Here is a 53,965-nt window from a genome sequence, read left to right as displayed (position 1 = left end):
AAGCTCGGCGCCGCCAGCGTGGACACCGGCGGGACGTCCACCTGGTTGTCCGGGTTGCCCATCTCCCCCTCGTCCTCCTTCGACGAGGACGTCGGCGAGGGAGACGGAGTCGGAGCGGCCCAGGCCGTCGCGAGCGGGCCGGTCGTGAGGCTGAAGAGCAGGGCGAGCCCGGCCGTAAGCACCCCTCTGGTTCTCATGCGGATACCTTTCTGCGGGCAGCGAGGGGCGATGCCCGCCGGAGCCGCGAATCTTGTCCGTTAGATCTTCCGAAGCGCTCTTGCTGGGGATCAAGATTGCGAGTCCGGCATACAAAGAACATCCAAAATCGGTATAAAGGCCCTTCCAGCTTGAACGCTTCACCAACGGACGCCCTCGCACGGCGCCCAGCTCAGGAGAACGCGCGGTCATGGTGGTTGAACAGCCCGTATTCAGTGTTCTTGGGCCGCTGCAGGCCCGGGTCCCGGAAGGGCCCCTACGCATCGCGGGCAGGAAGCCCAGGCTCCTGCTCGCCTCGCTGTTGCTGGAGGCCAACGAGGTGGTCAGCTCGGAGGCGCTCGTCGAGGTGCTGTGGCCCCGGACGCAGCCGTCGTCGGCCGTGGCCAACCTGCGCACGTACGTGAGCACGCTGCGCTCGGCCGGCGCCCAGATCGAGGCCCGGCCCTCCGGTTACGTGATGCGGCTCGACACGGGGCGGCTGGACGCCCTGGAGTTCGAGGACCTGGTGGCCAGGGCGCGGGCGGCGGGGCGTACCGAGGAGGCGGCGGAGCACTTACGCCGGGCGCTGGCGTTGTGGCGCGGCACCCCGCTCGGCGACCTGCCCGCCAGCGCGCTGTGGGACGGGCGGCTGCGCGCGCTCACCCAGGCCCGGCTGTCCGCGGTCGAGGAGCTGGTGGCGCTGAAGCTGGCCCGAGGCGAGCACGCCGCCGCGATCGACGACCTGCGCGACCTGATCGGCGAGCACCCCTACCGCGAGGACCTGTGGCAGCAGCTGATCCTCGCCCTGCACCACAGCGGCCGGCGGGCCGAGGCCCTGAACGCCTACGCCACGATCAGGCGGCAGCTCGTGGACGAGCTGGGCATCGAGCCGGGGCAGGAATTGCGCGACGTGCACGCGTCCGTGCTGGCGGGCGACGCCCCGCCCGCGCCCGTCGCGGCGGCGCCGCACCAGCTGCCCGCGGACGTGCCGGACTTCACCGGAAGGGCGCAGGACGTCGCGGCCGTGACGCGCGCCCTGGCCCCCGAGGCCCACGGGCCGGACGGGCCGCCCGCGTTCGCCGTGGTGACCGGACCGCCGGGGGTGGGCAAGTCCGCGCTGGCCGTGCACTGCGCCCACGCGTTACGGGCGGGCTACCCCGCCGGCCAGCTCTACCTGTGCCTGGGCGGCACCGACGCCGAACCCGCCGACCCGCTCGCCCTTCTGGCCGAGGCGCTGCGCGCGCTGGGCGTCGCGGAGCCGGCGCTGCCGCCGACCGTGCGCGAGCGGGCCTCGCTCTACCGCTCCCTGCTGTCCGAGCGCCCGATGCTGGTCCTCCTCGACGACGCCGCCGACACCGCCCAGGTACGCGCCCTGCTCCCCGGCAGCGGCAGCGCGGTGCTCGTCACGAGCCGCCGACGGATCGCCGAGCTGCCCGGCGCGCTCCAGCTCGAACTCGACGTGCTGCCGCCCGCGGAGGCCGAGGAGCTCCTGGGCCGGATCGTCGGCCCCGAGCGGGTGGCCGAGGAGCGCGAGGCCGCCCGGGCGATCGTGCGCTCCTGCGGTCACTTACCGCTGGCCGTCCGCGTGGCCGGGGCCCGGCTGTCCGGACGGCCCGGCTGGTCGCTGGGCGTGCTGCGGCAGCGGCTGGAGGACGAGGCGGGCCGCCTCGACGAGTTACGCGCCGGCGACCTGGAGGTACGCGGCTCGTTCGAGCTCAGCTACCGGCGGCTGTCCGACGACGCCGCCCTGGCCTTCCGCGCGATCGGCCTGCTCGGCGAGCAGTCCGTACCCGGCTGGGTGGCCGACGCCGTGCTCGACCGGCCCCGGGCCGACGCCGTCGTGGACACCCTGGTGGACGCGAACCTCCTGCGGCTGGCCGGCACCGACCACGTCGGCCAGCCCCGCTACCGGCTCCACGACCTGATCCGCTGCGCCGCCAAGGAGAAGGCGGGCGGCGACACCGAACGGCACGCGCTGGCCCGGGTGCTCGGCGGCTGGCTGACCGCCGCCGAGCACGCCTCCCTGCGGCTGCCCACCACTCTCTTCGGGCTGACGTCCGACCTCGCGCCCCGCTGGAGCCTGGAACGGGAGACCCTCGGCCGCCTGACCGCCCAGCCGCTGTCGTGGTTCGACGCCGAGCGGCAGTCCCTGGTCGAGGCCGTACAGCTCGCCGCCGGCGCGGGCCTGGCCCAGTCCGCGTGGGGACTGGCCGCCACCTTGGTCCCGTACTTCGACCTGCACTGCCTGCTGGACGAGTGGCAGCTGACGCACCGCCTCGCGCTCGACAGCGCCCGCGCGGCCGGCGACCGCCTCGGGGAGGCCGCCATGCTGCGCGGCCTGGCCCAGGTCTGCCTCTACCAGGACCGGTACGCCGAGGCCGAGGACATGTTCAAGCGGGCCCGCGTCATCTTCCACGAGCTGGGTGACACGCGGAGCGAAGCCATCTCGATCTGCGGGCTGGCGGCGGTCAGCCAGTTCTCCAACCGGCATCTCAAGGCGCTCGCGTCCTTCCGGCAGGCGCTGGCCATGTTCCTGGCCATCGGCGACCGCAGCGGCGAGGCGTACGCGCGGCAGGCGATCGGGCGCGTCTACCTGTCGCTGCGGGACCTGCAGCAGGCGTCCCGGTGGCTGGGGGACGCGCTGCGGCTGGCCGAGGAGCTCGGCGACGCCCACCGCGAGGGCTGCGTGTCGATGCAGCTCGGCCGCATGTACGACCTGTTCGCCCAGTCGGACCGGGCCATGCGCTACCAGGGGCATGCGCTGGGCATCTTCGAGGCGCTCGGCGACCGCCACTGCGGCGCGTACGCGATGCGGAACCTGGGCGGGCTCCAGGTGGCCAGGGGCGACCGTTCGGACGGCTCCGACCAGTTGGAGCGCTCTCTGGTGATCTTCCAGCAACTGGGGGATCGCAGCGGGGAGGCGGACACGTACCAGACGCTCGGCGAGCTGTACCGTTCGTCCGGCCGCACCGCGCTGGCCACCCATTACCTCCATCAGGCCCGCGAGCTGCGCAGGGAGCTCAGCGAGTCGTTCGCGTGAGCTGCGGCCGGAGCCATTGTCCCGTGGGCCAGGTCTCCAGGCGCCAGGCGCTGTCCCAGAACATCCACTCGTACTCGGTGGCCCGGCAGAACGCCTCGTCCATCGCCCGGCGCGTCTCGGGGTCGGCGCTCTCCGCCAGCCGGTCGGTGATGGCCTTGGCCTGCTCCACCGAGGCGGCGAAGGCGGGGTCGGAGTAGGTGCCGATCCAGGTCCGGTACGGGTGGTCGGCCGCGCCCGCCGTACGTTCGAGCAGTGCCGCGCCGACGTCCTGGTAGACCCAGAAGCACGGCAGCACGGCGGCGGCGAGCACGGGCAACGGGGCGGCCAGGGCCGTGGCCTGGAGGTAGGAGGAGTAGGCCAGGCAGGTCGGCGAGGTGGCGACGGCCGCCGTCTCGCCGGCCGTCAGCCCGAACTCCTCCAGGTAGCCGGTGTGCAGGGCCCGCTCGACGACCAGCGCCGTGTGCGCGCTCTGCGCGAAGAACGCGGCGTCGGCCGGGGAGCCGGCGCGGGCCGAGGCGGTCGCGAGGACCTTGGCGTAGGCCACCAGGTAGCGCCCGTCCTGGACCAGGTAGAACGCGAATCGCTCGCGGTCGAGGGTGCCGTCGCCGAGCGCGGCGTTGAACGGGTGGTCGTGGATCGCCTCGAGCAGCGTGGCCGTGCGCGCCCAGATTTTCTCACAGAAGGTCACCGATGACGTCCCTTCGCTAGTGCGAACTAGATCAGGTTCGACGGGTGTGATCTCAGCCCGGCAGCCCGGGCACCCCGCGTCACGGCCAACGCTAGCAGAGAAGCTCCGGCCCGGTCGTGTCAGGCGGGGATCAGCTCGTGCAGCGTGCCCGGGGTGTAGACCCGTGCCCCCGCCGGGAGGCCGGCCGGCGGCTCCAGCCCGATGTAGGTGGTGGGCCCGGCCGGCGTGCTCTTCGCGCGCAGCAGGTCGGCCAGGTAGCGGACGCGCAGGAAGTCGCGTTCGACGATGGAGCGCACCAGCAGGGAGGCGCTGACGCGGTTGCCCTCCACCTGGTTGAAGCCGGGGTGGCCCTTCAGGTAGAGGTGCAGCCACTTCACCAGCCAGCCGCCGTCGGCGCCGCGCAGGAAGACGAGCGGCAGGGCGATCCGGCCGGAGCCGCGCAGGTCCGACTTCATGCGCACGGTACGCGGCTCGAACGGCCTGCCTTCCTGCGCGGCGTCCCTGGTCATGTAGCCGAAGAACGCCTCGGCGGCCTCGTCGAACGCTTCCCCGGCGTAGATGTTCACCTGCGGGATGATGATCGGCTGGGCCGCGGCGGCGAGCCGGATGTCGATGAACTCGGACGCGCCTTCGGGTGCCTCGGTGAGGTCGCCGGAGTACTGGGCGAAGTCGTTGGTGTAGTTCGTCCAGGAAATGTGCGTCGGGTCGTCGTAGGAGGCGTCGAGCATGAGCGCGGAAAGGTCGTAGTCGGTGCGCTGCCGGGCCTCGCGCCAGTGGACGAAGAACCTGAGCAGTTCGCCGTCCACCGCCGACACCGAGCCCCGGGGCAGCATGCCCAGCCCGGGCACGACGGCCTTGCCGGACAGCGGCAGGGCGACGTCGAGCACGTCGGGATCGACGATCAGCTCGCCGGGGTCGGGGAGGCGGCGGGCGATCTCCTCGTCCAGGATGGCCAGCGCCCGCGCCAGGGCCTCCTCCTCCAGCGGCGAGCGGGAGTCGGGGGCCGCCCACGCCCTGCCGTTCCGGTTGACGAAGACGCGGCCCGCGACGGGGGCGAGCCGGTTCTGCAGATGCTCCCGCAGCGACAGCAGGACGCGGCCGGAGGCGCCCGAGGCGGCCCCTTCCGCGGCGTCCAGCACGGCCGACGTGGACAGGCCGGTCCGCAGCAGGTGGTCGAGGCGGCGCAGCAGCGCGCCCGGGGCCTGCTCCAGCAGCTTCACCGCCTCGGCGGTGCGGCCCGCCGACAGGGCGGCCTCGACCCGGCCGTCCAGGCTTGGGGCCGGGCGCGTGCCCCTGGCCGTGTCGAAGACGGCCAGGGCGCGCGGGAACTGCGGGTACTCGTGGGGGTGCAGCCGTTCGCCGAGCCGCTTCCACTCCTCCCGGTGGCGCGGCACGTCGCCGAGCCTGGCCGGGGAGGCGACCGCGTCCAGGGCTCCCAGCAGGGCGCGGCGCTCGGCCCGGCGGAACGAGCGGAACCTGGTGGGCTCGGCCAGCGTGACATCGCCGCCGGAGCAGCCGCAGGCGAGCCGGAGCACGTCGGTCACGGTGTCGACCAGCAGCGGCCGGCCCTCGGTCAGCCGGACCTCGTTGACGATCGCGCGGTTCTCGCGCACGGGGATGCGCTCGGGCTCGTCGGCGCAGAACCCGGCCAGCAGGCGCAGCGCGGCCAGGTCCTCGGCGGCCAGGGGCACCTCGGAGCCCGCCAGCGAGAAGTAGAGCTCCCGCGCCTCCGACTCCAGGCTCCCGCCCAGCTCCAGCACGGTCACCCGGTCCCCGGCCAGCGGGATCAGCTCGGCGTGCGCGGCCAGCAGGTCGGCGTAGGTGTGCTGGTAACGGCCGTAGCCGGGCAGGGAGAGCAGGTTGAGCGCCGAGGTCTCGACGCGGGCGGCGGCGACCGGGTCGAGCAGGGCCTCGCGCAGCAGCCCGGCCCAGAACTCCAGGGTGTCGGGCACGTTCTTGGGGAAGTCGAGGAAGTACGCGTTGTGCCGGACGTGGTCACCCACGAGCGTGCGGACGGCGGCCAGAATGCGGACGCCGAGGTCGACCACGGTCTCGCCGCGCAGCCCGGACAGCCGCTCGAGCAGCGCGGCCGAGCACGTGAAGCCGACGCTGAGCAGCGCCGCGTCGAGCTGGCGGGCGGCGATCTCCCCCCAGCCGGACCCGGATCCGGCGGGCGCGGCGCCGATGGGCACGCGCAGCCGCCGGGCGATGACGAGGCTTTCCAGAGTGTCCACGAACGGCACCATATAGCCGGGACACGCCCGATCGCGGGGGGTTTTCCGCGCCCGTGCCGGGGGCGCGGCCGATCAGCGGCGGGGCTGCGCGAGCTCGGCAGCCGGGCCCGCCGCGCGCTCAACGGCCGGTCAACGGCGAGGGCCCGCCGCACGCTCACCGGCCGGTCAGAGGTGAGGGGCCGCTTCGCGCGTACCGCCCGGGCGCAGCACGCCCGCCATCGCCAGCGCGACCAGGACCCCGGCACCGCCCGCCACCGCGATCGCGGGCCCGGGGGCGATCACCTCTCCGAGCGCCCCGACCAGCGCCGCCCCGGCCGCCTGCCCCGTCATCAGCCCGGACGACTGCAGCCCGAACGCCTGCCCCCGCACCTCCTCGGGCACCGACTCGACGAACCGCCGCTGCAACCCCAGCTGGTACGACAGCCCCGCGGTCGCCACCGCGGCCAGCACGGCGGCCCACGCCATCCCCGGCCCGAGCGCGAACCCCACCCAGGGCACGCCGAGCAGCACCGCCAGCGGAAACGACAGCCGCTCCCGCAGCCCCGGCGCGGCGAACCTGCCCACCGCGAACTCCCCCACCGCCATCCCGACGGCCGCCGCCGCGAGCACCACCCCGGCCTGCCCCTGCCCGCCCAGATAGGGCACGACCATGGCCTCGGCCCCGGCCAGGAACACGCACGGCAGCCACCCCGCCAGCAGCAGCCCGCGCACCCGCCCGTCGGCCAGCAGCCGCCGGTTGACCCGCAGCGTCTGGCGCACCGCGCCCGCCCGCGCCGTGCCCCGGGCGGGCCGGTACGGCAGTCCGGCCCGCAGCACCACGGCGGCCACCGCGGCCAGGCCCGCGGTCGTGGCCAGCGCCCCCGAGGGCCCGGCGACGGCCAGGAACGCGCCCCCGGCCGCCAGCCCCGCGATCTGCGCGCTCGCGGAGGCCACGTTCAGGACCGACCGCCCGAGCACGAACGCATCGCCGGGCAGCACGTCGGGCAGCATCGCCGCCCGCGCGGCGAAGAAGACCGGCGTGAACAGCCCAGTGACCAGCACCAGCGCCAGCATCGCCCAGACCGGCAACCCCGCGAAGGCCAGCAGCAGGCACGTCACCGCCCTGACCACCTCGCCGGTCACCATCAGCGCCCGCGGCGGCAGCCGGTCGGCCAGCGAGAGCAGCAACAGCCCGCCCACGATGAACGGCAGCCAGCCGGCCATGTACGCGGCGGCCGACAGGCCGACCGAGCCGGTCCGCGCATAGACCAGCACGGACAGGGCCAGCATCTTGATCGAGTCCCCGCCGACCAGCAGCGCGAAGCTGCCGAACAGGACCCGGAACTCCTTGACGGCGAACACCTCGCCGAACGTCGCCCCATTCACGTCCACGATGGTGCGGACCGGACCGGCGAGCCGGCGACTCTTTCGGATATAACCGAAAGGTGCCCGTAAGAATCGAGGTCACCCCGCAGGACCTGGTGGCCACCAGGTTCGCGATCTCGCCGCTGATCGAGACCATGCACGCGCAGTGGGTGCTGGCGGGCCGGCTGGAGGCGGGCGTGCACGGCCGGTGGGCCGCTCGGTGGCGGGGCACGTACCGGGAGCTCGAACGCACGCACCCCGTGCTGCGGGCCTCGGACGCGATCAGCGGCAACCGGCGCGGCACGAACGTCGCCTTCATCGCCCCGCCGCCGACGGCGGTGGACGTGCCGTTCGAGGCTGAGCTGGCCGCCATGCGCAGGACGCCGCTGGAGCAGGCGCACGCGGAGATCGCTCGGGCGCTCGCCGGGCGGCCGGCGGCGGGCGGGGTCAGGGAGTTGCTGGCGGGACCGCGGGTGGTGGAGCGGTTCGCCGACGCGTACGAGGCGCTCTGGACGGAGATCGTCTCCCACGACTGGCCGCGCTTCCGCGCGATCCTGCAGCGCGACGTCGCCCATCGGGCGGGACGGCTGGCGGCCTACGGCTGGGCGGCGGCGCTGGAGGACCTCAGCCCGCAGGTCCACTGGCGGCCCCGGGGGCAGATCGAGGTCGAGCTGACCAGCCTCCACGGGCTGCGCCGGCTCGGCGGCAAGGGGCTGCTCTTCCTGCCGTCGGCGTTCACGACCGCCGTCGGCGCCTATCTGGAGGACGCCTGGCCGTACGCGATGATCTACCCCGCGAGGGGCGCCGCGGCCGTGCCCGCCGCGGCCGACGCCGACCTGTCGGCCCTGATCGGCCGCAGCCGCGCCCGCATCCTCGCCGAGCTGGCCGAGCCCGCCACCACCACCCAGCTCGCGGCCCTGCTCGGGCAGAGCCTGGGCACCACCGGCGGCCATCTGGCGGCGCTGCGCAGGACGGGCCTGATCGCGGGCACCCGCGTCGGCCGCGGCGTCCTGTACGCGCGCACGCCCCTCGGCGACGCCCTGGTCAACGGCTGAGCACACCCTCGCACAAAAGAGACAAAAGCCACTAAGCATCACCTCATGCCATATCCAGGTAAATCCTACTGATATAGTCGCTTATGTCACGAGTCCAGTGCGAAGCCCCGGCTTGCTGGACGGCAACCCTCCCACCGCGGCGGGGTGCCCCGGGTGATGACACGGTCGTCGAGCCGAATGGTGCTGCTGACGGCAAGCGCGGATGTCGAGTCGTGCTGCCCTGCGCCCTTGGCCGGCTGCTCGAAAAGGAAAGGGAAAGATGAAGGGCGGATTCACTCGCCTCGCGGGACTGGGCATGGTGGTCGCGCTGGCGGTCACGGCCTGCGGCGGCGTCGACACGGGCGGCTCCACCGGCGGCTCCACGGGCACCGGCGGCGCGGCGAAGCAGGAGCTCACGGTGACCGCGTTCGCGGGCGCGTGGGGAGAACTGTTCAAGAAGTCGTTCGTGGAGCCGTTCGAACGCGACACCGGCGCCAAGGTGAACCTCGTCTACGGCGCGAACGCCGAATGGCTCACCAAGCTGCGCGCGGCCGGCGGCAAGAACCCGCCGTTCGACGTCATCGCGTTCACCCCGGACGCGTCGCTGCCCGCGGCCTCCGCCGGGCTGCTCCAGCCGCTGGCCACCGACGGGCTCGCGCACTTCAAGGAGCTGGACCCGGTCCTCGCCGGCAAGTCCGCGTATGACGGCAAGCAGTACGGAGTGCCGCTGACCACCGGCTCCACCGGCCTCCTCTACCGCACCGACAAGATCAAGACGCCGCCCGCGGACTGGGCTGACATCTTCGACAAGCAGTACTGCGGCCACGTCGCCCTCCCGCCGCTCACCTACAACCCCGGCCTGGAGTTCTTCTCGGCCCTGGTCACCTCCCAGGGCGGCACGCTGTCCGACCCGGCCGCCGTGGACAAGGCGTTCGACAAGCTCGCGACGCTGAAGGGCTGCGTGTCCTCCTTCCCCGCCAACGCGGGCAACGCCGCCACCGTCATCGAGAACGGCGACGCCTGGATCATGCCCTTCTGGGACGGCCGCGCCTTCGCCATGGCCCAGGCCGGCTCCCCGATCGGCTTCACCTACCCCAAGTCCGGCCCTGTCGGCGCGCTGACCTCGTACTTCGTCGCCGCGGGGACGCAGAAGAGCGACCTGGCGAACAAGTTCCTCGACCACCTGACGGCCGCGCAGAACCAGAAGCCGTTCGCCGAGGGCACCTGGTACGCCGCGGGCAACGACTCGATCTCCTACAGCGAGCCGTTCGAGCAGAAGGTGAAGCACGGTCCCGACGTCTTCAAGAAGTTCATCTGGGTGGACTACGCGGTGGCCACCCCGAAGCTGAACGAATGGCAGCAGCGGTGGAACCAGATCTTCGGCTGACCCCGGAAGAAGGCGGCGGGCACGTCGAGATCGAAGGGCTCGCCGCCGGGTACGACGGCGCGCGCGTGCTCGACCTGGACCGGCTGTCGATCCGCAAGGGCGAGTTCCTGTCGATCCTCGGGCCCAGCGGCTGCGGCAAGACGACGCTGCTCAACTGCGTCGCCGGGTTCGTCCAGCCCACGGCCGGGCGGATCGTGATCGACGGCTCCGACGTGACCCGGCGGCCCCCGTACCGGCGGGGTCTGGGCATGGTGTTCCAGAACTACGCGCTCTTCCCGCACATGACCGTGGCCGCCAACGTGGCGTACGGGCTGCGCGTGCGCCGGCTCGACCGGCGGGAGCGGGACGAGCGGGTGCGGGAGGCGCTGAGCCTGGTCGGCCTGGAGGGGTACGCCGGGCGGCGGCCCCGCCAGCTGTCCGGCGGGCAGCAGCAGCGGGTCGCCCTCGCCCGCGCCCTGGCCATCCGGCCCGCCGTGCTGCTGCTGGACGAGCCGCTGTCCAACCTGGACGCCAAGCTGCGCAGGGAGATGCGGGTGGAGCTGCGCGCCATCCAGCGGCGCATCGGCACCACCATGGTCTTCGTCACGCACGACCAGGAGGAGGCGCTCGCGCTGTCGGACCGGGTGGCCGTCATGAACGGCGGCCGGGTCGAGCAGCTCGGCACCCCCGACGAGGTCTATCGGCGGCCGGCGACCCGGTTCGTCGCGCAGTTCATCGGCGCGGCCAACGTCCTGGAGGGCACGGTGACCGGCTCGGGCGCGCTGGACTCCGGCGGGATCGTGGTCGAGTGCGGCCCGCTGTCGCTGTGGCCGGGCGGGCGCGCCGTCGTCGCCGTCCGCCCCGAACGCATCCGCCTGGCCACACCGGGCCCGGGGGCCGGCCGAGTGGTCGGCGCCGTTGCCGGGACGGTGGGGTATCGGGCCTTCGCCGGGGACGCCTGGCACGTGGAGGTGCGGCTGGCCGACGGACGCATCTTGAGCGTGCAGGTCGCCGACACCGGCGCGGGCACCGAGGACCCGCCCGGCGCGGGCACGTCCGTGCTCGCGCACTGGGATCCGGCCGACGTCATCCTCCTGGAAACGGAGGCGCCATGACACGCCGGTGGGCGGGCCTGCCGTACGTCCTGCCGCTCGTCGCCTTCCTGGCCGCGCTGTTCCTGGTCCCCCTCGTCGGGCTGCTGCGGCTCAGCTTCAGCCCCGTCGACGCCTTCAACGCGGCGCTGCCCGGCTTCACCTTCGGGCAGTACGCCCGGGTGTTCACCGAGCCGTACTTCTACAGCTCCCTGCTCCGGACCCTGGCCACCGCGCTCCTGGTGGCGGTGCTGTGCGTGGCGCTGGCGTACCCGGCCGCGTATTTCCTGGCCCGCCGGCGGCCCGGCGTCGTGCGGACCCTGCTGTTCGTCATCGTGATCTCGCCGCTGCTGACCAGCGTGGTCGTACGCACCTACGGATGGGTCGTGCTGCTGTCCGGCAACGGGCTCGTCAACCGTGCGCTCGTCGCCTCCGGGCTGCGTGACCAGCCCGCCCAGCTGCTCACCAGCTACCCGGCCGTCGTGGTCGCGGTGACGCACGTGCTGCTGCCGTTCGCGATCATCCCGCTCACGACGGCGCTCGGCGGGCTGGACCGCAACCTGCACCGGGCCTCGCAGACGCTCGGAGCCGGGCCGGTCAGGACGTTCCTGCGGGTCACGGTCCCGCTCAGCCTGCCCGGCGCGGTCACCGGCGCCCTCATCGTCTTCGCGCTGGCCATGGGCATCTACATCACGCCGCTGCTGGTCGGCGGGGTGACCCAGCCGCTGACCGGCATCCGGGTCTACGACCAGGTGACGACGGTGTTCGACTACCCGGTGGCGGCGGCGCTGAGCTTCGCGCTGCTCGCGCTGACCGTCGTGTCCACGGGGCTGCTGGCGGGCGTGTTCCGGATCTGGGAGAGGCGCTTTCATGGGTGAGCGGGGCTACGACAGGATCGTGCGGCTGGTGGCCGCGGCTCTGGCGGCGCTGGTGTTCCTGTTCCTGATCGCGCCGCTGGTCGTGCTGGTGACGAGCTCGTTCAACCGGGCGGGCTCGATGGCGTTCCCGCCGTCGGGGCTGTCGCTGCGCTGGTACGCCGAGGTGCTCGGCTCGCCCGACTGGCGGGTCTCGTTCCGGCTGAGCGGCCTGCTGGTGCTCCTGGTGGTGCCGACGACCGTGGTCATCGGGACGCTGGCGGCGTACGGGCTGGCGCAGGGGTCGTTCCCCGGCCGGAGACCGCTGCAGGGGTTCGCGCTGTCGCCGCTGATGGTCCCGGAGATCATCGTCGCGCTCGGCCTGCTCTACTACTTCCACGGCGTCGGCCTCGTCAACTCGGTGACCGGGCTGTGGCTGGCGCACTCGCTGGTGGCGCTGCCGTTCGTGGTGCGGGCGGTCATGGTGAGCGCCGCGCAACTCGACCCGGCGCTGGAGCGGGCCGCCCTGAGCCTGGGCGCCGGGCGGGTCCGGGTGTTCCTGACCGTGACGCTGCCGCTGCTGCGGCCCGGCATCCTCGCGGGCGCGATCCTCGCCGCGGTCACCTCGCTCGGCGAGGTCGCCGTCACGGCCCTGGTGGCGGGCGCGAACACCACGACGGTGCCGCTGCGCATCTTCTCGGCCGTGCAGTACCAGCTCGACCCGTCGATGGCCGCGGTGTCCACGCTGCTCATGGCGGCGAGCGTGGTGGTGATGGTGGTCGCGGACCGATTCGCTCGCATTTCGGAGGCCCTATGACAAGCACGGATACGGCGACCGCGACCGGGGCGCGGATCGGCATCGACGTCGGGGGGACGTTCACCGACCTCGTGGCCTCCGTGCCGGACCGCGGCCTCGTGGTGCACCACAAGGAGCCGAGCACGCCCGCCGACCCGTCCCTGGCGGTCGCGGACGGGCTGGCGGCCCTCCTCGCCCGCGCGGACCTGCGGCCGGACGAGGTCACGGGCCTCGTCCACGGCACCACGATCGGCCTGAACGCCGTCATCCAGCGGCGCGGCGCGCGCATCGCCCTGGTCGTGACCGAGGGCTACCGCGACATCCTGGAGATCGGCCGCAGCCGCATGCCATCCTCCTTCGACCTGTACGCGGGCAAGGAGGAGCCCCTCGTCCCCCGCAACCTCATCGTCGAGATCTCCGCCCGGCTGGGCCCGCGGGGCGAACCCGTGGCCGAGCCGGACGCCGCCGAGCTGGACCGCGTCGCCGCGCGGCTGCGGGCCACCGGGGCCGACGCGGCGGCGGTCGTGATCCTGCACGGTTACACCGACCCGGACTTCGAGGAGGGCGTCGCGGTGGGCCTGCGCGAGCGGCTGCCCGCGTTGCCGGTGACGGCCTCGGCGACCGTGTGGCCGGAGGTACGCGAGTACGAGCGTGCCCTGGTGGCCTGCATGAACGCCTACATCCAGCCGCTCATGCGCGACTACTTCGCCCGCCTGGACAGCCGGGTGCGCGGGCTCGGGGTGTCGGCGCCGATCTTCATCAGCGCGTCCAACGGCGGCTCGATGAGCCTGCGCTCGGCCGCCGAGCGGCCCGTCGAGACCGTGCTGTCGGGCCCGGCCGCCGGGGTGGCGGCGGCCGCCCGGCTGGGGGCGGGGGCCATCGTCACGTTCGACATGGGCGGGACCAGCAGCGACATCGCCGTGTCCGTGGACGGGTCGCCCGAGCTGGCCACCCACACCACGGTGGGCGGGCTGCCCCTGATCGTGCCGGTCGTGGCCGTGCACGCGATCGGGGCCGGGGGCGGGTCGGTCATCTGGGTGGACGGGCCGGGCGTGCTCAAGGTCGGGCCGGGCAGCGCGGGCGCCGACCCCGGGCCGGCGGCGTACGGCCGGGGCGGCGAGCGGCCGACGGTGACGGACTGCTACCTGGCGACCGGGCTGATCGACCCGCGCACGTTCCTCGGCGGCCGGATGCCCCTCGACGCCGACGCCTCGCTCAAGGCCCTGTCGGGCATCGCCGCCCACCTCGCCTCCGGAGGCGAGCGCGTCGTTGACGACCTGGCCGCGTACCGGGTGGCGGCGTCGGCGTTGCGGGTGGCGACGGCGGGGATGGCGACCGAGCTGCAGAAGATCATGGCGCAGCGCGGTCTCGACCCGCGGCGGTTCGCGCTCGTGCCGTTCGGCGGCGCGGGCCCGACGCACGCCGCCATGCTCGCCGAGGAGGTCGGGATCGCGCACATCGTGGTCCCGCCGACCGCCGCCACGTTCTGCGCCCTGGGCGCGGCGGGCGCCGACCTGCGCCGCGACTTCGCCCGCAGCCTGCGCCGCCCCCTGGACGCCGCGAGCGCCACCCGCCTGGCGGGCGTGCTCGCCGAGCTGTCCGCCCAGGCCCGGGAGTGGCTGGCCGAGCAGGACGGCGAGACCCGGCTGCGGGGGCGGCTGTCGTTCGCGGCCGACCTGCGCTACTCCGGCCAGGCGTACGAGCTCCGCGTCGCCCTCGACCCGGACCGCCTGGACGTCGAGGCGGTCTCCGAGGCGTTCCATGCCGAGCACGAGCGCCTGTACGGCTTCCGCGACCAGAGCGCGACCATCGAGCTCGGCACCGCCAGGCTCGGCGTGGTCGGTCCGGCGGCCGAGCTGCCGCCCGCCGCCGTCCCCCCGGGCACGGGCGCGCCCCGCCCCACGGCCCGCAGGCGGGTCCTGCTGGCCGGCGCCTGGCACGACGCCCACGTCCACCTGCGCGAGTCCCTCGGTGTGGGGGACGCGTTCGACGGCCCGGCGATCGTCGAGCAGGACGACACCACCGTGGTCGTGCCGCCCGGCTGGTCTGCGGACGTGGACGAGGCCGGCAACCTGCACCTGCGCCGGCCGGACGGCGCCCACAACCCCCGTCGGAAGGCCTGAACGTGCGGCTCGACCCCGTCACCATGGAGATCGTCGGCAACCGGCTCAGCGCCATGACCGAGGAGATGTGCCTCACCCTGCAGCGCACCAGCCGCTCCCTGTATGTCAAGGAGACCGCCGACTTCTGCTGCGCCTTCGCGGGCCTGGACGGTGGCTTCGTCGCCTACCCGCGCGGCATCGGAGTCTCCGGCTTCGTCGGCCTGAACGTGCTGACCGCCGTCCAGGCCGCCGGCCCGCTGGAGCCCGGCGATGTGATCATCACCAACGATCCGTACCGCTCCGGCGGCCTGGCCACCCACCTGACGGACATCCAGCTCATCGAGCCGTATTTCCACGAGGGCGAGCTGGTCGGCTACGGCTGGGCGTTCATCCACTGCTCCGACATCGGCGGCCGGGTGCCGAGCAGCCTGTCGCCGGTCAACGACGAGATCTTCCAGGAGGGCCTGCAGATCCCGCCGGTCAAGCTGGTGCGCGCCGGGGAGCCGAGCCGCGACGTGGAGGCGCTGATCTCGGCCAACAGCCGCACCCCCGAGGCGAACCTCGGCGACATCAGGGCCATGCGCGCGGCGCTGCGCACCGGCCGGGAGCGGCTGGCCGGCGTCGTCGCCCAGCATGGCCTGGCCACCGTGCTCGACGCGCAGCGCGACCTGGTCGAGTACACCGCGGGCAAGGCACGCGCCGCCCTGGCCGCGCTCGGCGACGGCACCCACCGCTTCGTGGACTACCTCGACGACGACGCCGTCTCCAGCCTGCCGGTCCGCCTGTCGGTCACCGCGACGCTGCGCGCGGGCGACCTGCACCTCGACTTCACCGGTACGGATCCGCAGGTCGCCGCGGCGTTCAACATCGCGACCCTGGGCCGGCCGCACGCCTGGATCACCACCAGGGTGCTCGCGCTCATCTGCACCCTCGACCCCGGCATCGCGCTCAACGCGGGGCTCATCGCGCCGATCACCGTCACCACGCCCGAGGGCTCGCTGGTCAACCCCGTGCACCCGGCCGCCGTGGGCGTGCGGCACGCCTCGGCCAACCGCGTCAACGACGCCGTCGGCGGCGCGCTCGGGCTGGCCGCCCCGCACGTGCTGCCGGCCGCCTCCAGCGGGCTGGTGGTGCCGGTGGTCGTCGCCGAGCAGCGCGCCGCCGGCCAGAACGTGCAGGTCCTGGAGCCGATGGTGGGCGGTACGGGAGCCCGCGACGGCGCCGACGGGGTGGACGGCCGCGACAGCGGCATCTCCAACCTGTCCAACAACCCGGTCGAGACCGTCGAGACGGAGATCGGGGTCGAGATCCTCAGGTACGGGCTGCGTACCGACTCGGGAGGCGCCGGGCGCTGGCGCGGCGGATGCGGGCTGGAGCTGACGTTCCGGGTGCGCGGGGAGGGCTCGAAGCTGCTGGCCCGGGGGCTGGAGCGGATGTGCTTCCGCCCGTGGGGCGTGCGCGGCGGCGGCCCGGGCACGGCCACCGAGCTGATCGTCAATCCCGGCACGGCCCGGGAGCGCAGGCACTTCAAGATCGACGTGCTGCCGCTGGAGCCCGGTGACGTCGTCACGCTGCTGACCTCGGGCGCGGGCGGCTACGGCGACCCGTACACCAGGGATCCGGAGGCGGTGCTGCGGGACGTGGAGCGGGGCGTGGTCTCCCGGGAGGCGGCGGCGCGCGCGTACGGCGTGCTGCTGGCGGAGGCGGACGGCGGCCTGGCCGTGGACGGCCCCGCCACGGCGGACGCCCGCCGCGAGCACCACCCGGACCGGGGCGCCCACGACGGCGGGGCGGAGCGGCGGGCGTGGGAGTCGGTGTTCGACACCGCCGCCGTCGACCGCCTGGTGGCCGCCCTGTTCCGGCTCCCCCGCCCGGCCCGCACCCCGCGCAGGACGGCCCTCTACACCGCGGTCCTGGCCGGGCTGCCGGCCGGCTTCCCCAGGACAGCCCCCACCCCCGAGCAGCGCGACGCGGCCCGCCGTACCCTCGTCCAAGAGATCACCGAACTGGAACGGATGTCGGCATGAGCGATCAGGACGCCATCGACGCGATCATGGCCGGGCTCGCGGGCCCGGCACTCGGCGAGCTCGCCGAGCTGTATCAGGACCTGCACCGGCACCCCGAGCCCGCCTTTGAGGAGGAGCGCGCGGCGGGCATCGCCGCCGGGCGGCTGCGGGCGGCCGGGTTCGAGGTCGTCACGGGCCTCGGCGGCACGGGCGTGGCGGGCGTGCTGCGCAACGGCGAGGGCCCCACGGTGGCATTACGGGCCGACATGGACGCGCTGCCGGTGCTGGAGGCCACGGGCCTGCCGTACGCGAGCACCGCCACCACGCCCGACGGGGTGCCGCTCATGCACGCCTGCGGCCACGACATGCACGTGACGTGCCTGAGCGGCGCCGCGCAACTGCTGGCGGCCGGCCGGGACCGGTGGCGGGGCACGCTCGTGGCGCTGTTCCAGCCGGCGGAGGAGATCGCGGCCGGAGCGCGGGCCATGCTGGACGACGGGCTGTTCGACCGGATCGGCACGCCCGACGTCGTGCTCGGCCAGCACGTCTTCCCCAACCCGGCCGGGACGCTGCTAATCAGCCCCGGCGAGATCCTGGCCGCCGCCGACAGCATGGAGATCCGGCTGTACGGCCGGGGCGGGCACGGCTCGCAGCCGGAGCGGACCGTCGACCCGGTCGTCCTGGCCGCCTCGACCGTCATGCGCCTGCAGACGGTCGTCTCGCGCGAGGTCTCCCCCTTCGAGCGGGCGGTGCTGACGGTGGCCCAGATCCACGCGGGCCACAAGGAGAACATCATCCCCGACGAGGCGTCCATCACGATCAACCTGCGCTCGTTCTCCCCCGAGGTGCGCCGCACCTTGCTGGCGGCCGTGGAGCGCGTGGTCAACGCCGAGGCGGCCGCCTCCGGTGCACCCCGCCCGCCGGAGATCCGCACGCTCAACGCCTTCCCGCTGACCGTCAACGACGGCGACGCCACGGCCCGGGTGCGCGAGGCGTTCGCCGGCCGGTTCGGCTCCGAGCGGGTGCCGGCCATGGCGCCGCTGATGGGCAGCGAGGACTTCGGCCTGTTCGGCGCCGAGGCGGGCGCGCCGTCGGTCTTCTGGGGCCTCGGCGGCGCCGACCCCGGCCTGTACGCCCGCGCCGAGCGGGAGGGCCGGCTGCGCGAGGACGTTCCGAGCAACCACTCGCCCTTCTTCGCGCCCCAGATCCTCCCGACGCTGCCCACGGGTGTCGAGGCCCTGGTCACCGCCGCCCTGGCCTGGCTGCCGGCGTAACGGACCGAGCCCCGGCACGCCGCCGTGCCGGGGCTTCTCACGCGCTGAAAGTTTCACGTGCTGAGCTGGGCGGACGCCGCCGGGCGCGCGCCTGGCTGGTGCCCGCGTCCGGCCCGATCTACGGTGGCGGTGCCTATCCGGCGCCGGCCGTCCGACGGGTGCCGGAGCGGCTCTCCTGGCGCGACCCCCACGCGAAAGGGACCCCGATGGCACCTCGGCACCTCCTCCCGGCGCTGGCGCTCGCCGCCGCGGTCACCCTGGCCTCCCCTCCGGCGCACGCGGACACGTTCCGCACCGCGAGCTCGTCCGGCTGGGGACCCAGCTGGTCGGCCGGTCAGGCGAACGCCGAGGCCAACGCCCGCGCGGAGCTGAACCGGCAGGCCGCCCAGGCGGGCGAGGTCTGCCCGAGCGTGTCGGTCACCTCCGCCCACGTCTACACCGCGCCCGACGGCTCGGCCTACGTCTTCAACGCGACCGCGTCGGGCACCTGCGTCCCGCAGCCTCCCGGACCGTCGTACCCGGTGGCGCGCTCGGAGACCCGCCAGGGCAGCGGCGCCACCTCCGGCGCCGCCGTCCAGAACGGCGCCCAGGCCGCCCGGGCGGCGGTGCTCGCGGCTGGCGTCAACTGCGTGAACTGGACGACGACGTCGGCGCTCGTGTGGGCCGCACCCGGCAGCGTCTGGTACATCTACGACGTCACCGTCTCCGCGAACTGCACCGACTGACGCCATGTCCCGTCTCCTGACCCTGCTGGCCGGGCTCTGCCTGGCGCTCACGCTGACCCCCGTCGCCCCGGCGACGGCCGCGCCCGTGACCGTGCCGGTCGGCGCGCAGTTCACCGACACCTCGGGCAACCTGCTGCACGCCCATGGCGGCGGAGTGATCAAGGTCGGCTCGTACTACTACTGGTTCGGGGAGAACCGCAACGCCGACGGCACCTTCCGCTACGTCTCCGCCTACCGCTCGGCCGACCTGCGCACCTGGGAGTTCCGCAACCACGTGCTCACCCAGTCCAGCTCCGCCGAGCTGCAGGTCGCCAACATCGAGCGGCCCAAGGTCGTCTACAACGCCGCCACCGGCCGGTTCGTCATGTGGATGCACAAGGAGAACGGCCGCGACTACGGCGAGGCGCGGGCCGCCGTGGCCGTCTCGAACACGGTGGACGGCGCCTACACCTACCTGCGCAGCTTCCGGCCGCTCGGCCACATGTCGCGCGACATCACCACGTTCGTCGACACCGACGGCACCGGCTACATGATCTCGGCCGCCAACGAGAACTACGACCTGCACGTCTACCGGCTCAGCGCCGACTACACCGACGTGGCCGTGCTGGCGCGCATGTGGGCCGGCGACCACCGGGAGGCGCCGGCGATGTTCAAGCGCGACGGCGTGTACTTCATGCTGACCTCGGCCGCGACCGGCTGGCAGCCCAACCAGGCCCAGTACGCCACCGCCACCAGCATCACCGGCACGTGGAGCTCCTGGCAGAACACCGGCGACTCGCTGACGTTCGGCTCCCAGCCGGCCTACGTGCTGCCGGTGCAGGGCACGTCCGGCACGTCGTACCTGTACCTGGGCGACCGGTGGGCCGGCGCGTGGGGCGGGCCCGTCAACGACTCCCGGTACGTGTGGCTGCCGGTGCAGTTCCCGAGCGGCACGTCCATGAGCCTGACCTACGCGCGCCAGCTCACCGTCGACACGGCCGCCGGCACGATCGCCACGACGGGCTCCGGCTACGACCGGCTGGCGGTGCGCCACTCCGGCAAGTGCGCCGACGTGCGCGGCGGCTCCACCGCCAACGCGGCCGCGGTCATCCAGTACGCCTGCGGCGGCGGCACGAACCAGCAGTGGCGCATCCAGTCGATCAGCGGCGGCCACGTGCAGGTCGTGGCCCGCAACTCCGGCAAGTGCCTGGACGTCAACGGCGCCTCCACCGCCGACGGGGCGGCGCTCCAGCAGTACACGTGCGGCACCGGCGCCAACCAGCAGTGGACGCTGCAGGACGCGGGCGGCGGCTACCTGCGCCTGGTGGCCAGGCACTCGGGCAAGTGCGCCGACCTGCCCAGCTCCTCGCAGGCCGACGACGTGCAGTTCAAGCAGTATCCCTGCAACGGCGGCCAGAACCAGCAGTTCACCCGCACCCCGCTGTGAACCACCAGAAACCCAAGCCACAGAAGAGCACGTCAAGCACCGGTCAATAGCACGACCCCGCCTCTTTCGACACAAATCGTGACGTTAGAGTGACGTACTGTGAACGAATCGAAGCGTGTGGAAATCACCTGGCCCAGCCTCGGCATCACCGTGGCCGCCGAACTCGACCAGCGCAACCGCGCCCTGGCCCAGTGCCTGTGGGACGCCCTGCCCTACCGCAGTCTGCAGGGGCACGCGCTGGTCGCCGGATATCACCTCTACCACGTCGCACCGGTCCATTCGCTGCTGCACACACCAGCGGAATACAAGGTGGACCGGCGCACCGTGCCCGACGGCACCCTGTTCTGCTCGCGGCTGCAGCATCTCGGCATCAAGTACGGCGAGCTCACCGAGCCCATGACCGCCACCCCGATCGGCCAGGTCGTCCCGGAGGACCTCGACGCCCTGGTCCAGGCAGGCCGCGACGTCTGGCACTCCGTCTACACGACCAAGAGGCCCGTCATCGCCGAAGTGCGCCGCGAGGGCGAGCCCAGCGGCCACCAGCTCCCGCGTCTGCCCATCGGCGACCCGCAGCTCAACGAGCTGGTCAAGGACGTGCACGCCGAGACCGAGCGCATCTGGCTGGACCCGCCCCGCGAGCTGCTCGACCTGCACGCGGGCCGCATCCCGTCCGGTGCCGGCAGCTACGAGACGGTCCTGACCACGCTGCTGTTCGTCAACGGCGAGACCCGGCCGCTCGGCTACAGCTGCTACGGCGGCCTCGTCCGCGCCGCCCTCGACGGCATGCCGATGCCGTGGCTGCGCCAGATGACCCGCCAGCTCGCGCACACGCCCGCCGAGTTCCTCGGCTACTGCGGCCTCGACACCCTGTGGGGCTTCACCCAGCGCCTGCTGGACGGGCTCGACCGGCTCGACGACCACGAGGACTTCGTCTCCGTCATGGCCCACATGGCCCTCTACTGCAACTGCCTCGGCGGCTGGAACCTGCACCTGTTCCCATGGGAGGCGGGCGAGCACCTGCGCCGCGAGGAGACGCCCGCATGAGCGGTCCGCGGGTAGTGGTCGTCGGCGGCGGCGTGATCGGCCTGTCGATCGCGTTCCACCTGGCCGAGGCCGGCGTCGACACCACGCTGCTGGAGCGGGACACGCTCGGCTCCGGCGCCTCGCGCGCCACCGCCGACGTGGTCCGCTCCTACTTCGCCGGCAACCCGGTCAGCTCGGCGCTGGCCGTGCGCAGCCTCGCGGCCTACCACGCCTTCCCGACCAGGCCGGGGATCGACCTGCCGCTGCGGCAGGTCGGTTACCTGGTGCTGTTCACCGAGGCCGACCAGGTGACCGCGTTCGAGGCCGACCTGCCCGCCCAGCACGCAGCCGGCGTCGACGTGAACCTGATCGGCGCGCAGGAGGCCAGGGAGCGCAACCCGCTCATCGGGGACCTCCCGCTGGTGGCCGCCGCGTACTCGCCACAGGCCTACATCTCCGACACCACGGCCATCGTCACCGCCTACGCGCGGGCGGCCGAGCAGGCGGGCGCGACGCTGCGTACCGGCTGCCCGGTCACCGCCATCGACACGCGCGCCGGGCTCGTGCAGACCGCCGCCGGCGAGGTCGGCGCCGACGCCATCATCTGCGCCGCCGGCGCCTGGTCGGCCTCGCTCGTCCGCGAGGCCGGCGTGGACCTGCCGCTCACCGAGCCCATCGAGCAGGAGCTGCTCACCACCGACCCGCTGCCGCCGGACACGCCGGACATCCCGGTCACCCTGCACGCCGCCACCGGCCTGCTGGTACGGCTGCGCGGCGACCGGCTGCTCATCGGCATGGGCTACCCGGGGCCCGACCGGGAGGCGTGGCGGCGGCAGGTCGCCGAACGCCTCGCGGCCACGTACCCGAGCCTGGCCGGGCTCGCGCTGCACACCGCCGTCACCGGCCTGCGCGACGCCAGCCCCGACAAGACCGCCTTCATCGGCCACCACCCGGGACCGCCGGCCTTCCTGTACGCGACCGGCTTCTCCGGGCACGGCCTGTGCAACGCGCCCGCCGCCGGGGAGCTGGTCCGCGACCTGTATCTCGACCAGGACCCCGGCTTCGACGTGACCGCGCTGGCCTTGAGCCCGCGCCGCGCGGGATGACCCAACGACAGACGAACGGGAAGACCCATGAGCCAAGAAAGCCGCCTCGATCAGGACACTCTCGGCGCTCGGGAACAAGAAGCCGCAGACGGATACGACCCGGACGCCGTCCCAGGGTGCCCACATGCCCGGTTCGTCCTCGACCCGGCCACCCCGAGCCTGCACGCCGACAACGACCGGCTGCGTGCGGCCGGCCCGCTCGTGCCCGTGACGGCCGAGGGCGTGCCCGCCTGGGCCGCCACCCATTACGCCACGCTGCTGACGGTCCTGACCCATCCGAGCCTGTCCAGGGACATCCGCCACTGGGCCACCCGCGACACCTGCCCGGCCGGCACCGCCATCGACCGCATCGTCACCGACACCTCGATGCTCAACGCCGAGGGCGACGACCACCGCCGCCTGCGCACCCCCGTGGCCGGCGCGTTCACCGCGCGCCGGCTCCGGCAGCTGCGCCCCAAGATCGAGACGCTCACCGAAAGGCTCGTCGACGCCCTCGCCGAGCTGCCGCCGGACGAGCCGGTGGACCTGCGCAGGGAGTTCGCCTACCCGCTGCCGCGCGAGGTCATCTCCGAGCTGATCGGCATCCCGGCCGAGCACCAGGACGCGCTGCACGAGCTCTCCGACGCCGTCGCCCAGGTGTCCGACACGCTCGACGACTCGCCCGACGTACGCCGGGCCCTGCACGAACTGCTCGACCAGATCATCGAGGAGCGCCGGGACATGCCCGGCGAGGACCTCATCACCGACCTGTTCAGGCTGCGCGAGAAGGACGGCGACCGGCTGTCCTCCGACGAGCTGTTCGCCACCATCGAGTTGCTGTTCATCGCCGGGCACGTGACCACCGTCAACCTCATCACCAACGCCATCGGCGCCCTGCTCAACCGGCCTGACCAGCTCGAACTGCTGCGTACCGGCCAGTGCGACTACGGCGCGGCGGTCGAGGAGACGCTGCGCTGGGACTCGCCGATCGCCTACTTCCCGATGCGGTACGCCGTACAGGACATCGAGATCGACGGCGTGCACCTGCGGACCGGCGAGCCCGTGCTGGCCTGCTTCGCCGCCACGGGGCGCGACCCCGGCCAGTTCGGCGAGAACGCCGACCGCTTCGACATCACCAACCCGCCGAGCGCCCACCTGGCCTTCGGGCACGGGCCGCACTTCTGCCTCGGCGCGCCGCTGGCCAGGATCGAGGCCGAGATCGCGCTGAAGGCGCTGTTCGAGGCGTTCCCGGAGATCGCGCCCGCCGCGCGGCCCGAGGACCTGGCCCCGCTGGACACGCTGCTGGGCAACAGCACCCGCAGCATGCCCGTCCTGCTCGGCCCGCGCGCCCGCTGAAGCGCCCCGGACGGGCGGGCCTGCCCGTCCGGGGTCAGCCCACGCTCTCCGCGTGCCGCTCGTAGTGGCGCAGGAACAGCTCCTCCAGCGTCGGCGGCCGGCTCACCAGGCTGCGCACGCCCGCCTCCGCGAGCCGGCGCAGCGCCGGGTCCAGCGCCACGCCGTCCACGCTGAACCGCACCCGCCCGTCACCGGCCCGCAGGTCGTGCACCCCGGGCAGCTCGGCCAGCCCGTCCGGCGGCCCCGCCAGCTCGGCCTCGATCGACGTGCGGGTCAGGTGCCGCAGCTCCGCCAGCGTGCCCGTCTCGACCGTGCGGCCGTCCCGGATGATCGTCACCCGGTCGCACAGCGCCTCGACCTCGGACAGGACGTGGCTCGACAGCAGCACCGTACGCCGCGCCCGCTCCTCCCTGACGCACTCCCGGAACACCTCCTCCATCAGCGGGTCCAGGCCGGACGTGGGCTCGTCCAGGATCAGCAGCTCCCCCTCGGAGGCCAGCGCGGCGACCAGGGCCACCTTCTGCCGGTTGCCCTTCGAGTACGTCCGCGCCTTCTTGCGCGGATCCAGGTCGAACCGCTCCAGCAGATCCGCCTTGCGCCGCGCGTTCAGCCCGCCGCGCAACCGGCCCAGCAGATCGATCACCTCGCCGCCCGACAGGTACGGCCACAGCGTCACGTCGCCCGGCACGTACGCCAGGCGGCGGTGCAGCTCGCCCGCCTCCGACCACGGGTCACCGCCCAGCAGCCGGGCGGTGCCCGAGTCGGCCCGCACCAAGCCCAGCAGGATCCGGATCGTCGTGCTCTTCCCCGCGCCGTTCGGCCCCAGGAAGCCGTGCACCTCACCGGCCCGCACACCGAGATCGAGCCCGTCCAGCGCCCTGGCCGTCCCGAACGACTTCACCAGCCCCTTCACCACGATGGCGTCACTCATGGTGGTGCTCCTCCAGATTCACGCGGTCGCGCCCCGATCGAGGGCCTTCCTGGCCTTGGCGGCCTCCTCCAGGCTGAGCAGCGGGTGAGAGTAGAGGTCCACGATCACCCGCATCAGCTTGACCTGCCCCTCCGGGCTGGTCAGATCCACACCCATGCCACGCTCGACGTGCCGGCGCAGCACCGTGGCCGACAACGCCATCGCCGCGATCATCGTCGAACGGGACCGGGCGTCCACGTCGGGAGGATCGGGACGGCTCCTGTCGGCCTCGGCGATCCACCCCTCGCCGAGATCCACCATCTCGTCGAACAGCGGCGCCGCCCACCCCTCCGTCAGCGCCCGCGCCAGATAGGGCTGGTACGGGCCCAGGACGGCGGCCGGGTTGAGCCCGGCGCCGTAAGGGTCGCTCGCGGCCTGCTCGCTCAGCCTGCGGATCGTCTTCATCAGCTGCTCGTCGCACGCCTCGCGCAGCGCCTGCTTCGAGCCGAAATGATGGCGCACCAGGCCCAGCGACACGCCGGCGCTCTCCGCGATGTCGCGGATCGTCGCCCGCTCGAACCCGTGCTCGCCGATGTGCCGCATCGCCGCGTCCCTGATCCGCGCACGCGCCGTGAGATCCTCCGGATCCGGTACGGTCGTCATCCCGTTCCCCTGTATAGCTCGCTGTTCATCTGAAAAGCAGACTATACCCGTGTATAGCAGCCCCGCAACGCGGCCCCCGGCTACGCACATCCGGCCGTCTCGTTCTACGCTCCAAGCACGACGATCGGAGACAACGCCGTGCCACAGCCCGACCCGGCGCCCATGCGCCTGGCCACCGCCATCCGCCCCTACGACTGGGGCTCGGTGACGGCCCTGCCGCAGCTCTTCGGCACCGAGCCCACCGGCCGGCCCCAGGCCGAGCTCTGGATGGGCGCCCACCCCGGCGACCCCTCCACCGTCGGCGGCACCCCGCTCAACGAGCTCATCGCCGACGACCCCGCCGGCACCCTCGGCGAGGCCACCGCCGCCCGCTTCGGCCCCGCCCTCCCCTACCTGCTCAAGGTCCTGGCCATCGAACGGCCGCTCTCCCTCCAGGTCCACCCCACCACCGAGCAGGCCCGGGCCGGGTTCGCCGACGAGGACGCCCGCGGCGTCCCCATCGACGACCCCGCCCGCACGTACAAGGACACCTCGCACAAACCCGAGATGGTCTGCGCGATCACCCCCTTCCACGGCCTGTGCGGCTTCCGCGACCCCGCCGCCACCGCCGCCCTCCTCGACCGTCTCGCCGTGCCGGACCTGGCCCCCTGGAGCGACCTGCTCAGAGCGGGCGACCTGCGCACCGTGTTCGCCCAGATGCTCGACGACGCCCACGAGCCGCTGCGCGCCCAGGTCGAGCACGCCCTGCGCGAGTCCGACGACCCCGGCCTGGCCGTCTACGGCGACCTCGCCCGCGCCTGCCCCGGCGACCCTGGCGTCACCGCCGCGCTCCTGCTCCACCACGTCAACCTGGCCCCCGGCCAGGCCCTCTATCTCGGCGCCGGGGTCCCCCACGCCTACCTCGGCGGCATCGGCGTCGAGATCATGGCCAACTCCGACAACGTGCTGCGCTGCGGGCTCACCACCAAGCACATCGACGTGCCCGAGCTCATGCGCGTCGTCGACTTCACGCCGTCCGCCCCGCACCTGGTCCGGCCGGAGCAGGACACGCCCGGCGAGCACCGCTACCGGCCGCCGGCCCCCGAGTTCGCCCTCACGCGCTACGACCTCGACAGCCCCCACACGCTGCCCGGAGGCGCGCCCCAGATCGTCGTCTGCATCGACGGGGAGGCCCGCCTGGCCGGCCTGACGCTGCGGCCGGGCGAGTCGGCGTTCATCCCCGCGGCTGCTCCGTCGGTGCCGCTTGCCGGGAAGGGGACGGCGTACCGCGCCGAGCCGGGCGCCTTTACATTGTAGATTCGCTACGACGTTTCGGTCCGGCGTTGAACGTCCCGTTCCTAGGCTCGCCCGCATGAACACTGTGACCATCGAGCCGAGCATCCTGTACTTCGGGACCCCGGTCGTCCTGCTCTCCACCGAGAACCCGGACGGGACGTTCAACCTCGCCCCGATGTCCTCGGCCTGGGCGCTGGGCCAGGTGATCGTGCTGGGGCTGGGCGCCGAGGGGCAGACCGCCCGCAACCTCATGAGCCGCCCGGAGGTGGTCGTCAACCTGCCCGCTCCCCACCAGTGGGAGGCGGTCGAACGGCTGGCGCCCCTCACCGGGCGGCACCCGGTGCCGGCGACCAAGCACGCGGGCTGCCGGTACGAGCCCGGCAAGTTCGCCGCGGCCGGGCTGCGGCCCGAGCCCTCCGAGACCGTGCGGCCGCCGCGCGTGGCCGAGTGCCCCCTCCAGTTCGAGGCGCGGGCGGAGCGGGTGGGCCACGACGTCTCGGGGTCGTTCGTGATCGCGGAGGCCGTCGTGAGCAGGGTGCACGCGGACCCGCGCATCGTGGTGCCCGGCACCCAGCACGTGGACCCGGGCACGTGGAGCCCGCTCATCTACAACTTCCGCCACTACTTCGGCCTCGGCCCCGAGCTCGGCCACTCCTACCGCAGCCAGACGCCCCGCTAGGGCAGCCGGCGGACCTTGAGCACGCTGTCCGTGCGGGCGCCGTGCCGGCCGTCCGGCTCGTCCTGGGCGCGCTCGTACTCCTCGCGGACCTGGACCTCCCACTCCCCCTCGGGCAGCCCGAGGGCGTCCAGGACCTCCTGCGCCGTCGGGAAGTGCACCTCGACGGGCGGGTTGTGCTCCCAGGACGGCCATCCCACGTGCCCGACGACCAGCAGCACCCCGCCGGGGGCGACCGCCGACGCGGCGGCGCGCAGGATCTCCTCGCGCGGCAGGTCCACGAACGAGTGCAGGAAGCAGGCGGAGACGAGGTCGAAGACGCCTTCGGGGAAGGACACGCCCAGGTCGTGCCGCTGCCAGTCGATGCGGTCGGCGACGCCCGCCTCCTTGGCGTGCCCGGCGGCGCGTTCGAGCGCCACGCCGGAGACGTCGGCCGCGGTGACCCGCCATCCCCTGCCCGCGAGCCAGATCGCGTCGCCTCCCTCGCCGGACCCCAGGTCCAGCGCCGTGCCGGGCTCGAGGTCCGACACCTCGCGGACCAGCGTCACATTGGGGTTCCCGCTCCAGATCCGGGTCTTCTCGGAGTAACGGGAGTCCCAGTACTCCTCCGGGGCGACATCCATGGCGGCGACGGCGCGGCGGGTCTCCTCGGCGACCAGGTCGGCGTTGATCGCCGCCGCCGCCCGCACCCCCGCCGCCGCGGCGCCGATGACCTGCTCGTTCAGGGTGGTCACGTTCCCCGCCACCCACACCCCGGGCACGCTGGTGGCGCCCATCGGGTCGGCGGGCACGCGGGTGCCGATCACGTGCCCGGACATCTCCAGCTCCTCCGTCTCCAGCCCCAGCGCCGCGAGCAGCCCTGCCTGGGCGGTGAGCAGGCCGGCGGTCGCCAGAGCCTGGCAGGCGACCACGCGCCCGTCGGCGAGCCGCACCCCGGACAGCCTGCCGTCCGTCACCTCCAGGCCCGCCACCTTGCCCTCGACCACGGTGACGCCCCTGGCGGCGAGCTGACGCCGCTGGTCGTGGTCGAGGTCGGGCGCGGTGTGCGGGAAGAAGGTCACGTCGGCGCTCCACTGCCGCCACAGCAGCGCCTGGTGAACGGAGAGCGACCCCGTGCCCAGGATCGCGATCGCCTGGTCGCGCACCTCCCAGCCGTGGCAGTACGGGCAGTGCAGCACGTCCTTGCCCCACCGCTCGGCCAGACCCGGCACGTCCGGCAGTTCGTCGGTCAGGCCGGTGGTGACCAGCAGCCGGTCCGCCTCGACCGTGGCGCCGTCCGCCAGCACGACGCGGAAGCCCCCGTCGTCGAGCCGCTCGGCGGTGGTGACGGTGCCGGTCACGATCTCCCCGCCGTACCCGATCACCTCCTCCCGGCCTGCGGCCAGCAGTTCGAGCGGCGAGAGTCCCTCGCGCCCCAGGTACGTGTGCACGCCCTCGGCGGGCGCGTTGCGCGGCCGGCCCGCGTCGACCACCAGCACCTTGCGCCGCGCCCGGCCCAGCGTGAGCGCCCCGCTCAGTCCCGCGGCCCCGCCCCCGACCACCACGACGTCGTACTTCGCGTCCATCTCGCCTCTCCTCACGGTGATTCCGATGTCCGACACTGTCCGCGTCCGGCGGCCGATTTGACAAATTTCATTGCCGAAATGGCAAAGTGGGTCGCATGGACGACCTCGACGACGTACTCCAGTCCGTGGGGCCGCGGCTGCGGTCGGTGCGCCAGGAGCGTGGCGAGACGCTGGCGCAGCTGTCCGCGAGCACCGGCATCTCCGTCAGCACCCTGTCCCGCCTGGAGTCGGGTCAGCGCAAACCGACCCTGGAGCTGCTCCTGCTGCTGGCCCGGGCGTACCAGGTGCAGCTCGACGAGCTGATCGACGCGCCGGTGACCGGTGACCCGCGCGTGCATCTGCGCCCCTTCAAACGGCACGGCACGACGTTCATCCCGCTGAGCCGCCGGCCCGGCGGGGTGCAGGCGTACAAGCAGATCCTCCCGCCGCACTGGCCGGGCTACGAGCCGGGGCCGCCGGACCAGAAGGTCCACGAGGGCTACGAGTGGATTTACGTGCTGTCGGGGCGGCTGCGGCTGCTCCTCGGGGAGCACGACGTGATCCTGGCGGAGGGGGAGGTGGCGGAGTTCGACACGCGGACGCCGCACGCCTCCGCCAACCCCGGCCCGGAGCCGACCGAGATCCTCGCCCTGTTCGGCCCTCAGGGGGAGCGCATGCACGTCCGCGCCCGCCCGACTGCCCGGTGAGCACCCGGTGCTCTGGTGCATGATGATGCACGTGACCGAGTCGGTGATGCGGTGGGTGCGGCGGCACCGGCCGGACGGCAACCCGCTGCGGCGGCGCTCCGACCGCCTGGAGAGCGCCGTGCTGCTCGTGACGGTGGTCCTCGTCCTGCTCAGCGTGTGGCCCGCGGCCGCGGCGGGGCGGCAGTCGTACGAGCACGCGCTGCCGGCGCTCGGCGACGGGCGCCAGGAGGTGGTGGCGACGTTGCTGGCGGACGCGCCGGTGACGCGCCTGTCGTTCGGGGAGGCGCCCCGGAGCGAGCCGGCCCCGGCGCACTGGACGACGCCGGCCGGGCTGGCGCGTACCGGCCGGGTGATGGCGCCGCCCCTGGCCAAGGCGGGCACGGAGGTGCGGATCTGGGTCGATCCCGGCGGCCGGCGGGTCAGCGCGCCGCCGAGCCCCGGCGACCTGCGGGTCACGGCCGTGGCGACGACGCTGCTGCTGGTGCTGGTGGCGGCGGTGGTCGCGGGGCTGGGGTTCGCGGGCTTCCGGCTGCTGCTCGACCGGGGACGTTACCGCGAGTGGGAGGCCGCCTGGTCGCTGGCCGACGCGCGGTGGCGGCGCCGGCGTTCGTCGTAGCCGCCGGGCCGTCGATTCCGTCCTATACCGAAATCGCATGCCCGGTCAGGGCCAGAGTCAAGGGCCTGCCCTGGTCAAGGGCGGTATTCACCCGAATCGCGGTGATCTCCGGGCGTCTAAGGTGTAGGGGATGGGAAGCGTCACCCGGATGAACGGGGTGCGGGCGCGGGGCGTCCTGCCCGGCCAGGCGGAGCTGGAGCCGCCACGGCCGGTGCGGGCGCCCCGCTGACGCACTCAGGCGTCGGTGCCGAAGCCGTCGAGCGCCTGGCGCTCCTCCAGGTCGCGCAGCTCCTCGAAGACCGTGATGTGCAGGCCCGCGGGCGCGTCCAGCCGGGCGTTCAGCGACTCCCAGGGCGTGACCGTGGGCGGCGCCACCTCCGTCGCACCCGCCGCCACCAGCCGCTCGGTGGTGCCCCGCGCGTCGTCCACCTCGAACGCCACCCGGAGCTTCGGCGCCACCTGCCGTCCCACCTCGACCTCGTCGATCATCTTCTTCTGCGCCGGGTTCGCGATCTCCAGCGTGGCCCTGCCGGCGTCCAGGATCGCCACCCGCGCGCCGTCACCGCCGGAGAACGCGGCCTGCTCGGGAAGGCCCAGCACGTCCCGGTAGAAGGCCAGCGCGGCCTCGTAGTCCTCGGCCTCCACCACCAGCCGGAGCTGCCGTACGGGGCGGTCGTCGGTGGGTGCGCTCATGCGATCTCCTCAGCGGGAATGCGGGCGTTCATTGCCTCGTGCAACCCACCTGCCCCGCCCGTTCATCCCGCTCGCATGGTTCGAGAAACCTCTAAGTGTTTCCGGGAACCCTCGCGCCTCCGGAAGAGTCCTTCATGCAAAGGGGCCGCCTCTGGGGAGGCTGTATGGACGGGGTCTTACACACGGCTGCCATCGTGCTGCTCGCGCTGGTCGTCCTCACCGCGATCCGGACGCAATTCGCGTTGTTCCGTGCCCGTTCCGTCGCGGCGCGCGGGAGCCACCGGCTGAGCGTCTACGAGGCGGCGTTCCTCGCGGGCGGGCCTCGGCGGGTCATCAACGCGGCGCTGGTGTCGCTGGTCTCGCAGGGCGGGGTGCGGGTGTCGAGCGAGGGGCTGGTCACGCCGGTGAAGGGGTTCCGCGTGACCAAGTCGGCGCCGGTCGAGCGGGCGCTCTACCGGCACGTGCGTTCGGGCGGGGGGCCGCACACGACGGCCGAGCTGCGGCACCAGACGGTCCGCGATCACGCGATGCGGCGGCTGGCGACGCCGTTGTGGCGGCAGGGGTTCCTGATGTCGCCGGCCGTCCGGACGCGGTCGCGGCGGCGTACGAGCTGGCTGGCCGTCTTCGCCGGGCTGGCGGCGGTCGTGGCCGTGGTGAGCCTGCTCCGGCGCGCCCCGCCGGCCACGATCGTGATCGCCGGGGCGGCCGCCGCCGTCGGCGTGCTCTGCTTCTTCCTGCTGCGGCGCTCCATGGCGAACCCGGTGACCAGGGCCGGGCGGGCCGCTCTGCGGCAGGCCGAGGTCGACGACCTGGCGGACGGGTCCTGGAAGGTCTCGGACGACGCCGGGGTGGTGGCGCTGCGGGGCCTCACCGAGCTGCCGGACCGGCGGCTGGCCGACTCGCTGGCCCGCGACACGCGGGCCAGGAGCCACCGCGGGGTGCGGACGGCGTGCTGCGCGCCCGGCCATTGCGGGTCGTACGGCGGCCCCGCCTACTCCTACGGCGACCCCTCGTACGAGGGCAGGTTCTTCGACTTCGGCGGCCTGTTCGACGGCGGCGGCGGGTCCCACGGCCATGACGGCGGCGGAGGCTGGGGCGGCTCCGACGGTGGAGGCGGTGGGTCCGACGGCGGGTCCGACGGCGGGTCCGACGGCGGGGGCGGTGGCGGTGGGTGCGGCGGTGGTGGAAGCCAGTGACGCCGCCGTTCCCGCTCAGCCCCGCCCGTAGCGGTCCTCGGCCCGCCAGAAGTACCAGAACCCGAAGATCAGCGAGAACACCGCCCAGAACACGCACGACAGCCACACCGTCCGCGGCGGGACGTGGCTCCCGATCAGGATGTCGCGCATCCACTCGATGTAGGAGGCCGCCGGGTTCAGGTACATCACCGTCGCCACCCACTCCGGCAGGCGGGCGCTGTTGACGACCTTGTCATGGATGGCGAAGAACACCCCGGACGCGTACAGCCACGTCCGCATGATGAACGGCAGCAACTGGCTGAGGTCCCGCACCGTGGACCCCAGCCTGGCCAGCACCAGCCCCGCCCCGATGTTGAACGACGTCTGCAGCGCCAGCACGATCGGCACCATCAGCCAGAACCACGTGGGGAACTCCCCCGTCACCGTCACGATCAGCAGCAGCACCCCCATGGAGATGGTGAGCTGCTGCAGCTCCTGGATCGTGTACGCCAGCGGCAGCGACGCCCGGGGGAAGTGCAGGGCGCGGATCAGCGACAGGTTGCCGGAGATCGACTTGGCGCCCGCGGTGACGGTCCGCTGCGTGTACGTGAACACGAACATCCCGGTCAGCAGGAACGCCGGGTAGTTGTCGATGTTCTTGCTGCCGCCGAGGATGAGGCCGAACATCACGTAGTAGATGGCCGCGTTCAGCAGCGGGGTGAGGATCTGCCAGAGCTGGCCCAGCGCGGACCCCGAGTATTTGGAGACGTTGCGCGAGGTCGCGTACGTCAGGATGAAGTGCCGCCGCTCCCACAGCTGGCGCGTGTAGACGGGCAGTCTCGGGCGCGCGATGGCGGGGCGCAGCCCGTGTCGCCTGGCGAGTTCGGCCAGTGACCCGCTCTCCGGCGGGGCGTTGTCCAGTTGGCTCATGAGCACCTCACTGCGTTGCGGTCCCCGGCCCCGGTCGTGGCGGCGCGCGCCCGTTCCCGATGCCGAGGCTAACCGATCAACCGGCGTCATCGCAGCTAGCGGGCGGTAGCCGTTTCCGTGCGGCGTGGCCTGGGCGGTGTCCTTATCGGGCGATGCAGGGACGCACCATCCCATCCGGCCCCGCGTGGGCCACGGCCCGCCCGCGCAGGAGGCCGGTCGCCATCGCGGCCGCTTCCCGGACCCCCATGGTCATCGTGGCCTGCCTCTCCTGGAACCGGGTCGTCGGGACGGACACCGTGAACGCGCCCGTCGGCGAACCCGCCTCGTCGAAGAAGGGCGCCGACACGCAGCACACGCCCTCGCTGAACTCCTCACGGTCCACCGCGTAGCCCTGCCTGCGCACCCGGGCCAGCTCGACGGTGAGGTGGTCGTGGTCGACGATCGTGCGCGGGGTGACCGCCTTGAGCTCCACTCCCTTGAACATCGCCGCCACCTGATCCTCCGGCAGGAAGGCGAGCACCGCCTTGCAGGAGGCACGCGCGTGCATGTGCCCGGTGTAGCCGACGTCGAGCTCGCCGACGCTCATCGCGCGCGGCCCGGAGATGTAGTGCTGCAACGTCAGCGTTCCGTGCTGCCAGCCGGAGATGTAGGACGTCTCATGCGTCCTGTCGTGCAGCCGGGCCAGGATCACCGCCAGCTCGGGCGCCGGTCCCGCCCGGCGCTGGAGGTGCCGGTTCAGCGACGCCGCCCGGTGGCCGACGTCGTACCGGCCACCGGGAAGGCGCACCACATAGCCGCCGGCCAGCAGCGTGCGCAGGAGGTGGTAGCAGGTGCCGAGCTTGATGCCGAGCTGACGGCTGAGCACCTTCGCGGTGGCGGTGCCGTCCGCGGCGGCCACGGCCTCCAGCACGTGCAGGCCGCGTTCCAGCGTGAGCAGCACGGTCTTCCCGCCGGCCTCCGGCTCGCTCATGTCCGCCTCCCTGTCAGGTCCCGCCGGGCGAGTACGCCCGCGGTCTCCATCATGGTGCGCCGGGCCCTGGCCACGTCAGCGGGGCGCGGTCGCGCCGAAGAGGGCGGCCCGATTTTCGACTATCTGAAATTCCGCAGGTGGACGCGTGATCCGGCCGGTCGCCCCCGCCTAGCGTTGTGACGCCCCAGAAACCGGCCCTCCGAGGAGAGACCCGATGATCCGCCGCTGGAATCCCCCCACGCTGGCCCCGCCGCTCGGCCAGTACAGTCACCTCGCCTCTGTGCCGGCGGACCATGAGCTGGTGATGATCTCCGGCCAGGTCGGCGCGCTGCCGGACGGCACCCTCGCGGGCCCGGACGCGGAGACCCAGACGCGGCAGATCTTCGCCAACATCGAGCTGCTGCTCGACTCGCTCGGCGCGGGGCCGCAGCACCTGGTGAAGCTGTTCACCCTGGTCGCGGGCGTCGAACACGTCGCGGGCTGCCGCGCGGCGCGGGCGGAGACGTTCGCGAAGTGGTACCCGGACGGCGACTGGCCCGCTCATTCGCTCGCGGTGGTCACGGCCCTGGCCGATCCGGCGCTGACCGTCGAGATCGAGGGCGTGGCCGCCCTGCCCCGCCGATGAGCCCGGAGGACTTCCGAAGGCTCTTCCCCGCGCTGCGCTCAACGGTATGGCTGGACACGCCGGGCGTTCCTCCCGGTGCGGACCCGGTGACCGAGGCCATGCACCGGGCCGTGTCCGACTGGTCCACCGGCGAGCTCGACTGGCCCGCCTGGGACGCGGCGGCGGCCCGGGCCCGCGCCCTGTTCGCCCGGCTGATCGGGGTCGAACCCGCCACGGTGTCGGCCCTCGGCTCGCTCTCCGAGGCCGCCGCCACGATCGCCGCGTCCCTGCCGCCCGGCCGGATCGTGGTGGCGGCCGAGGAGTTCCGCAGCAACCTGTTCCCGTGGCTGGCCCGGCACGACGTGGTCGCGGTCCCGGCGCGCGACGGGGAGACCCGGGTGGAGGACCTGATCGCCGCGCTGGACGACGACACCGTCCTGCTCGCCGTCAGCGAGGTGACCAGCAGGGAGGGACAGCGGCTCGACCTGCCCGCCCTGCGGGAGGCGACCGACCGCGTGGGCGCGCGGCTGTTCGTCAACCTCACGCAGTCGCTGGGCGCGCTGCGCTACGACCCGGCGGCCGTGCGCCCCGACTACCTCGCCGTACACGGCTACAAGTGGTTGTTGTGCCCGCGTGGCGCGGCCTGGCTCGTCACCAGGCCGGACCGGCTCGGCGGCCTGACGCCGCTCGCGCCGAGCTGGAAGTCCACCAGCCCCCCGCACGGCTACTTCGGCGGCCCCATGCGCTTGGCGGACGATGCCGGCCGGTGCGACACCTCCCCCGCCTGGTTCTCGTGGATCGGCGCCTGCGCGGCCCTTCGCCTGTTCCGCTCGCTGGACGCCGGCCGCGTCGAGCGGCACTGCCTCGATCTCGCCCGGCAGCTCACCGAGGAGGCGCGAAGGGCCGGGTTCCGGCGGGTGGTGAACGGCCCGCTCTCCCAGATCGTCGTGTTGCACACCAATCATGCCGACCGCCTCTCCGCGCGGCTGCGCGAACGGGGTGTGCGGGCGACCGCGCTCGGCGACCGCGTGCGGTTCGGTTTCCACTACTTCAACGACGAGGACGACGGACGGACGACGTTGAGCGTCCTCACGGACGGGAGGATCACGCCTTGAGGTAGGCGAGCACGGCCGGCACCAGCCGTTCGGCGATCTCCGCGTTGGAACGCCCCTCGGCCATGAGCCCCGGCACCTCATGAACGCCGAGGGGAGGTCGTCAAGAGCAAGTGGAAGTGGATCCTGGCTGTCGCCGTGGTCATCAACGTCCTGCTGACCGTGTGAGCCCGCGGGCGCGCTTGAACGCCGTGGTCAACGGATGAGCCGGCGCAGCGGGGTCGCGGAGTCGGCGAGTGCGGCGCGGTCGAGCGGGGAGGCGGCTCGCACGAGTGCCTTGAGCTCGTCGGATTGGTCCCAGATGTTGACGTTCATGGCCGCGATCACCGTGTCGTTCCGGAGCCAGAAGGCGAGGAACTCCCGCTCGGCCAGGTCCCCGCGGATGACGACGTCGTGGGCGAGGCCGGGCGGGACGTGGCCGACGTACTCCATGCCCAGGTCGTACTGGTCGGTGTAGAAGTAGGGCAGCTCGTCGTAGGCGGCCTGCCGGCCGAGCATGGCGCGGGCGGCCACGGCGGGCTGGTTGAGCGCGTTGGCCCAGTGCTCGACGCGGATGTGCCCGCCCAGGAGGGGGTGGTAGGCGTTGGCGACGTCGCCGGCGGCGAAGATGTCGGGATCGCCGGTGCGCAGGTCGGCTGTGGTGATGACGCCGTTGTCGACCGGCAGCCCCGCGGCGGCGGCCAGATCGGTCTCCGGGACGGCGCCGATGCCGGCCACCACGGCGTCCGCGTCGATGTGGGTGCCGTCGGCCAGCCGTACGCCGGCCTCGGTGACCGCGGCGAGGCGGGCGCCGAGCCGCAGGTCGACGCCGTGGTCACGGTGCAGGCCGGCGAAGACGGCGCCGATCTCGGGGCCGAGGACGGCGAGCAGCGGCTGCCGCTCCTGCTCCACCACGGTGACCTCGACGCCGGCGGCGCGGGCCGCGGCGGCGGTCTCCAGGCCGACCCAGCCGGCCCCGACGACGGCGATCCTGGTGGCGGCGGACAGCGTGGCACGCAGGCGGTCGGAGTCGTCGACGGTACGCAGGTAAAGCACGTTGTCGCGATCGTGACCAGGGACGGTCAGGCGGCGCGGGCGCGCCCCGGTGGCCAGCAGCAGCTTGTCGTACCGGAGCCGCTCGCCGTCGGACAGGGTCACCTGATGAGCGGCCCGGTCGATCTCGGTGACCGTGACGCCGGTGCGCAGGTCGACGGCGTGGTCGCGGTACCACGCCGCGTCGTGCACGAAGATCTTCTGTCGTTCGCCGCCGTCCTGCAGATAGGTCTTCGACAGCGGGGGCCGCTCGTAGGGCAGGTGCGGTTCCCGGCCGACCAGGACGATCGCGCCGTCGAACCCTTCCTCGCGCAGGGCCTCGGCGGCCTTGGCCGCGGCCAGGCCGCCTCCGGCGATCACGAACGTGGCTCGTGCCGGCATCGTCAATCTCCTGTCTGCTTGTACGGGGGGTTAGCCGTGAGCTCCGGCCAGCGCGAAGAACTCCTGCCGGGAGCGCGGATCCTCGCGGAGCAGCCCCTGCAGGGCCGACGTCACCGTGCGGGACCCGCGGACCTGCACGCCGCGCATCGACATGCACAGGTGCTCGGCCTCGATCACCACGCCGACGCCCTTGGGGGCCAGGTGCTGCTGCAACCAGTCGGCCACCTGCTTGGTCAGCCGTTCCTGCACCTGCAGATCGCGGGCGAACAGCTCGACGACGCGGGCGAGCTTCGACAACCCCAGGATGCGGTCGCCGGGCAGGTAGCCCACGTGCGCCACGCCCTGGAACGGCAGCAGGTGGTGCTCGCACAGCGACTGCACCGGGATGTCGCGGGCCAGGACGAGCTCGTCGTACCCCTCCTCGTTGGGGAAGGTCGTCAGGTTGAACTCGCGCGGCGCCAGCAACTCGGCATAGGCGTGCGCGACCCGCCTCGGGGTGTCGGCCAGATGCTCGGACTCGGGGTCCCGGCCCAGCGCGATCAGCAGGTCGGTCACCGCCCGTTGCGCGGCCTCAAGGTCCACATCGCCGCGTCCCCGGACCACCCGCAGGCGTCGCTGCTGGTGGTCCGGCGACGAACCACCGACCGGCTGCGCCACGGAGTCGCTCATGCCGCCCGCCCGCGATCCTCGGATGCGCAGCGCATCATGAACCCCTCCTTCTATTGACAAGTTTCGCTAACATTAGAAGGTGCCCAGTGATTTAGTCAACAAGAATGGTTTTTAGAATGAGCGAGGTCGACGAGGCATGGCCGGCACGCGTCTCCGCCGTCGCGGCGCTCGACGAGCCGACGCGGCGCCGCTTGTATGAGTTCGTGGTGCGGCAGCCCGCGCCGGTGAGCCGCGACCAGGCCGCCGACGCCGTGCAAGCGCCACGCAACACGGTCTCGTTCCACCTGGACAAACTGGTGGCCGAAGGGCTGCTCGAAGCCGTCTACGAACGCCGCACGGGCCGCACCGGGCCTGGCGCCGGCCGCCCGGCCAAGCTCTACCGGCGCTCGCTCGGGCAGATCACGATCTCCCTGCCGGACCGGCGCTACGAAACCGCCGCCCACCTGCTCGCCGACGCTCTCCAGGAGGCGCAGACCTCAGGCGAGCCGCCACGCGACGTGCTCGACCGGCGCGCCCGCGAGCTGGGCAGAGAGCTCGGCCGCGAGGCCCGCCCCGCCGACCCCGCACCCGACCCCCGCGCCGCGGTCGTGCCGGCCCTGGAAGCCCTCGGATTCGAGCCCCGCGCCGAGGGCGACAGCATCACCCTCGTCAACTGCCCCTTCCACAGCCTGGCCCGGCAGCACACCGAACTGGTCTGCGGCATGAACCTGTGCCTCCTCACCGGCCTCCTCGAAGGCCTCGCCGCGACAGGCGTCACCGCCCGCCTCGAGCCCGCCCCCGAACACTGCTGCGTCCGCCTCCACCCGACCGGCCAGACCGCCTGCTGAGACCGGATCTCGCGGCGCCGGGCAGGGGTTCAGGAGGGGGCGACGTTCACGCCCGTCACCGCGAAGCGTTCGACGGTCGCCACGTGGCCGCCGGTGGACGCCACGACGGTCAGCGTCCGCCCCGGGGGCGCCTTGAAGGAGACCCGGGCCGACCACGGCGAGCCGGTCCCGCCGGCGCCCACGCAGCACGACTCTCCCATCGGGGTGGCCGAGCCGGGCCGGCGGACCTGGACCTTGACGCTCTCGTCCACGCCCGTGATCTGACCGCCCACGGTCAGCGGGGACCGCACGGTGGCGCCGTAGCGGGGTCTGGTGAGCGAGAACGAGGTGTCGTCCGTGCCCACCACCTCCCACGGCGCGTCCTCGCCCGAGCCGAACTTCACCAGGTGCACGACGGCCGCCACCAGCGGTCGCGGGCCCTCCTCGGCCTGGTAGGCGACGTGCACCCGCGCGTGGTCGCCCTGCCGGACGGACTTGGCGACCCGGTCGATCTCGGTGAAGCGGAGGAAGTCGCGGGTGAAGGCGAGCGCGGTGCGGCGGGCGTCAAGGTGCCACGCCTCGCGGCCGTCCCTGCGGTGCGCCTCCCGCCACGCCATCGCCTCGCCGGGAGTGGAGAACGGCCACAGCGGCTGGTAGCGGCCGGCGACCAGGCCCCCGCGAGGGGCCGGCGTGCCGGTGCCGGGAGGCGTGGTCGTAGCACTGCCCGGCGGGGTGGTCTCCTCGGATGAGGCCGTCCCGGGGCCCGAGCCCCGCGGGTCGCCCACGGCCCCGCAGCCGGCGGTCGCCACCGCGAGCACGATGAGCACCTGTAGGGCTGGCCCGGTGAAGCGTTTCATGCGGCACCTCCTGACAGGGGCGATCATGCCCGGCCGGCTACCGAAGTATCCCAGCCGACGGCCTCTGATCAGCAGCGAAACGCCGGGGCGCCAGTCTCCCAGCCCACCGCCTCTGATCTGCGGCGAAACGCCGGGGGCGCTACATGCCGTGGATGCGCCGGCCCGCGATCTGGTGGGGGACGATGCGGATGTAGAGGCGGCGTTCGCCGCCCGCCCAGGGCGTGACGCCCGAGTCGGCCACCTCCTCCATCTCGTCCGCCGTCACGTGGTGGGCGGGCCCCTGCACCAGGACGCTCCACCCTTCGCGGTTGGCCTCGTCGATCTTGTCGACCTCGAACGCGATCTTGATGTCCACCCCTTCCAGCCCCGAACGCAGGTCCTGGTCCATCGGGCCGCCGGACGCGGTGCGGAAGACGATCACGCCGTGGTGCAGCTTGTAGTTGACGGGCAGCACGGTGGGCCCGCGCGAGCCGCTGAACGCCACCCGCCCGATCCCGCCCGGCGAGATCAGCCGCAGGCACTCCTCCGGGTCCAGCACCTCCATCGTCGGGTTGGCCATGGCGGGGCCGTGCCCGGGCGGGCGGTCCAGGCCGCCGCCCAGCAGCTCGTGCACCGTGGTCTGCAGCGCGTCCGCCAGGCGGTAGAGGGCCCCGGTGTCCGGCATATCGGGATTTTCCTCCAGGTATCTCAGGTAGCCGGCCGACATGGCCGCGCGCTCGGCGACCTGCTCACGGGTCAGGCCGAGGCGTTCGCGGCAGTGGATGAGGCGGCGTCCGAGATCTCCGGTGCCAGTCATGATCGTTTCTCCTCGCGTGTGGCTACGGCGCGCGGTGCCGTTCACGCGTGCCTCGTGGTGGTCGGCGTCGACGAAGAGCCGGCCTCCGCGGTAGCGGAGCGGCGTCGAACGGCGCCGCGCGGCGCACGTGCCCGACCGGGACGTTCATGGCCGTCCCACCGGCACGCGGCCGGAGACGTCCGTGTCGGCCAGATCGGCCACCACGACGTCCGCCCCGGCGGCCAGCATCGCCCGGGCACCGGTCCCCGCGGCGGCCCGCGGCCCGTCCCCCGGCACCCCGGACCCGCTCCTGTCCACCCCGACGACCAGGCCGAACCCGCCCTTCCGCGCGGCCTCGACGCCCGGCAGCGCGTCCTCCACGATCGCCACCACCCCGGGAGCCAGCTCCAGGCGGCGCGCGGCCTCCAGGAACAGCGCGGGATCCGGCTTGCCGGGCAGCCCCAGCTCGGCGGCGTCCTCCCCGCCGACCACCACGTCGAACAGGTGCAGCAGGCCCGCCGACGACACCACCGCCCGGCAGTGCCTGCTGGCCGAGACGACGCCGGTGCGGCAGCCGCGCTGCCGCAGCTCGTGCAGCAAAGCGACGGTGGAGGGGAAGGCGGCCACGCCGTGGTGCGCGATCGCCTCCACGAACAGCGCGTCCTTGGCCAGCCCCAGCCCGTGTACGGTCTCCGCCCCCGGCTCGTCCTGCGGGCCGCCCTCGGGGATCGAGATGCCGCGCGAGGCCAGGAACGTGCGCACCCCGTCCAGCCGGGGCCGCCCGTCCACGAAGGCCAGGTAGTCGGCGCGCACGTCGAACGGCGCGGAGCGGCCCCGCAGGAACGCGTCGAACACGTGCTTCCACGCGGCGGCGTGCACCCGCGCCGTGTCGGTGACCACCCCGTCGGTGTCGAAGACGACCGCCCGGAGCATGGTCAGGTCGAAGGTGGCCATATCCAGCACGCTACCCACGCTCGCGGCGCCCAGCCGTGCCGCCTGACCAGGCACGACACGCCCTCCGGGCCGGCGTCCTCACGGGCACCCCGTGGCGGCGAAGGCGAGGAACTGGGTCATCTCGCGCTGGTCGAAGTTGTCGTCCGAGCCGATCACCAGCGTGCACGACCCGTCGGCCAGGCGCGGCCCCCAGGCCAGGCTCTCGAGGTTCTGGACCGGGGGCCGGAAGGAGCCGAGGTCGTAGACCAGCCGCTTGGTCACCGGCCGATACGGTCTGCCCTGCGCAAGGTCGTCCCTGGTCAGCACGTTCGTGGCGCCGCGCAGGTCTATCTCGTAGAGCTTGACCCGGTAGTTGACGCCCTGGATCCAGGACCGTTCCAGCGCGAGATAGCGGTCATTGTCGATGGCCAGGATCTCCGACACCCCGCTGTCTGCGTCCCCGTCGGGCGGGATCGGCGCGGTGGGCAGGGGGTCCAGCGGGTAGGCGTACTGGGCGCGCGCGATGCCCATGCGGTTCCATACGGTCAGGCGCGCGGGTGCGCCACGCGCCACCGAGGGAACGGGTCCGTCCTCGTGGCGCGGGCCCTCGGTGACGGCGGTGATGCCGTTTTCCGTGACCGCCACCCCTTCGAAGCCGAAATTACGCCTGGGCCCTCTTTCGGTGTCCGTCAGCCGCAAATTCGGCGGCACCCGCAATTCTCCGGCATTACGTCCTTGAAGGTCAGTCGTGTGCACCGCGGCGGCGGAAATCGGAATGGCCTGATGGGCGTTGTCCGGCCGGTCACCCTCGTCTCCCCATATCAGCCGCCCGCTCCACCGGTCGTATCTGATCGACTCGGGGTCAGCCGAGCCCGGCTGGCCGTACGCCGCGTACGACGTGCCGTCGGCCCTGGTCAGCGTCCTGACCCCGGTCAGCCGCACGCCGACGAACTCCCCCGTGTCCCGGTCGAAGTCCAGTTGCCCGGTGTAGAAGCGGGCGGGGTTGTAGCGCCAGCGGTCGTCGGAGACGAAGTACCAGGTGCCGGTGCCGGGATCGCGGTCGATCCCCGACAGCCCGCCCACCGTGGTGTCCTCGAACTTCAGCAGGTGCGCCAGCCGCTGCTCCCCGAGGAAGCGCGTGATCCGCACGGGATCCCGCTGCGCCGCCGACGCCGGAGGGGCGGCGCTCGCCACCACCGTGAAAGCGACGGCGATTTGCATGATTCGCCGCGAACGAGCCATCTGACCCCCGTAATTCGATGCCGAACCGACGGAGAAAATGAAAGCGCGGATCAGAGGCGAAGTCCACGGACAAATAACAGCACGCCGCCCATCAAAAGGGGCAAATCACTTCAAGAAAGCCGTTCAGGCGTCCCGCAAAGAGACGGCCACGCCGTCGAGGAGGAGCCGCAGCCCGTGCGCGAACGCCTCCTCGCTCGTGGGGGCCCCGCCCTCGCGCACGCCCGCGACCGTGAGGGGGTAGTCGGCGTACGCGTCCAGGTCCCGGGCCTGGCCCCGCTCCCGGCGTTCGCGCTGGGCCTGCTCGTTGAGCACGAAGCCGAGGGTGTAGTGGCTGACGGACCCGATCGCGTGCAGGCCCTGGCCTGGCGTGAACCCCAGCCCGACCAGGGTCTTCAGCTCCTCCTCGAACCCCCGCGCCACGCTGGCGCCCGGGTCGCTCCCGGTGACCAGCCGCGCCCCGTCACGGTGGCTCAGCAGCGTGCGCCGGTAGCGGTGGGCGCGCCGGGTCAGCCACTCCCGCCAGGTCTCGCCCTCGCCGGGCCCGCCCATCTCGGGGGCGAGCAGCTCGCGCGCCATCTCGTCCAGCAGTTCCTGCTTGTTGCGGAAGTGCCAGTAGAGGGCCGGGTTCTGCACGCCGAGGCGGGCGGCGAGGCGGCGTACCGACAGCCCGTCCAGGCCCACCTCGTCGAGCAGTTCCAGCGCGGCGCGCACGACCGTGTCCCGCGCCAGTCCCTTCTGTGCCATCGCGGGACACCTTAACATCGCTAAGGGCGCGTCCCGATCACCGCGGTGGCGTCCAGCTCGTGCGAGCTCGCCACCCGGGCGGCCAGTCCCGCCCGGGCGACGGCCTCGGCGGTGGCGGCGGCCTGCCGCTCGCTGGTCTCGACCAGGAGGTGGCCGCCGGGCGCGAGCCAGCGCGGCGCGCCCGCGATCACCCGCCGCACGACGTCGAGCCCATCGCCGCCGCCGTCGAGCGCCATGAGCGGCTCGTGCAGCCGGGCCTCGGGGGGCAGCAGATCGATGGACGACGAGGGCACGTACGGGGGGCTCGCGATCAGGATGTCCACCCGGCCCAGCAGCGAGGCGGGCAACGGCTCGTACAGGTCGCCCTGGTAGACCTGGCCCGCGAGCGCGCCGCCCGACGGGAGGGGCACGGCGGCGAGGTTGCGGCGGGCGCACCGCACGGCGGCGGGGTCGAGGTCGGCGGCGTGCAGCTCGGCCTCCCCCAGCCCCGCGGCCAGCGCCGCCGCCGCCGCGCCGCTGCCGCAGCACAGGTCGAGGAGGACCGGCGGACCTGCGACGCGGCGGGCCAGCGCGACGGCCTGGCCGATGAGGAACTCGGTGCGCGGCCTGGGCACGAACACCCCCGGCTCCACGACCATCCGCAGGCCGCAGAACTCCGCCCAGCCAAGGACGTGCTGGAGGGGTTCGCCGGCGACGCGGCGCTCCACCATCGCGGCGAGCTCCGCGGGGGTGCGGGCGGTGGAGACGAGCAGCTCGGCCTCGTCCTCGGCGAACACGCAGCCGGCGGCGCGCAGCCTGGCGACGACGGCGGGGGTGGGGACGGCTGAAGGGACAGATGACGAAAAAACCGACATGAGAGCCTTTCGGGATGCCGATGGGCGCTCCCGTGGTCACCTAATCCTGATCATGGGGAGGGAGCACCCGGCCTGCTACAGCGTTGATGGGTCTCACCTCCTGAGGACGATCTGGCCGAGAGCGTACCAGAGCTTTCTCGCGGCGCCCGAGGCGGGATCCCCGGCTCCCGATAGGGTCTGGATCACGACCCCGCGACCTCCTGGGAGAGCGTCATGAGCATCGCCCCGTACACCGTGACCGATCCCGTGGCCGAGCATGGCGAGGGGCCCGTGTGGTCGAGCCGGTGGGGCGGGCTGCGGTGGGTGGACATGCTGGCCGGCGACGTGCTGGCGCTCGACCCGCAGGGCGGGGTGCGCCGCCGCCACGTGGGCAAGGTGGCCGCCGCGCTGCGGCCGCGCACGTCGGGCGGCTACGTGGTCGCGGGCGAGCGCGAGCTGCTGCTGGCCGACGGCGACGATCTGGACGCCCCGCTGCGCTCCCTGGGCGAGGCGTGGAGCGACCCCGGGGTCCGCATGAACGACGGCGGCTGCGACCCCGACGGCCACTTCTACATCGGCAGCATGGCCTACGACGAGACCCCGGGGGGCGGGTCGTTCTACGTGGCCGGGCCCGGCGGCGACCTGCGGGTGGTGCTGCCGGAGGTGACGATCTCGAACGGGTTCGACTTCAGCCCGGACGGCTCCCTGGCCTACTACGCCGACACCACGACCGGCCGGGTGGACGTGCTCGACTACGACCCGGAGAGCGGGCTGAGCGGGCGCCGCCCGTTCGCGGTCATCGACCCGGAGCAAGGGGCTCCCGACGGGCTGACCGTCGACGCCGAGGGCGGGGTCTGGGTGGCGCTGTGGGAGGGCGCGGCCGTGCGCCGCTACGACGCGAGCGGCCGGCTCGACGCCGTCGTCAGCCTGCCGGTACGGAGGATCACGGCGGTGACGTTCGGCGGCGAGGGCCTCGACCGGCTGTTCATCACCACCTCCGCGCTCGGCGTGGACCGGGCGGAGCAGCCGGACGCGGGCGCCGTCTTCGCCGCCGACCCCGGCGTCCAGGGGCGGCCGGTCCTCCTCACTACCTTGTGAGGTGCTAACCTAAGCCATCTAGGAAGATAACTAGATGGCTTAGGTTCAGGAGGTGGTCATGGCCCGTGCCGGGCTGACGGCGGACCGGGTGACCGAGGCGGCCGCGGAGCTGGCCGACGAGGTCGGGTTCGACAACATCACCGTGTCCGCGCTGGCACGCCGGTTCGGGGTGGCGGACGCGAGCCTGTACTCGCACGTCAAGAACCTCAAGGACCTGCGCGTCCGGGTGGCGATCCTGGCCGCCCGCGACCTGGCCGACCGGCTCGCCGACGCGACGGCGGGGCGGGCGGGCAAGGAGTCGCTGGCGGGGTTCGCCAGTGCGTGGCGCGAGTTCGCGCGGACCCGTCCCGGCCGTTACCAGGCCACCCAGATGCCCCTGGACGCGGCCGTGGTGGCCGAGTCCGCGGGGCATCTGCGGATCATGTCCATCACGTACGCGCACCTGAGCGCGTACGGGCTGCCGGAGCCGGACCTGACCGACGCCATCCGCCTGCTGCGCAGCACGTACCAGGGATTCTTCAGCCTGGAGGCGGGCGCCGGGTTCAACCACCCGCGCGACCTCCAGGACACCTGGACGAAGATCCTCGACGTGCTCGACGTCGCGCTGAGGCACTGGCCGAGCAACTCCCAAGGAAACGATCATGAATCCCCTCACTGAGAACGACATCCGCGCGTCCTTCGTCAACTGCTCCAAGGGCGAGGCCCGCCGGCTCGGCCTCCCGCGCGACCTGTCCGAGTCCCCCTGGACCGACCTCGACTTCCTGGGCTGGCGTGACCCGGGGGCGCCCGAGCGGGCGTACCTGGTGGCCGAGCGCGACGGCCGGGCGGTCGGTGTGGCGCTGCGCCTGGCGCAGGAGGTGCGCAGGAGCTTCACGAAGTCCACGCTGTGCTCGGTCTGCGTGACGCCGCACTCGGGCACCGGGGTGGCGCTGTTCACCGCGCCCAGGACCGGGGCGGCGGGCCGCCAGGGCAACACGGTCGGCGCCTACATGTGCGCGGACCTGGCCTGCTCCCTCTACGTCCGCGACAAGAAGCGGACGGAGCTGGGCACCCGGTTCGAGTCGCTCACCGTGGCGGAGCGGATCGTGCGGGCCGCCGCCAACCTGGACGGGTTCCTGGAGCGGGTGCTCGACGGCAACCTGAGGTGACGCGGCTCGGCGGCGGCCAGGCAACGGTGGCCTGAGGCGACGTGACTCGGGGACGGCGGCCTAAAGTGACGTGGGTTGGCGGGGGCGACGTCCAGCGCGCGTCCGTGGACGGGAAGGGCCGTCCGCGGCGCCGTCCCGGCGCTCTGTGAGGCGCCGGTGCGGGCGTCGCCCATGGCTTGGACAGCGTTTGCCCGCCCGGCGGTTCCATCGAAACGCCGGCGGACCCGCATCCGCGTCAACCCAGCAGCTCAGGGGTGTGATTCTTGAGCGTGTCCAGGAAGGCGGCCGCCAGCCGGCTCCGGTGGCCGCGCCTCCTCCGTACGGCGACCACGGGCAGGCCCGCGTCCATGCTCTCCACCTCGATCGCCCGCAGGCTGCCGATGCGCAGCTCCTCCCGGACGCTGCCGGTGGGCATGAGCGCGACGCCCAGCCCGGCCTCGACCAGCCTGCGCTGCGCGGTGAGGCTGTCGATCCTGGTGATCGCGGGTTCGGCCAGCCCGGACGCGAGCAGCAGGCGTTCAAGAAGGTGGCCGAAGGAGTCGGACTGGCCCCGCTCGGGCGGGAAGCCGAGCCACCGCTCCCCCTGGAACGCCCGCAGGTCGGGCAGGCGGCGAGCGGTGATCGGATGCGAGGCGGGCACCACGACCAGGAGCTTCTCCACGCCCAGCGGGATCGACTCCAGCTTGGGGTCGGCGTCGGAGAAGTAGCGAAGGCCCAGGGACGCCTCGCCGCCGCGCACGAGCGCGCTCACCTCGCGGCTGGACGCGGTGCGCAGCTCGACCGAGGCGTCGGGGAACTCCGCCTCGAACGCGCGCAGCGCCCGGACGATGTGCGAGTCGGCCAGGGTGCCGACGATGGCCAGGCTGAGGGCCTGCGCCTCGGCGGGCTCCCGCGACAGATCCCGTACGGCCCGCTCGCCGTCGCGCATCGCGGCGAGGGCGGCCTCGGCGTACGGCAGCAGCGCCCGTCCCGCCTCGGTGAGCACCACCCGGCGACCGGCCCGCTCGAACAGCGCCGCGCCCAGCGAGCGCTCCAGCTCCCTGATCCGGCGGCTGATCGCGGGCTGGGACCGGTCGAGCCTCCTGGACGCCTCCGTGAACCCGCCTGACTGGGCGATGCACACGAACGCCTCAAGCTCCTCCACTGTCACGACCCATCAGTATTCCTGATGTCAAATGTCAGATCTATGCATTTGACGGATCGTGAGGGCGGCGACGACAGTGAGCTCATGACCGATCAGATGACCAGGGCCACCCGGTTCCGGGCTCTCCATGAGCGGCCGGAGCCCTTCCTGCTGCCCAACCCGTGGGACGCCGGAACGGCGCGGCTGCTGGCCGGCCTCGGCTTCGAGGCGATCGCCACCACGAGCCTCGGCGTGGCCAACATGCTCGGCCGCACCCGGGCCGGTCGGCAGGACGTCCTCGACAACTGCCGCCTCATCAGCGAGGCGACGCCGCTGCCCGTGAACGCCGACCTCGAGAACGGCTACGCCGACGAGCCCGCCGAGGCGGCCAGGATGATCGAGGACGCCTGCGCGTATGGCGCCGTCGGAGCGTCCATCGAGGACGCGACGGGCGACCCCCGGACGCCGATCTACGACTTCGGGCTCGCCGTCGAGCGGATCCACGCGGCCGTCGAGGTCGCCCGCGGCCTGCCCGTCCCGCTCGTCCTGACCGCCAGGGCCGAGAACCTCCTGTACGGCGTCGCCGACCTGGACGACACGATCAGGCGGTTGCAGGCGTTCGAGGCGGCGGGCGCCGACGTCCTGTACGCGCCGGGCCTGCGCACGCTCGACCAGATGCGCGCGGTCGTCTCCTCCGTCGGCAGGCCGGTCAACGTCGTGATGGGCTTCGCCGACCCCTCGATCACGCTGGAGCAGCTCGCCGAGATCGGCGTGCGCCGGGTGAGCATCGGAGGCGCGCTCTCCCGGCTCGCCCTGCGGTCATTCCTGGACGGAGCCCGGCAGATGCGGGCGGGCCGGTTCGGGTTCGTCACCGAGATGGCCTCGATCTCCGAGCTCCACGAGGCCTTCGCCCCGCCGCCCGAGTAAGTCGCCGCCGCCGAGCGCCGCCGCCCGAGCTTCCCGAGAATCGCCGCCCGAGAACCGTCACCCGAGCAGGTCACCGATGCGCGGGCTCACCGGGAGAGCAGCCACCGCCAGCGTGGCAGCTCCAGCACCGCGGTGACCACGGCCAGCACCGACACCGCCACGGCCACGACGACGGGCCAGGCGATCCACGCCGCTGCCACCGCGGCCACGAGCTGAAGCAGGACCAGCGCGATCGTCACCGGCCCCGGCACCGCGATGATCACGTTCCGTTTGTCGCCCGGCGTCGAGAACAGCGTGGGCAGGCCGATCAGCACGACGACCGACAGCACGGCCAGCGGCACGGAGTGCGGGGCGAGGGCCCACGGGGTCGCGACCCAGGCGATCAGCTCGGTGGCGAACCGGAACGCGGAGGCGACGCGGTCGTCCGGGCGCGGGGTGGAGGGCATGCGCGCAATCTAGCGGATGCGCCTCGCGTAATCCGCAGCGGCATCCGACCACGACCCGCACCCGGGCGAGGTCGCCGATGCGCGCGTACGACAGGTCCGGGTCGCCTTCACGCTGGGAGCTCACGCACACGGTCACGAAACGGGGGCCGGGCTCGGGGAAAGCGTGCCGGCGCTCGACGGTCACCTCCGCAGCCGAGGCGGGCGTGTCCGCGGTCGCGAAGGAGCCGGAGCCGCCGAAGTCCCACCGAGACGATCTCACCGGTGCCGGGCGGCACCTCGGCGACGGCCCGCAGCGTCACAACCTGGCCGGACGCGACGTCGGCGCGGAGCCCGCCGTCGACGGTGAGCGTGGCCACCGGCTGGACGCCGTGCCGGTCGCCGGCCGTCCAGGGGACGTGGACCTGCCCGTCCCCATGCCGGTCGCCGGCCGTCCCCGTGCCCGCCGCCAGCCATCCGGAGACGTAGACCCGCCCGCCCCCGTGCCCGCTGCCAGCCGTCCCGGGGACGTAGACCCGCCCGTCCCTGCGCCGGTCGCCGGCCATCCCGGGGACGTGGACCCGCCCGTCCGTGATCGTGCAGGCGGTGCTGGACGAGGGCGCGCGGCCGGTCTCGACCCGGTCTTCGACTTCGGGGACGTGCTCGTGGCCGCGTTCCGCCGCCTGACCGCCCAGAACCGGATGGAGGCCCGCCATCTCATCCTCCACTCGGACGCCGACCTCCGATCAGGGGGCCATCGTGGCCTCCATGAAGCTGATCGAGCCGGGGTCCCGGGGATCGCCGTGGATCTCCTCGCCCGCGAAGACCACGAACTGGTGCCACCAGCCGCTCAGCTGCCCGGCCGGGAACTTGGCGGCCGTCCAGGGCTTGGCGTCGGCGAAGACATACTCGGCCCAGGGGTTGGCCGGGTTCGGCGGGGCGGCGAAGTAGGCGGAGCCGGCCTTGGGCCAGACGACGGCCTGGCCGCCCTGACCGCGCACGGCCGCGAGGAATTCGGCCGACGGCGGGTGGCCCATCGCGTACGGGCTCCACACGATGCGTGCCTGCAGCCCCGGGCGGCGCGCCGCGGCGCGGGCCTTGGCGGTGTCCAGGAGGCGGGCCTGGCCGCGGTCGTCGAAGTGTACGGTGTCGAAGACCAGCGCCCGGGCCACACCGGCGCGGTTGCCGGGGTCGTTCAGCAGGTCCCACAGCGCGTGGCCCCCGCTGCTGTACGCGCCGACCCACGTGTCCTGGGCCACCCGCAGCGTCCCCGTGGCGGACGCGGCCGCGCCGGGCTGGGGCGGCTGCGGCGGGGCGATCTCGCCCGCCTCCAGCAGCTGCTGGCCGGGCCCGCCGAACCCGCCCCTGGTCCACAGCAGCCGGATCGCGGCCGACAGGCGCGCGGTGTTGCCCGGCCCGACGTTGCCGCCGTAGCAGTAGCCGGGGCTGTTCTTCTCCGGCACCGGCAGCAGCAGCACCCGCAGGGAGCGGGCCTCGGACACGAGCTTGGGCGCGGTCCTGTCCAGGGCGTAGTCCATGCCGCACGGCAGGAACGAGTAGGCGTTGAGGGGGTGGTCGGCGTCGGGGCTGTGGTCGATGAGCTGGTGCCAGTCGGGCAGCCCGGTGATCTTGGCCTTGCCGGTCCTGGTGTGGCCCTGGAGCAGGTAGCGGCAGAGGTTGCGCAGGCCGGTGGTGGCGTGGGCAGGGGCGGTGAGCACGTCCGGCCAGGTGGCGGGGTAGGCGTAGGCGCTCCCGATGGGCCGCAGGAACAGGTAACCGCCGACCGAGGTCTCCCCGGGCAGCTCGCGTACGGGCGGCAGGCTCGCGAACCACAGCATGGGCGTGGCGCGGGTGTTGAGCAGCACCCGCAGCCGCTCGGGCCGGTCGTTGCAGGTCGGCTCCAGGTACCAGGGGTTGAAGCCCTCCTCGTGGTTGTTCCGGCACACCCGGAAGTGCAGGGCCCACCACAGGTTGGTGGCGTCCAGGAACTCGGTGTCGATCTCGGGGGTGTCCTTGGCCGCCATGCGCAGCAGCGGATGGCGGCCGAAGAAGGAGCGCACCATGCCGCTCGGCCGCGTGCTCGGCACCTCCTGCAGCACCTCGCCGCCTCCGCCGCGCCGCCTGAGCTGCACGGCGAAGCGGTCGATCCGGTAGGCGTCCGGCACGAGCACCCCCGGCCTGGCCACGGACAGCCGCTGGACCACGGACAGCGCCTCCTCGTCCTGGCCGCCGGCCCGCAGCCGCACGGAGAAGGTCAGCCGCAGCCCCGCCGCCGTGTCGGGGACGGTGAAGGCGGCCGACACCTCCCCCGGCGCCCCCGCCGGCGGGCACGGCTGCCCGGCCGACGGATCGGCCCAGCGCGCCAGCTCGGCGGCGTCGAGCGCCTGCAGCTCCACCCGCACCGCGCCGCGCAGCAGGGGGTGGGCGGCCTCGCCGGGCCGCCGCCACCTGACGGTCGTCGTGAAGGCCATGTCAGAGCTGCTGCCCGGTCTTGGGGTCGTACCGGACCTCCACCGCCACCACCTGGTCGGTCGGCAGGACCTCCACCCACTGGTCGAACACCTCGTACGGCGCCGCCGGCCGGAACCCGCCCTCCAGCGGGTCGAACCCGGTCTCGAAGACCTCCTCGGTGGCCAGCGTCCTGGTGATGTCGATGTTGGCCGCCTGGAGCTCGGCCGCGAGGAGTTCGAGGACCTGGCCCACCGTCTTGTTCTGGTAGGCGGGCGGGTCACCCGGCTGCACCGGGTACGGCAGCCCGAGCCCTGCCTCGCCCTCGACGTGCGCCTGGGCCAGCCATCTCAGCGCCTCCACCTCGTGCCCCGGCCGCACCGGCAGGACCGCCTTGGCCCAGGCCGCGTTGAGGAACTCGTTGCGCCGCTCGTCGCCGTCCTCCTGGATCAGCCAGCCGAGCGAGCTGCCCAGCGGGGCGGGCTGGGTCTCCTCGGTGACCAGGTAGTTGACCCGCCATTCCGGCACGGTGTGCAGCTGCTCGTCCAGGGCGTTGCTCGCGTCGGTGTGGGCGTACCAGGTGAGCACGGTCTGCCCGCCGAGCACCCCGGGATTCTCCATGTCCCAGAGCGGCGGCGGGACCGGATATTTGCCGACGCTGCCCTGGCTCGGCGGGGGCACGTCGATGGGCCGCCAGTAGTCGGGTGCGACGAAGTACAGCATCTCGTCCACGTCGAAGATCTGCCGGATCAGCTCGGAGCCGAGGTGATCGTCGTCGAAGAGCCGCAACTGGCGGATCAGGTGGGCGTAGACCGTCTGGCGCTCCTCGTCGCGCAGGTCCTGCGAGGGCCGCGGGCGGATGCCGCTGACCAGCCGCAGCCGGTCGCGCACGGCGTGCCCGTACGCCTCGTGCTGGAGCGCGGCCACCCGGCGGTCGTAGGCGGTCTGGGCTGCCTGGTTGGCGACGTCCACGGCGTGCTTGGCCTCGGGCGTCGGCTCGTAGACCATGATCGCGTCGAACGGCATGAACTTGCGGCCCTCGAAGTTGGCGTACGTGAGCCGGACCTTCAGCACGTTGGCCGCGGGGTCGGGGTTGACGCCGAGGTCGGCGGCGTCGGTGGTGAACCTGACCTGCGCGCCGTGGAAGTCGAGCATGCCGATCTTCTTGAGCGTGGTCCCCGGCGGCGGGGGCGGCAGCGGGAAGTCGAAGCGGAACTCGATGATGTCGTTCGCGCCCACGTCGGGGCGGAAGATGCCGTGGTTGATGTTCTCGTTGGAGGTCTGGTAGGTGTTCTCCGCCTCGTCGTCGGCGCCCTGGTAGAGCACGAACGGCACGGCCAGGTGGTAGGTGACCTGCTGCTCCGCCGGATACGGCCTGACCTCGGGCTTGGGCACCGCGGTGAGGTCGGGGGCGGTGACGACGTGCACCAGCTCGCCGAGGCCGAGCGAGCGGCCGGGCGCGTCGAGGTAGACCTGCCAGCTCAGCCGCGCCCCGATGTGCTGCACCTGGACGCCGATCTTGCGCATCTTGCGCCGCAGCTCGTAGTTGACCAGCTCGTTCGTGGTGTTCTGCACGACGTAGCGGCGGCTGGAGGTGTCGGTGGTCTCGGTGACCGTCTTGAACGTCGTCTTGAAGTTCCGCTTGATCTCGCTGGTGGTCTTGGAGCTCTGCGTGCGGGTGTGCTTGTGCGTCTGCTCCGACGAGTGCTTGACGGTGGTCTGCATCGAGAAGCTGGCGCTGGCATCGGCGTGGTAGACGCCGGTGTCGACGCCGCCGCTGGCGGTCACGCCGAGGTTGGTGTCGTTGGCGTTGTCCTCCTTGACGGCGTCGGCGAGGTCGTCCTGGTCGGTCAGGCTCTCCTCGACCTTGCGCGAGGTCTCCTCCGCCTGCTCGGCGGTCCGCTCGACCAGCGTGCGCCGGGTGCTGCTCTCGACCACCTCGACCATGCCGCCGGGGCTGATCCACAGGTGGCCGACGGGGCCGCCCAGGAAGGTGTCGAACTCGAAGAAGTACTCCCTGAACAGGTTGACCAGCCCGACCGGCGACAGCACGCCCTGCGCGAGCGCGTCGAAGCGCTCGGCGAGCGCCGCCAGCCTTTCGTCGTCCAGCGCGCGGGCGGCCTGCCCGGCGAACGCGCCGCCGCCGAGGCGGGCCAGCCGCTCGTCGGCGAGCGCCCGGACGGCGCGCAGGGATCCGTTCTGGCCGAACCATCCGGCCAGCGGCTGGTAGACGCCGAACAGCTCGCTGGCGTACGGCAGGGTGCCGGTGAAGTCGTCGGGCGGTCGCCCGTTGAACACCGGCGCGCCGACCATGGGCGCGGTCATGACCTGCAGGGGCTGCGCCGTGGTGCCCGCCCCGGCCAGGAAGGGCACCGCGGCGAGCGACTGCCCCAGCGGCGCCTTGGCCATGAGCACCTCGTACGAGGACTCGGCCGACGGCGCGACGAACGAGATCGTCTGGGGCCCCGGCGAGGTGATCTGCCGGCCCGCGTACACGCGGCTGGAGGTGGCGTCCCGCAGCACGAAAGTGCCTTCGAGCTGCGGCACGCCCGGATATTGCTCGGGGCCGCGCACGTCCGCCCGGCGCGGCAGGCCGATGGCGATGCGCTGGCCCGGCGTGAGATCCCCCTGCCCGCCCGGCCCCGGGTTGTTCGTGTCCACCCGGTAGGACCAGATGCTGTATCCGATGCCGGCGGTGGGCCCGGGGATCGCGGCCCGGCCGGCGAAGGTGACTATCAGCACTGAACACCACTCCCTCGTACGAAGACCCCTCGCTGACCAGGGTCAGGGCGGGCCGGGCTCGGCGCATGAGTATGGCCTACTCAACGTGCGCCCGCGGAAGCGGAATGTCACCTCCGGAGGGAGGGCTCGGGCTAGAAGTCCATGTCGCCGCCCGGCATGGCCGGAGCGGCGGCGTGCTTCTCGGGCTTCTCGGCGATGACGGCCTCGGTGGTGAGGAAGAGCGCCGCGATGGAAGCGGCGTTCTGCAGCGCCGAGCGCGTCACCTTGGCCG

The 53,965-nt window shown here is 73.1% G+C and carries 48 protein-coding genes, 1 pseudogene and 2 riboswitches; of the genes and pseudogenes, 26 read left to right on the top strand and 23 right to left on the bottom strand.

What is annotated here, in order from left to right:
* Window positions 1-197 (bottom strand): annotated as a pseudogene (locus ABZX61_RS63010) (hypothetical protein); the annotation flags it as partial.
* Between the two features lie 209 nt (window positions 198-406).
* On the opposite strand from ABZX61_RS63010, the gene ABZX61_RS63005 reads away from it, so the two are divergent.
* Complete coding sequence (locus ABZX61_RS63005; protein WP_355212192.1) at window positions 407-3,235, top strand: BTAD domain-containing putative transcriptional regulator; 2,829 nt, start codon at window positions 407-409, stop codon at window positions 3,233-3,235.
* Here ABZX61_RS63005 and tenA read toward each other — a convergent pair.
* The 3 genes from tenA to ABZX61_RS62990 all read right to left on the bottom strand — a co-directional run bounded on the left by tenA (window position 3,216) and on the right by ABZX61_RS62990 (window position 7,522).
* Window positions 3,216-3,923 (bottom strand): thiaminase II, encoded by a 708-nt coding sequence (gene tenA / locus ABZX61_RS63000; RefSeq protein WP_350742943.1) that lies wholly within the window; start codon window positions 3,921-3,923, stop codon window positions 3,216-3,218. The two genes, ABZX61_RS63005 and tenA, sit on opposite strands and share 20 nt — an antisense overlap.
* Window positions 3,915-4,010, bottom strand: a riboswitch (TPP riboswitch). Its footprint overlaps the gene before it by 9 nt.
* Window positions 4,011-4,042: 32 nt before the next feature.
* The gene (locus ABZX61_RS62995) at window positions 4,043-6,157 is read right to left on the bottom strand and encodes a hypothetical protein (protein ID WP_355212189.1); all 2,115 of its coding nucleotides are present in this window, start codon (window positions 6,155-6,157) and stop codon (window positions 4,043-4,045) included.
* A gap of 165 nt (window positions 6,158-6,322) precedes the next feature.
* A complete protein-coding gene (locus tag ABZX61_RS62990) occupies window positions 6,323-7,522 on the bottom strand; it encodes an MFS transporter (RefSeq protein WP_355212186.1) in 1,200 nt (399 codons plus the stop codon).
* A 59-nt stretch (window positions 7,523-7,581) separates the two neighbouring features.
* Here ABZX61_RS62990 and ABZX61_RS62985 point away from each other — a divergent pair, with 59 nt between their 5' ends.
* The 13 genes from ABZX61_RS62985 (at window position 7,582) to ABZX61_RS62925 (ending at window position 23,639) form a co-directional block, all read left to right on the top strand.
* The gene (locus ABZX61_RS62985; protein WP_355212184.1) at window positions 7,582-8,556 is read left to right on the top strand and encodes a DUF5937 family protein; all 975 of its coding nucleotides are present in this window, start codon (window positions 7,582-7,584) and stop codon (window positions 8,554-8,556) included.
* An 84-nt stretch (window positions 8,557-8,640) separates the two neighbouring features.
* A riboswitch (SAM riboswitch) is annotated at window positions 8,641-8,761 on the top strand.
* Window positions 8,762-8,815: 54 nt separating this feature from the next.
* Entirely contained in the window at window positions 8,816-9,922 is a 1,107-nt protein-coding gene (locus ABZX61_RS62980) for an extracellular solute-binding protein (protein ID WP_355212181.1), read from the top strand.
* On the top strand, window positions 9,889-11,016 hold the full coding sequence (locus ABZX61_RS62975; protein WP_355212179.1) for an ABC transporter ATP-binding protein: 1,128 nt from the start codon (window positions 9,889-9,891) through the stop codon (window positions 11,014-11,016). The genes ABZX61_RS62980 and ABZX61_RS62975 overlap by 34 nt, the downstream gene beginning before the upstream one ends.
* Window positions 11,013-11,870: an ABC transporter permease gene (locus tag ABZX61_RS62970; protein ID WP_355212177.1), complete on the top strand. Its 858-nt coding sequence runs from the start codon at window positions 11,013-11,015 to the stop codon at window positions 11,868-11,870. The genes ABZX61_RS62975 and ABZX61_RS62970 overlap by 4 nt, the downstream gene beginning before the upstream one ends.
* Window positions 11,863-12,663 (top strand): ABC transporter permease, encoded by an 801-nt coding sequence (locus tag ABZX61_RS62965; protein WP_355212174.1) that lies wholly within the window; start codon window positions 11,863-11,865, stop codon window positions 12,661-12,663. Before ABZX61_RS62970 ends, ABZX61_RS62965 begins: the two co-directional genes overlap by 8 nt.
* Entirely contained in the window at window positions 12,660-14,765 is a 2,106-nt protein-coding gene (locus tag ABZX61_RS62960) for a hydantoinase/oxoprolinase family protein (protein WP_355212171.1), read from the top strand. The genes ABZX61_RS62965 and ABZX61_RS62960 overlap by 4 nt, the downstream gene beginning before the upstream one ends.
* A gap of 2 nt (window positions 14,766-14,767) precedes the next feature.
* The gene (locus ABZX61_RS62955; RefSeq protein ID WP_355212168.1) at window positions 14,768-16,771 is read left to right on the top strand and encodes a hydantoinase B/oxoprolinase family protein; all 2,004 of its coding nucleotides are present in this window, start codon (window positions 14,768-14,770) and stop codon (window positions 16,769-16,771) included.
* Window positions 16,768-18,024: an amidohydrolase gene (locus ABZX61_RS62950; RefSeq protein ID WP_355212165.1), complete on the top strand. Its 1,257-nt coding sequence runs from the start codon at window positions 16,768-16,770 to the stop codon at window positions 18,022-18,024. Before ABZX61_RS62955 ends, ABZX61_RS62950 begins: the two co-directional genes overlap by 4 nt.
* Before the next feature lie 206 nt (window positions 18,025-18,230).
* Window positions 18,231-18,749: a hypothetical protein gene (locus ABZX61_RS62945; RefSeq protein ID WP_355212162.1), complete on the top strand. Its 519-nt coding sequence runs from the start codon at window positions 18,231-18,233 to the stop codon at window positions 18,747-18,749.
* Window positions 18,750-18,753: 4 nt separating this feature from the next.
* A complete protein-coding gene (locus ABZX61_RS62940; RefSeq protein ID WP_355212160.1) occupies window positions 18,754-20,175 on the top strand; it encodes an RICIN domain-containing protein in 1,422 nt (473 codons plus the stop codon).
* A 99-nt stretch (window positions 20,176-20,274) separates the two neighbouring features.
* Window positions 20,275-21,219 (top strand): hypothetical protein, encoded by a 945-nt coding sequence (locus tag ABZX61_RS62935; RefSeq protein WP_350742956.1) that lies wholly within the window; start codon window positions 20,275-20,277, stop codon window positions 21,217-21,219.
* Window positions 21,216-22,304: an FAD-dependent oxidoreductase gene (locus tag ABZX61_RS62930; protein WP_355212158.1), complete on the top strand. Its 1,089-nt coding sequence runs from the start codon at window positions 21,216-21,218 to the stop codon at window positions 22,302-22,304. Before ABZX61_RS62935 ends, ABZX61_RS62930 begins: the two co-directional genes overlap by 4 nt.
* A gap of 27 nt (window positions 22,305-22,331) precedes the next feature.
* A complete protein-coding gene (locus ABZX61_RS62925; RefSeq protein WP_355212156.1) occupies window positions 22,332-23,639 on the top strand; it encodes a cytochrome P450 in 1,308 nt (435 codons plus the stop codon).
* Window positions 23,640-23,673: 34 nt separating this feature from the next.
* On the opposite strand, the gene ABZX61_RS62920 is transcribed toward ABZX61_RS62925, so the two are convergent.
* On the bottom strand, window positions 23,674-24,570 hold the full coding sequence (locus tag ABZX61_RS62920; protein ID WP_355212154.1) for an ABC transporter ATP-binding protein: 897 nt from the start codon (window positions 24,568-24,570) through the stop codon (window positions 23,674-23,676).
* Between the two features lie 18 nt (window positions 24,571-24,588).
* The gene (locus ABZX61_RS62915) at window positions 24,589-25,212 is read right to left on the bottom strand and encodes a helix-turn-helix domain-containing protein (protein WP_355212151.1); all 624 of its coding nucleotides are present in this window, start codon (window positions 25,210-25,212) and stop codon (window positions 24,589-24,591) included.
* 138 nt (window positions 25,213-25,350) lie between these two features.
* Here ABZX61_RS62915 and manA point away from each other — a divergent pair, with 138 nt between their 5' ends.
* Complete coding sequence (gene manA / locus ABZX61_RS62910) at window positions 25,351-26,508, top strand: mannose-6-phosphate isomerase, class I (RefSeq protein WP_355212148.1); 1,158 nt, start codon at window positions 25,351-25,353, stop codon at window positions 26,506-26,508.
* A gap of 55 nt (window positions 26,509-26,563) precedes the next feature.
* Window positions 26,564-27,166 (top strand): flavin reductase family protein, encoded by a 603-nt coding sequence (locus ABZX61_RS62905; RefSeq protein ID WP_350743043.1) that lies wholly within the window; start codon window positions 26,564-26,566, stop codon window positions 27,164-27,166.
* On the opposite strand, the gene ABZX61_RS62900 is transcribed toward ABZX61_RS62905, so the two are convergent.
* On the bottom strand, window positions 27,163-28,728 hold the full coding sequence (locus tag ABZX61_RS62900; RefSeq protein WP_355212145.1) for an FAD-dependent oxidoreductase: 1,566 nt from the start codon (window positions 28,726-28,728) through the stop codon (window positions 27,163-27,165). The two genes, ABZX61_RS62905 and ABZX61_RS62900, sit on opposite strands and share 4 nt — an antisense overlap.
* A 95-nt stretch (window positions 28,729-28,823) precedes the next feature.
* On the opposite strand from ABZX61_RS62900, the gene ABZX61_RS62895 reads away from it, so the two are divergent.
* Both ABZX61_RS62895 and ABZX61_RS62890 read left to right on the top strand, forming a co-directional pair.
* Window positions 28,824-29,414: an XRE family transcriptional regulator gene (locus ABZX61_RS62895; RefSeq protein WP_355212142.1), complete on the top strand. Its 591-nt coding sequence runs from the start codon at window positions 28,824-28,826 to the stop codon at window positions 29,412-29,414.
* A 31-nt stretch (window positions 29,415-29,445) separates the two neighbouring features.
* On the top strand, window positions 29,446-30,030 hold the full coding sequence (locus tag ABZX61_RS62890) for a hypothetical protein (RefSeq protein ID WP_355212139.1): 585 nt from the start codon (window positions 29,446-29,448) through the stop codon (window positions 30,028-30,030).
* Window positions 30,031-30,264: 234 nt separating this feature from the next.
* On the opposite strand, the gene ABZX61_RS62885 is transcribed toward ABZX61_RS62890, so the two are convergent.
* A complete protein-coding gene (locus ABZX61_RS62885; RefSeq protein WP_355212137.1) occupies window positions 30,265-30,723 on the bottom strand; it encodes a VOC family protein in 459 nt (152 codons plus the stop codon).
* Between the two features lie 164 nt (window positions 30,724-30,887).
* Between ABZX61_RS62885 and ABZX61_RS62880 the strand changes: the two genes are divergently transcribed.
* Window positions 30,888-31,919 carry a TIGR04222 domain-containing membrane protein gene (locus ABZX61_RS62880; RefSeq protein ID WP_355212134.1) on the top strand — a complete coding sequence of 344 codons (1,032 nt, stop codon included), beginning with the start codon at window positions 30,888-30,890 and terminating at the stop codon, window positions 31,917-31,919.
* Between the two features lie 15 nt (window positions 31,920-31,934).
* Here the strand turns inward: ABZX61_RS62880 and ABZX61_RS62875 are convergent, their stop codons facing one another.
* A complete protein-coding gene (locus ABZX61_RS62875) occupies window positions 31,935-32,828 on the bottom strand; it encodes an ABC transporter permease (RefSeq protein WP_350743055.1) in 894 nt (297 codons plus the stop codon).
* A gap of 142 nt (window positions 32,829-32,970) precedes the next feature.
* The gene (locus tag ABZX61_RS62870) at window positions 32,971-33,798 is read right to left on the bottom strand and encodes an IclR family transcriptional regulator (RefSeq protein WP_355212131.1); all 828 of its coding nucleotides are present in this window, start codon (window positions 33,796-33,798) and stop codon (window positions 32,971-32,973) included.
* Window positions 33,799-34,012: 214 nt separating this feature from the next.
* On the opposite strand from ABZX61_RS62870, the gene ABZX61_RS62865 reads away from it, so the two are divergent.
* Window positions 34,013-34,423: a RidA family protein gene (locus tag ABZX61_RS62865; RefSeq protein ID WP_355212128.1), complete on the top strand. Its 411-nt coding sequence runs from the start codon at window positions 34,013-34,015 to the stop codon at window positions 34,421-34,423.
* Window positions 34,424-34,509: 86 nt separating this feature from the next.
* On the top strand, window positions 34,510-35,517 hold the full coding sequence (locus ABZX61_RS62860; protein ID WP_355212125.1) for an aminotransferase class V-fold PLP-dependent enzyme: 1,008 nt from the start codon (window positions 34,510-34,512) through the stop codon (window positions 35,515-35,517).
* Window positions 35,518-35,709: 192 nt separating this feature from the next.
* On the opposite strand, the gene ABZX61_RS62855 is transcribed toward ABZX61_RS62860, so the two are convergent.
* Together ABZX61_RS62855 and folE are read right to left on the bottom strand one after the other, a co-directional pair.
* A complete protein-coding gene (locus tag ABZX61_RS62855) occupies window positions 35,710-36,927 on the bottom strand; it encodes an FAD-dependent oxidoreductase (RefSeq protein WP_355212122.1) in 1,218 nt (405 codons plus the stop codon).
* A 30-nt stretch (window positions 36,928-36,957) separates the two neighbouring features.
* Complete coding sequence (gene folE / locus ABZX61_RS62850) at window positions 36,958-37,596, bottom strand: GTP cyclohydrolase I FolE (RefSeq protein ID WP_350743065.1); 639 nt, start codon at window positions 37,594-37,596, stop codon at window positions 36,958-36,960.
* Between the two features lie 116 nt (window positions 37,597-37,712).
* Between folE and ABZX61_RS62845 the strand changes: the two genes are divergently transcribed.
* Window positions 37,713-38,423, top strand: a complete 711-nt coding sequence (locus tag ABZX61_RS62845) for a helix-turn-helix domain-containing protein (RefSeq protein ID WP_355212118.1) — start codon at window positions 37,713-37,715, stop codon at window positions 38,421-38,423.
* 29 nt (window positions 38,424-38,452) lie between these two features.
* On the opposite strand, the gene ABZX61_RS62840 is transcribed toward ABZX61_RS62845, so the two are convergent.
* From ABZX61_RS62840 to ABZX61_RS62815, 6 genes are all read right to left on the bottom strand, one after another.
* Window positions 38,453-39,259: a hypothetical protein gene (locus tag ABZX61_RS62840; RefSeq protein WP_355212115.1), complete on the bottom strand. Its 807-nt coding sequence runs from the start codon at window positions 39,257-39,259 to the stop codon at window positions 38,453-38,455.
* A gap of 139 nt (window positions 39,260-39,398) precedes the next feature.
* Window positions 39,399-40,055, bottom strand: coding sequence for a pyridoxamine 5'-phosphate oxidase family protein (locus ABZX61_RS62835; protein ID WP_355212112.1), 657 nt, complete (start codon window positions 40,053-40,055; stop codon window positions 39,399-39,401).
* 144 nt (window positions 40,056-40,199) lie between these two features.
* A complete protein-coding gene (locus tag ABZX61_RS62830; protein WP_355212110.1) occupies window positions 40,200-40,988 on the bottom strand; it encodes an HAD-IA family hydrolase in 789 nt (262 codons plus the stop codon).
* A gap of 78 nt (window positions 40,989-41,066) precedes the next feature.
* Window positions 41,067-42,188, bottom strand: coding sequence for an esterase-like activity of phytase family protein (locus ABZX61_RS62825; RefSeq protein WP_355212107.1), 1,122 nt, complete (start codon window positions 42,186-42,188; stop codon window positions 41,067-41,069).
* 144 nt (window positions 42,189-42,332) lie between these two features.
* Entirely contained in the window at window positions 42,333-42,953 is a 621-nt protein-coding gene (locus ABZX61_RS62820; protein ID WP_350743077.1) for a TetR/AcrR family transcriptional regulator C-terminal domain-containing protein, read from the bottom strand.
* Between the two features lie 20 nt (window positions 42,954-42,973).
* Window positions 42,974-43,807 carry a putative protein N(5)-glutamine methyltransferase gene (locus ABZX61_RS62815; RefSeq protein WP_355212104.1) on the bottom strand — a complete coding sequence of 278 codons (834 nt, stop codon included), beginning with the start codon at window positions 43,805-43,807 and terminating at the stop codon, window positions 42,974-42,976.
* A 213-nt stretch (window positions 43,808-44,020) separates the two neighbouring features.
* On the opposite strand from ABZX61_RS62815, the gene ABZX61_RS62810 reads away from it, so the two are divergent.
* From ABZX61_RS62810 to ABZX61_RS62800, 3 genes are read left to right on the top strand one after another with little or no spacing between them, the layout of a single operon-like run.
* Window positions 44,021-44,884 carry an SMP-30/gluconolactonase/LRE family protein gene (locus ABZX61_RS62810; protein WP_355212101.1) on the top strand — a complete coding sequence of 288 codons (864 nt, stop codon included), beginning with the start codon at window positions 44,021-44,023 and terminating at the stop codon, window positions 44,882-44,884.
* Window positions 44,885-44,942: 58 nt separating this feature from the next.
* Window positions 44,943-45,542 (top strand): WHG domain-containing protein, encoded by a 600-nt coding sequence (locus tag ABZX61_RS62805; protein ID WP_355212099.1) that lies wholly within the window; start codon window positions 44,943-44,945, stop codon window positions 45,540-45,542.
* Window positions 45,526-46,032 (top strand): FBP domain-containing protein, encoded by a 507-nt coding sequence (locus ABZX61_RS62800; protein WP_355212096.1) that lies wholly within the window; start codon window positions 45,526-45,528, stop codon window positions 46,030-46,032. Before ABZX61_RS62805 ends, ABZX61_RS62800 begins: the two co-directional genes overlap by 17 nt.
* Before the next feature lie 235 nt (window positions 46,033-46,267).
* Here ABZX61_RS62800 and ABZX61_RS62795 read toward each other — a convergent pair whose 3' ends face one another.
* On the bottom strand, window positions 46,268-47,182 hold the full coding sequence (locus tag ABZX61_RS62795; protein WP_355212094.1) for a LysR family transcriptional regulator: 915 nt from the start codon (window positions 47,180-47,182) through the stop codon (window positions 46,268-46,270).
* A 78-nt stretch (window positions 47,183-47,260) separates the two neighbouring features.
* Between ABZX61_RS62795 and ABZX61_RS62790 the strand changes: the two genes are divergently transcribed.
* A complete protein-coding gene (locus tag ABZX61_RS62790) occupies window positions 47,261-48,082 on the top strand; it encodes an isocitrate lyase/phosphoenolpyruvate mutase family protein (RefSeq protein WP_350743088.1) in 822 nt (273 codons plus the stop codon).
* Between the two features lie 86 nt (window positions 48,083-48,168).
* Here ABZX61_RS62790 and ABZX61_RS62785 read toward each other — a convergent pair whose 3' ends face one another.
* The 4 genes from ABZX61_RS62785 to ABZX61_RS62770 form a co-directional block, all read right to left on the bottom strand.
* Window positions 48,169-48,528, bottom strand: coding sequence for a hypothetical protein (locus ABZX61_RS62785; protein ID WP_355212091.1), 360 nt, complete (start codon window positions 48,526-48,528; stop codon window positions 48,169-48,171).
* 107 nt (window positions 48,529-48,635) lie between these two features.
* Window positions 48,636-49,220, bottom strand: coding sequence for a hypothetical protein (locus ABZX61_RS62780; protein WP_355212088.1), 585 nt, complete (start codon window positions 49,218-49,220; stop codon window positions 48,636-48,638).
* A 30-nt stretch (window positions 49,221-49,250) separates the two neighbouring features.
* The gene (locus ABZX61_RS62775) at window positions 49,251-50,975 is read right to left on the bottom strand and encodes a hypothetical protein (protein ID WP_355212086.1); all 1,725 of its coding nucleotides are present in this window, start codon (window positions 50,973-50,975) and stop codon (window positions 49,251-49,253) included.
* Window position 50,976: 1 nt separating this feature from the next.
* Window positions 50,977-53,694, bottom strand: coding sequence for a hypothetical protein (locus ABZX61_RS62770; protein ID WP_355212083.1), 2,718 nt, complete (start codon window positions 53,692-53,694; stop codon window positions 50,977-50,979).
* Window positions 53,695-53,965 lie beyond the last annotated feature (271 nt).

It is taken from the genome of Nonomuraea sp. NPDC003709 (assembly GCF_040610775.1).
Taxonomy (GTDB): Bacteria; Actinomycetota; Actinomycetes; order Streptosporangiales; family Streptosporangiaceae; genus Nonomuraea; species Nonomuraea angiospora_A.
This window is presented reverse-complemented; position numbering and strand designations above follow the sequence as displayed.

Excerpts from the sequence above, each read along its gene's own strand:
- ABZX61_RS62895 (WP_355212142.1), top strand. The coding sequence starts at position 28,824 with ATGGACGACCTCGACGACGTACTCCAGTCCGTGGGGCCGCGGCTGCGG.
- ABZX61_RS62855 (WP_355212122.1), bottom strand. The coding sequence starts at position 36,927 with ATGCCGGCACGAGCCACGTTCGTGATCGCCGGAGGCGGCCTGGCCGCG.
- ABZX61_RS62805 (WP_355212099.1), top strand. The coding sequence starts at position 44,943 with ATGGCCCGTGCCGGGCTGACGGCGGACCGGGTGACCGAGGCGGCCGCG.
- ABZX61_RS62885 (WP_355212137.1), bottom strand. The coding sequence starts at position 30,723 with ATGAGCGCACCCACCGACGACCGCCCCGTACGGCAGCTCCGGCTGGTG.
- ABZX61_RS62915 (WP_355212151.1), bottom strand. The coding sequence starts at position 25,212 with ATGACGACCGTACCGGATCCGGAGGATCTCACGGCGCGTGCGCGGATC.
- ABZX61_RS62825 (WP_355212107.1), bottom strand. The coding sequence starts at position 42,188 with ATGCAAATCGCCGTCGCTTTCACGGTGGTGGCGAGCGCCGCCCCTCCG.
- ABZX61_RS62840 (WP_355212115.1), bottom strand. The coding sequence starts at position 39,259 with ATGAAACGCTTCACCGGGCCAGCCCTACAGGTGCTCATCGTGCTCGCG.
- ABZX61_RS62815 (WP_355212104.1), bottom strand. The coding sequence starts at position 43,807 with ATGTCGGTTTTTTCGTCATCTGTCCCTTCAGCCGTCCCCACCCCCGCC.
- ABZX61_RS62905 (WP_350743043.1), top strand. The coding sequence starts at position 26,564 with ATGAACACTGTGACCATCGAGCCGAGCATCCTGTACTTCGGGACCCCG.
- ABZX61_RS62940 (WP_355212160.1), top strand. The coding sequence starts at position 18,754 with ATGTCCCGTCTCCTGACCCTGCTGGCCGGGCTCTGCCTGGCGCTCACG.
- ABZX61_RS62810 (WP_355212101.1), top strand. The coding sequence starts at position 44,021 with ATGAGCATCGCCCCGTACACCGTGACCGATCCCGTGGCCGAGCATGGC.
- ABZX61_RS62845 (WP_355212118.1), top strand. The coding sequence starts at position 37,713 with ATGAGCGAGGTCGACGAGGCATGGCCGGCACGCGTCTCCGCCGTCGCG.
- ABZX61_RS62820 (WP_350743077.1), bottom strand. The coding sequence starts at position 42,953 with ATGGCACAGAAGGGACTGGCGCGGGACACGGTCGTGCGCGCCGCGCTG.
- ABZX61_RS62775 (WP_355212086.1), bottom strand. The coding sequence starts at position 50,975 with ATGGCCTTCACGACGACCGTCAGGTGGCGGCGGCCCGGCGAGGCCGCC.
- ABZX61_RS62875 (WP_350743055.1), bottom strand. The coding sequence starts at position 32,828 with ATGAGCCAACTGGACAACGCCCCGCCGGAGAGCGGGTCACTGGCCGAA.
- folE (WP_350743065.1), bottom strand. The coding sequence starts at position 37,596 with ATGAGCGACTCCGTGGCGCAGCCGGTCGGTGGTTCGTCGCCGGACCAC.
- ABZX61_RS62800 (WP_355212096.1), top strand. The coding sequence starts at position 45,526 with ATGAATCCCCTCACTGAGAACGACATCCGCGCGTCCTTCGTCAACTGC.
- ABZX61_RS62960 (WP_355212171.1), top strand. The coding sequence starts at position 12,660 with ATGACAAGCACGGATACGGCGACCGCGACCGGGGCGCGGATCGGCATC.
- ABZX61_RS62900 (WP_355212145.1), bottom strand. The coding sequence starts at position 28,728 with ATGGACGCGAAGTACGACGTCGTGGTGGTCGGGGGCGGGGCCGCGGGA.
- ABZX61_RS62975 (WP_355212179.1), top strand. The coding sequence starts at position 9,889 with ATGGCAGCAGCGGTGGAACCAGATCTTCGGCTGACCCCGGAAGAAGGC.
- ABZX61_RS62980 (WP_355212181.1), top strand. The coding sequence starts at position 8,816 with ATGAAGGGCGGATTCACTCGCCTCGCGGGACTGGGCATGGTGGTCGCG.
- ABZX61_RS62870 (WP_355212131.1), bottom strand. The coding sequence starts at position 33,798 with ATGAGCGAGCCGGAGGCCGGCGGGAAGACCGTGCTGCTCACGCTGGAA.
- ABZX61_RS62835 (WP_355212112.1), bottom strand. The coding sequence starts at position 40,055 with ATGACTGGCACCGGAGATCTCGGACGCCGCCTCATCCACTGCCGCGAA.
- ABZX61_RS63005 (WP_355212192.1), top strand. The coding sequence starts at position 407 with ATGGTGGTTGAACAGCCCGTATTCAGTGTTCTTGGGCCGCTGCAGGCC.
- ABZX61_RS62880 (WP_355212134.1), top strand. The coding sequence starts at position 30,888 with ATGGACGGGGTCTTACACACGGCTGCCATCGTGCTGCTCGCGCTGGTC.
- ABZX61_RS62965 (WP_355212174.1), top strand. The coding sequence starts at position 11,863 with ATGGGTGAGCGGGGCTACGACAGGATCGTGCGGCTGGTGGCCGCGGCT.
- ABZX61_RS62830 (WP_355212110.1), bottom strand. The coding sequence starts at position 40,988 with ATGGCCACCTTCGACCTGACCATGCTCCGGGCGGTCGTCTTCGACACC.
- ABZX61_RS62785 (WP_355212091.1), bottom strand. The coding sequence starts at position 48,528 with ATGCCCTCCACCCCGCGCCCGGACGACCGCGTCGCCTCCGCGTTCCGG.
- ABZX61_RS62930 (WP_355212158.1), top strand. The coding sequence starts at position 21,216 with ATGAGCGGTCCGCGGGTAGTGGTCGTCGGCGGCGGCGTGATCGGCCTG.
- ABZX61_RS62920 (WP_355212154.1), bottom strand. The coding sequence starts at position 24,570 with ATGAGTGACGCCATCGTGGTGAAGGGGCTGGTGAAGTCGTTCGGGACG.
- ABZX61_RS62925 (WP_355212156.1), top strand. The coding sequence starts at position 22,332 with ATGAGCCAAGAAAGCCGCCTCGATCAGGACACTCTCGGCGCTCGGGAA.
- ABZX61_RS62950 (WP_355212165.1), top strand. The coding sequence starts at position 16,768 with ATGAGCGATCAGGACGCCATCGACGCGATCATGGCCGGGCTCGCGGGC.
- ABZX61_RS62970 (WP_355212177.1), top strand. The coding sequence starts at position 11,013 with ATGACACGCCGGTGGGCGGGCCTGCCGTACGTCCTGCCGCTCGTCGCC.
- ABZX61_RS62865 (WP_355212128.1), top strand. The coding sequence starts at position 34,013 with ATGATCCGCCGCTGGAATCCCCCCACGCTGGCCCCGCCGCTCGGCCAG.
- ABZX61_RS62945 (WP_355212162.1), top strand. The coding sequence starts at position 18,231 with ATGGCACCTCGGCACCTCCTCCCGGCGCTGGCGCTCGCCGCCGCGGTC.
- ABZX61_RS62780 (WP_355212088.1), bottom strand. The coding sequence starts at position 49,220 with ATGGCGGGCCTCCATCCGGTTCTGGGCGGTCAGGCGGCGGAACGCGGC.
- ABZX61_RS62790 (WP_350743088.1), top strand. The coding sequence starts at position 47,261 with ATGACCGATCAGATGACCAGGGCCACCCGGTTCCGGGCTCTCCATGAG.